Genomic DNA, 57,671 nt, shown 5'->3' on the forward strand with positions numbered 1-57,671 from the left:
GCGAACGCCGAACACGGCTACGCCGCGTTGAACCTGCCCGGGACGGCCGATCCCGACGCGATCAAAGCGACCGTCGAACCGGTGGCGGACGCCGAAGCGCTGGTGATCGTCGGCATCGGCGGATCGGCGCTGGGCGCGGCGACGCTCGCCGACGCGCTCGACAGCGAGGTCGACACGTACGTTCTGGATAACGTCGACCCCGAGCACACGACCGCCCTGCTCGACGACCTGCCGCTGTCCGACACAGCTGTGAACGTCGTCTCACGCTCGGGAACGACCGCGGAGACGCTGGCGAACTTCCTCGTGGTTCGGGAGGCGTTCGAGACCGCGGGCGTCAACTGGACCGAGCGCACGGTTGTGACAACTGGTGAGGCGGGACCGCTGCGGGACCTCGCTCGCAAGCACGACCTGCCCGTGCTGAAAGTGCCCGACGGCGTCCCCGGCCGGTTTTCAGTGCTGTCGACGGTGGGGCTGGCTGCGGCGGCGATTCGGGGCGACGACCTCGACGCGCTGCTCCAAGGCGGCCGGGATGTGGCCGAGAGCCTTTCGGGGTCGCTGTTCGAGTCGCCGGCCTACGCCTACGGCGCGACGACCTACGCGTTAGACAACCGCGGCGCGTCGATCAACGCAATGATGCCCTACGCTGAGGGATTAGAGACCTACGCGGAGTGGTACGCCCAGTTGTGGGCCGAGAGTCTGGGCAAGGACGGACTGGGCCAGACGCCGGTACGCGCGCTGGGGGCGACCGACCAGCACTCTCAACTCCAACTCTACCGGGCGGGACCGCGCAACACGATGGCGACGTTCGTCCACCCGCGCGAGCGCGAGGACCGGGCGATCCCGGCGACCGACGTGGAGGGGCTGTCGTATCTCGGCGACGCCACGCTCGGGGAGCTACTGGACGCCGAATTCGAGGCGACGGAGGCCAGCCTCGCCGCGGCGGGCCGGCCCAACGTCCGGATCGAAATCGAGCGCGTCGACGAGCGCGGGCTGGGGCAGTTGCTGTATGGGCTCGAAGCGGCCTGCGTGCTGGCGGGTGAACTCCACGGCGTCGACACGTTCGTCCAGCCCGCCGTCGAGTGGGGCAAAAACGCCGCTCGCGGGCTGCTCGGCGCCGACGGACAGTTCGAGGAAGTCCGCGCCGTCGAGGACAAAGAGCGGTTGGTCGTCGAGTAGATCGGCCGCGCGTTATGATAAAGGGCGGACAGCTACTCCTCTGTGCCGTTGGTTGCTGCGAACTCGGCGATCGTCGTCCAGTCTGGGGGCGCCTCCATCGCACCAGTTGTCGTGGCTGAAAGCGCCGCAGACGCGTTTGCGAGGTCGACGATGCGACCCGGATCGGCCACGCCGCGGTCGAGTGCAGCGACCGTCGCGGCGACGAACGCGTCGCCGGCCCCGGTGGTGTCGACCACGTCCACGTCGAACCCGCTCCGTTCGACGAATGTGGGCTCCCACGGGGCGTCTTCGGTCGCAAACGCCGTCGCTCCTTCGCCACCGCGTGTGAGAAAGACCGTGTGCGGGCCATCCCGACACGCGGCTTCGCACCGCGCTTCGAGCGAATCCTGCTGGTAGCCAAGCTCGGCAAGCTCGTCGCCTGTCGCTTTGAGCACGTCTGCCATCCCGACCGCGTCTCGCAGCACGTCCGTCTCGTCGTCGTCCCACAGCTCCGGCCGCCAGTTCGGATCGAAGTAGACCGAACAGTCGGCCTCGCGTGCGCGTTCCAGCAGATCGAGCACGGCAGACCGGGCCGGCTCGGCAGCGAGCGCGACGCCGCCGACGTACACCCACTCGATCGCTTCGAGCGCGGTCGTCGGGACGGCGCCGGTTTCGAGTCGCGTGTCGGCGGTCCTGTCGCGGTAGAACGTGAACGACCGATCCCGTTCCTCGTCGTGAGCGACGAAGGCGAGCGTGGTCTTCGCGTCTGCATCCTGCTCGACGAAGCGGGTCGCCACACCGCGGTCCGCCAGCGTCTCGACGAGAAAGTCGCCGAAGGCGTCGTCGCCGACGCGGGTCCAGAACAGCGGATCGGCGTCGAACGCGGCGAGGCGTGCGGCGACGTTGGCGGGTGCACCCCCGGCGCGGCGCTGGAACGACTCCACGCCGTGAAGTTCGCCCGGCGTCTCGGGCAGCATATCGACCAGCGTCTCGCCGACGACGAGGAGCGAGCGCTCGCTCATTGTTCTCTCTCCACGTTCAAGTCGACCAGCGAGATGAGCGACCGGACCGGAACGTCGTCGACGCGGTCCATCCCACTTTTGTCGACGATGACGGCACAGCCGACGACGTTGCCGCCCTCGTTCTCGATCGCCTCGACCGTCTCGGTGATCGTCGTGCCCGAGGTGATCATGTCGTCGACGACGTAACAGTCGGCGCCGTCGACGGTCGAGAAGTTGTGCGAGAACGACCCGCTGTACTGGTCGATGTCCCCCTCCTCCCAGCGGTGTTTCCGCGGGGTGTAGGTGCTGAGATCGACTTCCAACTCGCTCGCAACGGCCGTCGCCACCGGGACGCCCGCCTTTTCGATGCCGACGACGAGGTCAGCAGGACCGTCCGTCGAGAGCACGTCGGCGAGCATTCCTCCGAGGTGGTCGAGCCGACGGCCGTTCTGGCCGACCGTGCTCCAGTCGATGTGGATGTCGTGTGGCGACTGGCTGCGGTCGGGCGGTGTCTCCGTGTCTGGCGTCGCGCGATCGATGAGCCAGCTCGACGTTTCGCGGGAGACGTTGAGTTCGTCTGCGATCTCGCCTTTCGAGAGTCCGCTCTCGGCCAGTTCCGCTGCTTCGGTGACGAGGCTATCGACGTTTTTCATGGATGAGGTGGTTGGGCTGTGAGTTCCGGTGGTCGGTCTGTTCGACAGTGCTGTGCGTCTGGGTGAGCATTTGGGTAAATGTCCGGATGCGTTGCTGTTGTAGCGGTGCGCGTGTCTTCATGTCTGGTAGGTCGCTGCCAGTTCGTTCAGTGCGTAGATGGCCCGGAGCATCTCGGAGCTGTTGCCCTCGTCGAACACCAGATCGTCGGTCTCGCGGACGAACTCCAGCACGTCCGTCGAGGCGTGTTCGGGGGCGGCACAGATGCCGGCCTCGGACTCGGTGAGCCAGCGCATGACTCTGAGGTCGCTCTTGCTGTCGCCCATCGCAACGGCGAACGGGTCGTCGATGCCGAGCACGTCGAAGGCGGCTTCGACGCCGGCGACCTTGTTGAGTTCGAGGCTGCCGATCTCGGCGGCGTCGGCCTCGTAGTAGGCCACGTCGATACGTTCGAGAAGCGACGTGACATCGTCCGGAACGTCTTCGAGGGCACACGTGGCCGTCTCCTCCCGGTCGGTGAGGACGCCGTCGATTTCGGGATCTGCGTCCGCGTAGAACGCCTTCGTCCACTGGCGGCCGTCGTCGCTGGGGTAGCCCAACTGCGTCGCAACGGCGTCGCCGAGCAGTTCGATCTGGTGGACCAGCCCCGCGTCGATGATCTCACGTGCGCGCTCGGAGCCGATCTTGAAGTTCGGCTTCACCGTGATGTTGAACTCGTTGCCCTGCAGGTGACAGTTCCGTCGGAGCTTCTCGGGCGCGTCAGAGAGTACACGCGAGCGAACGGCGTCGAAGATGTCGACGATCTCGTCGTCGAGCGATTCGTAGAGCAGGCGCTTCGTATCGGCGCCGTGTTCCGGCGTGAACACGCCGGTTCCGGCCTCGTAGACGATCGAGAGATTTCCGGAGTGAACGATCTCGCTGCCCAACCCCTGAATCATGAATCCCTTGACGTTCTCTAGGGTCTGGCCGGTACAGATCACGATCGGAACGCCCCGCTCGTGTAATTCGGTGAGGAAGTACAGCGCGTCCCGGGGAATCTCGTTGTCGGTCGTCGACGCCGACCGAAGCGTCTCGTCGACGTCGAGCACCAGCGCGTTGATCGGCCGCTCGTACTTGTTATACAGGTCGAGCGCCGTGAACGCCTGCGTCTCGGTCGCGTGGGCCGCAATCTCGGCGTACTCGTCACCGTTCGGGAAGCTACGGCGAATCTGGGTCTTCTGCTGGTCGAGGTCGTCCCGGACGGATTCCCACTGCTGCAAAGAGACCTGCGAGTCGAGCGGCGGAAACATGTTGACGAGATCCTGCCGCGCCCTGAGCGTCTCGGTGTCGACGCTGTCATAGAGCTCGTATAACTGGTGATAGACTTGCACGGAATCCTGTTTGCTCGGCAGCAAAATAAAAGATCCGTTACGGTATGGCGTCTCATGGCTCCCGCGTCAGTGCTTACTCGTATGCGCTATCAAGTTTCCACACCGCCAACTGTTCGATGGTCACGTCTCCGTCGGCCCACGCTTCGATGCCGACCGATCGGTCGTCCTCCGGATACAGTCGCGTAGTGACGCTTTTCAGGCCGTTCACGTAGACTTCGAGCATCGACCCGTCGAGGTACACGTGTAGGTCGAGATCCTCGCCGTCGAGGGCAATGTCGCCGCGATGGACCAGCGAGCTTCGCTCGGAGACTGCCGTTCGTGTTTCGATATTTCGAGTGCTGTGCTCGCGGTGGACGACGATCCGTCCCGTTCGCTCGTCGTAGTAGATGAAGGTCTCCTCGGAGCCATCGGGGGCAGCTCTGACCCGCAGGCCGTATCGCTGGGCGCCGCCGGACGCCATCGTCGTTCGGATTTCAGCTGTCGAACTTCCAACGCCGGCGAGCTCGTCGTTTGCCGACGAAAGGTCGGCGTCCTCGACGTGCGCAAGCCGCTCGGCACGGAGCGTCTGGAGCTCCTCGATCGGCTCGATGCCGAGCCGGCCGTCGTCACGCAGGAACAGGTGGAGGGGGAGGCCGCCGTTGTGCGCCCAGCCGGCGTCGTAGTGGTCCTGCGGTCGGCGTCCGTCCTGTGCGATCGTGAACAGGAGGCTCCGGCCGGTCTCCGGGTCGACCATGCCGTGTGGCCCGGTGAAGTGAAAGTCGCCGTAGTCGATCAGGCGGGGCGCCTCGTGATCGGGATCGAACCGACACGCCGCGGCGTCCCACTCGCCGAGCCAGTAGTACACCTCGACCTCGGCGGCCCCTTCGATCGGGCTGATGACGAGGACGTGCTTTTGAGCGCCCGTCTCGTCCTCACCGACCGGGAGCAAGACTGGGAGCTCCCAGACGTGACCGAGCTCCGGGTACTCCTCAGCGTCCGCGCTGTGGAGACAGCCACGGAACTCCCACTCGTCGAGGCTCGCGGACTCGTAGATCAGTGCCGCACCGCCACGGCCGTCATCGAATCCGGAGCCGACGAGGCAGTACCACGTCCCGTCCTCCCGCCAGACGTACGGGTCACGGAAGTCGTTGTCCCGCAGCCCGATCGAATGGGGTCGCTCGATGGCCGCCTCGTCGGCCTGTCGCCACGACGCCAACTGAGGGTCGTCAGGATTCTCTGGCCGCGCCGTCACGACGCGCTGGTCCGGCGTGCGATCCATGTCGCCCGCCGTGAAGAGCACGACTGGCTCGCCGTCGGCGTCGTGCGTCGAGCCGCCAGACCAGATGCCGTCGGGTGCGAGCCCGTCGATTTCGGGCGCAAGCGCTGGTCGGAGATGGCGCCAGTGGACGAGATCGTCGCTCACCCAGTGGCCCCAGTGGATGTTCCCCCAGTAGGGACCGCTCGGGTTGTGCTGGTAGAACAGGTGATACTGACCGTCGTGATACATCGGAGCGTGGGGCTCGTTCATCCAGTGGCCCGGCGGAATCGGGTGGTACTGCGGCCGATGTCGGTCGTCGCTGTACCGGGACGGATCGAGGGCGATCGTCTCGTACTCCAGTTGTGCCTCCTCGGCCGACGACTCGTAGCGCGCCTCGATGTCGGCGTCCTCGAGGGCTCGGTCACTAATTCGAAGCTCGTCGATCGCGCCGGCAAATCTGTTCAATTCGAACGCGTCGCCGACGGATTCTGTCTCGTTGTTCGCGCCGACCAGAACGGGAACGTCGGCAGGAACGACGGCGCTCTCGGCCTGGATCTGCTGCGACGCCACGCATTCACCGTCGACATGGAGTGCGAGCACGCCGTCGTCACCGTCGAAGACCGCCGCGACGTGCGACCAGTCGTAGCGTGAGAGCGGGTCGTCTGCTCGGACAGACTCCCAAGAGTTGCCCAGCCCGACCTGCAACGAGCAGCGGCCGTGCCCGTCGAGCCCGAACTCGAATCCCCGGTCGTCGTCGATGGCGTGGTTGCTGACGATAGCAGAGAGGCGTTCCGACGCCCGCCCCTCGAACGCCCGAGGCGCGATCCACGCTTCAATCGAGAGCGCCGCTGTCTCGCCATCGAAGAGTTGCTCCTCGTGTGTGAGTCCCGTCGAGTAGCCGTCGAACAGGAGGGCGTGCCCATCGACGCCGTCGATCCAGCGCGGATCGCTATCCGCTTGGAATCGCGCGTCGTCGAACGCGTGCTCGACGGCGTTCCGGCGTCCGGACACGACCTCCTTGGCGGTCGATCCCGTCCCCTCGTCGAACGGCCAGTGTGCCACGGTGTCGGCTACGTCGCTCTCGTCACGGTCGACCATACTGTCACCCGATGTGCCGCGAGCATAAAGATTCCTTTCGGCAGTCGAATCCACCGAGCTCGGACTAGCGGTTGCTGACCGCACAAACTACTATACTCCTCTGGTCCATCGGCGAGTACATGAGCGGTTACGAGGACCTAGACGAATCGGAAATCCGCAACTCGTTGCAGCGACACGTCGACATGTCGGAGTACGAGTCGCAGGTGTATCTCGCTCTCGTACAGACTGGCAAGCAGTCGATGCGGGATCTATCTGAGACGAGTGGCGTCCCCAAACAACGCGTCTACGACATCGTCGAGGAACTCAGAGAGCAGGGGTTCGTCGAACTCGACGACAGCTATCCCAAGAAAGCCTACGCGGTCGACCCGACGAAGACGCTCGGGCCGATCCAGACGCACGTCGAGCAGGTCCAAGACGCGCTCGAAGAGTTCCACAAGTCGGTGTCCGATGTCGACAGCGGCGTCGCCCAGTTCCGGAACCGGTCGACGATCGAGAAGTACATCACGGAACTGGTCGACAGCGCGGAGCGAACGATCTTCCTGATGACATCGATCGACCGGCTGCGGATCGTCGAGGACGCGCTGCGAAACCACTCCGACGTGCAGATACGGGTCGTTCTCACGGGACTCGACGAGGGACACGTCGTCGACGACCGGATCGAACTGAACAGCCCGATTCGGGAGTTTGCCGACTACGTTCGGGGAACGGTTCGGAGCGAGCCGCTCGTCCTCAGCGTTGACCGGAGCGCGGGATTCTTCTGGCCGACCGCCGACAGCCCGCGACAGCGGCCGCGAGAAGGGTTTTACGTCACCGACGAGGATCTGTCGTTCCTGTTCGATCGGTTCCTCTCGGACACGGTCTGGCCGCTGGGCTATCCCGTCAATCCCGAACAGCGGCGCTCCACGTCGCTTCCCCAGCGGTACTACCGGATCCGTGACTGCCTTGCTGATCTCGAAGTGCTCACCGACTCCGTTCCCCTCCGGACGTTGACGGTTCGGTTCGAGGGGTACAACAACGTGTCCGGGGAGCAAATCACCCGAGACGGACGCCTCGCGGGCTTTTACGCCTCGGAGTTCGACGACCGCGCCTACCTCGAAGTCGACCTCGTCGAGGGCGACAGCGGAACCACCCGGACGGTGACGGTCGGCGGCTGGCACTCCCGCCGCGAGGATTTCATGGCGACGAGCATCGAACTGGAGAAACACGAGGACTGGTCGGCCGAAGAGCTCGACGACGAAACGCTCGACCACATCGAGGCCTGCCGGAGAGAGCTCCCCGCCGAGATCGACGCCGGCGATGCCATCGTGGGGTTCGACGGCTACATCGACTACATCCGGTCGCTTGTCGGCGAGCGAAAGAGTCCGCGGATGTACGACGAGATCAACGAGTTCGACACGCTGCGCGAGATGGTGACGAGGGCGTCAGCACAGGATAAGACGCTCCAGTTCGAGTGGGTCGAAAGCAAGCGACTACCGGGCGGACACACTGCACACGTCGGGCAGGTGCTCGATACGGTCGGCTACGACGCGCAGCTCGTCGGCTTCTTCGGCCAGCCGATCCGCGAGGAGTTCAGCGAGGTCTTCGAAGAGGACAATCTCCTCAGCCTCGGCCCGCCGACCGTGACGGAGTACCTGCAGTTCGGCGACGGAAAGATGCTGTTCACCGACTCGGGCGGCCATCAGGCACTGAACTGGGAGACGCTACGGGAGTACGTCCCGTTGGAGACGCTGGCCAACCGGCTCGACGGATCGGACATCGTGAGCATCGGTGGCTGGGCGCTCATTCCGGAGATATCGACGATCTGGGAAGGCATCTACGAGCAGGTGTTTCCGCGGCTGTCGTCGCCGCCGAACGACATCGTCGTCTGTACGAGCGACGTGGATCACCTGACCGAGACGACGCTACGTTCGGACCTAGAGTCGCTGGGCATCCTCGACGACGCCATCCCCGTGACGGTCGTGACGACGAGCGAGCAGGCGGCGCATCTGGGTGATGTTCTCCTGTCCGGTGAGCAGGGCAAACGTGCGCTCCAAGCCACCGCCGAATCGCTCCGGAACGAGATCGGTGTGTCGCGGTTCGCGGTGACATCGGCGAAGGAGTCGGTCCTCGTCGGACCTGAGGGGAGCCAGCGGATCCGGTCGGCGCTGATTTCGGACCCGGCGGAGGAAGGAACGTTTGAGGACCACTTCAGCGCGGGCATCGCGCTGGGGCGTGCGGAATCGCTCTCGGATACGTCGACGCTCGCGCTCGGAAGTGCCGTGGCGAGTTATTTCAAGCAGCACCAAGAGACGCCCTCGCTCTCGGAGATCCGGACGTTTCTGGACACGTACGAAGATCAGGGAGCAGCCTGAGACGACCCCATTTCTCGCGTTTCAATAGCACGCCAAAACGAGACCTGACCGTTGGCGTCGAAAAGAGGCAGGAGACAACGGTTCTCGAAGGCGGCCAGCGACAGTCCGCTCTTCAGCGGCTCGTGACCACGAGGATGCTCCAGAGCGCGATGATGAGCAGGAGACACATACCGAGCACGACTGCCGTCGCCCCGATCAGCCCCGAAATCTGGTGGGCGAGTTTCGTACTGTCGGTCATCGGACCGGCCGCAACGTCGATCACAGCCCCGATCGTCGCCAGAACGACGGTCGCTCCGAACGTGTACACCAGCGCCTGATACTGGTCGAGCAGGATGCGTAGCCGACTGCGTTCGCGGGACTGCTCCGTGCCCCACTCGGCGTCGTCCACGCTCATCGGTCGTCCCTCCCTTCGTCGCCGGAGCGGTCGTCTGCGACGCGCTCTCCGCCGTCGGGGGCAGCCCGCTCTTCGGGGGGCTGGTCGGGGCCGAAGATGCTCTCATCGCCGTCGGCGCCGTCGAGCGGTTCGCTGTCCCAGTAGGGGTGATCGCCGTCACACTCTCGGAAGCAGGCGATCTCGTGGTCGTTGCCCGAACTCCCGTCTGCCGGGTCGAGCGACGGACACTCTTGGGTGCAGTGTTCGCGCGCTTTCGGACAGCGCGTCTGGAACGGACAGCCGCTCGGCGGGTCGACGGGATCCGGAATGTCGATGCTTCGGACCGGAAGCTCTCCCCCGCCGTCGTCGGGATCGATGTCCGCGGTCGACCAGCGGAGGATCTTCGTGTAGGGATGACGCGGGTTCTGGATGATCTCCTCGGCGGGCCCGATCTCGACGACGTTCCCGAGGTACATCACGCCGATCCGCCCGTCGACCTTCCCGGCGAGATACCGCGCGTTCTCGAAGTTGTGCGAGATGAACAGATAGGACGTGTCGAACCGCTGTTGCAGTTCGAGCATCAGGTCCATCATCTCGACGCGCAGGGACACGTCGAGCGCGCTCACCGCCTCGTCGGCGAGGATGAGGTCGGGGTTCATAAACAGCGCGCGAACGAGCGCGACGCGTTGTTTCTCGCCGCCTGAAAGCTGGTGGGGGTAGCGCTCGGCGTAGTCTCGCGCCGGCGAGAGCCCGACGTAATCGAGCATCGCAATGATCCGTTCCCGGCGGTCCTTGAACGTGAGTTCCTCTTGGGCCTGCTTGAGCGGCGTCTCCAGAATCTCCTGTACGCTCCGATTCGGGTTCAGCGAGCTGCCGGGGTCCTGATGGATGATCTGAAGCGACGAGCGGATCTCGTCGTAGACATCGTCGCCGTCGTCACGGGCGTCCCAGACATCGGTGCCGCGGTGGGAAACGGTGCCGTCGGTCGGCCGTTGGACGCCGATCGCCGTCTTCCCGAGCGTCGTCTTGCCACAGCCGGACTCGCCGACCAGCGCGACCACGTCGTTCTCGTAGATGTCGAGGTCGACATCGTTGACGGCGTACACCGTGTCGGTGTCACCGGTGAGTTTCGACCGAAGCCCCGAACTCTGTTCGAAGTGGACGTCCACGTCATCGAGCGAGAGCACCGGATCCTCGGACTGGTGTCCGGTGACGGCGTCCGTTTCGACGTCTTCGAGACTCTCCGTCGGGTTGAAGGGGATCTCTTCGCGTGCCTGCTCCCAGTGATGACACGCCGTTTCGTGATCCTCGCCGGCCTCGAAGAACGGCGGATCTTCCGAGCGACACTCGTCGGTCGCAAGGGGACACCGGGACGCGTAGCGACAGCCCGCCGCCGTGTCGACGGGATCGGGCGCCTGTCCCTCGATCGGCGTCATGGCATCCAGCGGCGTTTCGAGATTCGGGACGGCGTTGAGCAGATCCCGCGTGTAGGGGTGTGCAGGGTCGCGCAGGATCTCGTCGGTCGGCCCGACCTCGGCCATCTGGAAGGCGTACAGGACGCCGATGCGGTCGGCCAACCCGGCGACCAGCGGGAGGTCGTGAGTGATAAAGACGACCGTGAGGTCGTAACGCTCCTGTAGGTCTTCGAGGAGGCTCAGGATCGACCGCTGCATCAGCAGGTCCAGCGCTGCGGTCGGCTCGTCCATCACCAGCACTCTCGGTTTCAGCACGAGCGAGAGCGCGATGAGCGCGCGCTGTTGCATCCCGCCGCTCAGTTCGTGGGGGTACGCGTCGAGCACACGATCGGGGTCTAGGTGAAGTTCCCGTAACAGTTGGCGGGCGTGGTCCATCCCGTCTTTGAGGTTGTGGTTGTGGGCCTTCAGCGTCTCTGTGAAGTGGTCACGGATCCGCTGGGTCGGGTTGAACGAACTCATCGCCCCTTGGAACACCATCGAAATCTCCTTCCAGCGATACTGCTTCAGCAGATCTTGGTCGGCGTTTGCGATGTTGACCGGATCGCCGTTTTCGGGGTGGTAGATCACCTCTCCGGAAAGTTGGCCCGGATCGACCACCGCGTCCAGCAGCGCCGAGGCGAACATCGACTTCCCGGAGCCGGATTCCCCGACGACGCCGAGGATCTCGTTCTGCCGGATGTCCATTGACACGTTGTCCAGAACGCGCGATGTCCCGCGTTCCATCTCGAACTCGACCGAGGCGTTTCGCACCTCTATGATCACGTCCTGATCGGCCGATTCCGTGTCGGTTGTGCGCTGTGCGTCGTGTTCGTGCGTGTCGTAATCGGAACTCATGGTTGCCTCCTCGCGTGTGGCGAGTAGCTTGCTGGTGATACTCGATGCACTGGTGCGGCCGTCATTTCGACTCCCCTCCTTCGTGCCGATCACGTACTCTGACGTTGACGACCCGATCGAGACCCTGCGAGAGCATGATGAGCCCCCACGACAGGAGCACGATCGTCAGAAGTGGCCACAGCACTGTGTAGTACAGCTCCGACGACGTGACCGCGCCAGCGTCGTACGCTTTCTGCAGCATCACTCCCCAGTTGACTCCCTCGACCGGGAGGACTCCGAGGAAGTACAGCGCCACGGAGTTGAAGATCACGCCGCGACCCGACATCACGAAGTTGACGAGGATGAGCGGGAGTAGCTGGGGCGTAATGTCTTTGCGCATGATCGTGCCCGAGGAAACGCCCATGATCCGCGACGCTTCGACGTACTCCTCCTCGCGGATCGTGAGCACCTGCGATCGAAGCGATCGAGCCGTTCCGGCCCACGCGTTGATCGACACGAGGATGCCAACGAGAATCGGGCTAGTGGGTTCCCAGATCGCCCCAACGATGATGATCAACGGCAGCCCCGGAATCATCATGGCCGTGTCGGTTAGCGTCATCATGATCTCGTCGACGCGACCGCCCTTGTAGCCCGAGATGATCCCGACGGCCGCGCCGATACCCGTCGCAAACACCGCACCGCCGATCAGCATCAACAGCATGTCCGGCGTCGCGTGGATCAGCACTGCGAGGATGTCCTGCCCGAACTGGTCGGTCCCGAGAGGGTTCTCGCCGGCGTACGACGGGCTGTCCCACTTGCCCCCGTCTTGGTACGTCGGAGGAGCGGTGGTGTACACACCGACTGTCCCAGCATAGACGAACCCGAGCAGGACGAGGAATCCAGCCTTGAATCGCCAGTCCGACCACGCCAACAGGAACGTCTCCCAGTACCCCCGGAACTGCTTGGCGAGCCGGTCCCAGCGAGAGACGTCCTCGACAGAGACGCTCCCGAGCGGGATGTCCGACGACTGCACGTCCCCGCCGTCGGCCATCGGATTCCGTTCCTCGTCAGTAGGCTTCACTCTGATCACCTCCTGCGCCCGCTCGTGGGTCGATGAGTCCGTACGTTAGGTCTGCGACCGAGACGGCGATGACCACCGCGACGGAGATGATGAGGAAACCACCCATCATCAGCGGGTAGTCGCGGGCCGCGATCGCGTCGAAGAAGTAGAATCCGACACCGGGGTATCGGAAGATGTCTTCGAGGATAATCGAACCGCCGAAGATGAACCCGATCTGGATGACGAAGCCGGTGTAGATCGGAAGAATGGCGTTCCGGGCCACGTACTGGTTTGCGATGCGACTCGTGGGGAGCATCCGCAGTCGCGCGACGCGGATGTAGTCCTCGCCGAGGATTCTGATGCTGTTCGACCGCATTGCGAGCGTCTGCACGCCGAACCCGGTGACGATGACCGAAAGCATCGGCAAGGTCGCGTGTCGCAACAGATCGAGGATGTAGGGAATGTTAAAGCCCGGCGTGACGCCGAGACTCGTCCGGCCGGAGAGCGGATACATCCCCAGATTGGTGACGAAAACCGCAATGAGGATGATCGCCGCCACGTAGTACGGCACCGAGTTCAGTACGATGGCGATAGTGCTGATCGCCGAATCGAAGCGGCTGCCCTCCTTGTAGGCCAGCAGTGCGCCGAGCGAAATGGCGATGGCGAACGTCACGAGCATCGCCGTCCCGAGGACGAACAGCGTCCACGGGATCGCCTCCGCGTAGATCTGTGCGACAGGCTCGTTGTAGTACGTCGACTCGCCGAGATCGCCCTGCAGGACGTTCGTCACGTAGTTCCAGTACTGGACGTAAATCGGCTCGTCCGGTTTGACGCCGACGTAGGCCTGAACCAACTGGTCGACCTGTTCGGCGGGCATATCCGGATTCTGCTTGCGGAGCTTCGCGCGCATGTAATCCACGGGCCCACCGGGCATCAGTCGCGTGAGACCGAACGTGATCGAAATGACCAGTACCAGCGTCACGAACGACCGTATCACGCGTTTCACGTAGTAGTTCACGCGCACCACCTCTCGATCGTATTTTTCACTCTCATAGTGCTAGCAGTTGTGACAGGCGTACCCAAATGTCGAAGTTGTATATAGTTAACGATCATCTGTATCAGTCCAGACCCGCTTCGGTACCGAAGGAGGCTTCGGCCTCTGAATTGCGGACAGCCGCCTGATTGAGCGTCCAGACGTCGCCGGAGTGGAGATCGACATTCCCACCAATCGCTCGAAGCGCGACACCGGTGCTGTCGGGACGAGTCGGATAGATACGGCTGCTCACGCAGGTGCGGCCGTTGACGAACACTTCCACGACGGATGCGTCGACGAGGACGCGCAGGTTCACGACGCCGTCGTCCGTCTGGGGTGCCTCGTCGATAGATTGTGGCTCAGCGCTCGCGGCGTCTGACAGGCTGGAGTCATCACGGTCGACGATCAATTGGTCGTCATCCGTGTAGCGGATCGGCGTCCGTTCCTCGCCGTCGTCCGAACGGGCGACGACGAGCTCGAACGCGTCGGCGTCGCCGAGTTCGAACTCGAGTTTGATCTCGAGCGCGTCGCCGCTTGCCTCGTCGCAAAGCAGCGGTTCGTCAGGAGCGAGCACCTGACCGTCCACCGCCGTTCGATCATCACGAAGTCGTGCGATTTCCTCCGCGGGCCGTACTTCGAGCGAGCCGTCCGCCGAGAGCGAGAGCGACCGCGGGACCGACATGACGCCGGACCAGCCGGCGTCCCACTGTGCGGAGTCGCTGCGGTCCTCACGGATCCAACCCCACGAGAGGTACCGGTCGCCACCGTCGGAAATCGACTGCGCAGCGTAGTAGTTCCCGTGATCGAGCGTCCCGGAGTCCTCCCGGTCGAAGGACTCGCCGTCGAACGTCCCGAGGAAGTACGCGACCTTGTCGTAGTTCGAAACCTGCAGCATCTGTCTGTCGCCGAAATCGAGCAGTTCGGGACACTCCCAGATCGGTCCGTCCTCCTCGCGGTCGCCGATCAGAATCGGGCCGACATAGGACCAGTCCAGCAGGTCGTCGGACCGGTACAGCAGCGCCGTCCCGCCGCCGTCCTCGGTCCCGGAGCCGATGAGGTGGTACCAAGTGCCGTCCTGCTTCCAGACATCGTGGTCCCGGAACTCGGCGTTCCAGTCGTCGTTCGAGAGGATGGTCGGCTGTTCGGGGGGCTCATCGATGATCGGGTTTCGCTCGGACTTCACCCAGCTGTTCAGATCGCTGTCAGCCGCGCGAGCAAGGCAGGGGAGTTGGTCACGGCCGTCGCCGCCGGTGTAGACGAACGTTGGAACGCCATCGTCGTCGAGCACCGTACAGCCGGACCAGCAGCCGTGCTGGTCGGGACCGCCAACGTCGGGTTCCAGAGCGACGGAGCGGTCCTCCCAGTGGACGAGGTCCTCGCTCACCGCGTGTCCCCAGTGGATCGAGCCGTGATAGGGACCGGCCGGATTGTACTGGTAGAACAGATGGTACTCCCCGTCGTGCTTGACGAGGCCGTTCGGGTCGTTCATCCAGTTTGCCGGCGGTGCGAAGTGATACGACGGTCTGTGCGGATCGTCCTGTAGATCTGCCCGGATCTGGGCCAGTTCCTCGCCGGTTCGAGGGCGAGCGTACGCCGCAGTTTCGCCCTCGGCGACGCGTTCGATCGCGCCGCGCAGGACGTTTTGTAGCGGTGCGCGGTACTCCGAAGGCACTCCATCGAACGAGAAATGCTGTCCGATGCCGACGGCGGTGCCGGCTCCGACCTGCCAGCCGATCACACTGTTTTCCTGTGGAATGTCCTCGTCGCCGACCGTCGCACTTGCGAGCACTGTCCCATGCTTGGGGACCTGCTTCTCGTATGCGACTTGCGGAGACGCTTCGCTTCGGGAGGGCTGCGTATGAACGCGAGTCCCGTCGCAGTAGTCGAACACCGTATCTTCGGTAAATCGCGATCCGATCAAGAATCCAGCGGGGCGTTGACCCCACTTGTGGACTGGTTTGTACGTCTCGTCGACGAGATCAGGCGATCGTGGGTCGATCTCCAACGCCTCGACGGCAGTGAGTCCGTACAGACTCAAGAGGAGCCCGCCGCCGTCGTCGAGATACGATGTCACGGCGTCGGCTGCCCCAGCCGGGAGCGTATCGCCCGAGAGAGGAGAATCACGGTGCCACCAGAGCACATCGAACGATGATAGCGAGATCCCGTCGGCCAGCTCGTCGAGCAGCACGCGATCGACAGTCGCAGTTTCCCGTGCGGCGTCGAGCGCCGCACGTTGCTCATCCGTCAACTCTCCCGAGGTTAGAAACCCCAGGCGCGGGGAGTCTTTCAACTCCTCGTCCTCAACTTGCATACCTACTACACCGGGCACCTTATACAAAAACGTTTTGGAAATATAAAACAACTATCCGTAAAGAGGCTCATAACGACCTGAAACGCAGATATAGAAATCTTGGTTGCTATTTTTATATTCTAGTCGGGGCTATCAAGCCGCTATACCGGAGAGCTGCTCAAGCCCGATGGCAAGCAGCGTGGTCGAGCAGCCGACGTAGCTATCCGGAACGGCGATCACTCGCTGGGAGTCGGGTACCCCTGTCGGACAGGCCAATCCTGCACGCTCGGCGTCTGCATGATCGAACTGTCGGCGTCGGGCCAGCTCCAGTCCCCAGTGTCGTAGTACTCGGAGGCGATGTACAGCGTCCACGGGCCCCAAGAGGCGTCCATCCAGTTCCAGAACCACGCGAGCTCTTGGATGTGCGGGCGCTGTTCCTCTTTGGACTGACCGCGAGCGATTGCCTGCAGGTGATCTCTGAGGTTGACCTCCCGGAGTTCACCCTCGGGCTCCCCGATCGGCGGGACTTCCATGATGAACTCGCTCGTTCCTTCACCGTTCCACTCAGAAGCGGACGGAACGCCGAGGGGATACGCGGTCACCCACGCTTCGTTGATGAGGTGGTTCTGGAACCCTTCGTACGGGAGCGGTGCAGACTGTCCGACCCACCAGTTTGTGAGGTCGTAGTTTCGCTGCGGGATCGTCTGGCCGAAGTACGTCGTAGCTTCGACGATGATAGCTTCGGTCTCGACGCCGAAGTTGCTCAGGATTCGCGAGGCAGTCTGGGTTCGGTTGCTGTGGAACCCGGCGTCTCGGAAGGTGAGCGTGAACTGCTCGCCGTTGGGCTTGTACCACGTGCCGTCCTCCCGAGTGAACCCTTCACCGCGGAGGAGTTCGGCGGCGCGCTCGGTCCCGCCGTCGAACTGCATGAACTGGTCTTTGACGTCGCCGAGCCACTCGTTGATGAGCGGCTGAGACATCCCCGCCGAGAGGTTGACCGCCTCCTTGTTGACATCGGAGAGCGGTAGGTTCTGCATCAGCGTATCGTGGCGCGCGCGGAGCACGTTCGAGAGCGCCCAGCGCACTCGCTGGTTGTCCAGCGGCGCCCGTCGGCAGTTGAACGAAATCGACTCGCCGCTGTGGCTGTAGAATCTGACGGACTCGTAGTTGTCCGGGATCTGGTTGGCCTGCGACGAGTTGAACGCCACGTTGTGAAGCGCGTCGACTTCGTTGTTGCGTAGCGATCGGAGTTTCTCTTGGGGCCCCTGAAGCGGCAGCGCCTCCATCGTGTCGAATTCGATGTCGTCTGCCGAAATGTGGGGGTTCTCGTAGTCCTCGTACTTTTCGAGGAGCAACTGATTGGCGGTCGCCTCAGACGGTATGAACGGGCCGTTGCCGAGCCCCTTCTCTTTGACCTCCTCGAGCGAAAAGCTCGTTTCGGCGAGCTCCTGAAGGATGGCACTCCGATCCTCGTCAGATTCGGCGCTTTCCATCCGTTCGAGGTAGTCTCTGAATACGTCGAATTTGAACTTCCAGTTGGTCGGCGCGTCGCCCATCCCGAACAGGGCGTTCTCGAATAGGCGAGTGTCGATCTTCTCAGCAAGCGTCATCTCGACTGTGTGCTCGCCCGTCTGTTCGACGCCGTCGAGGAACTCCCAGACGCCGTCGTTGTTCACCTTGCGCCAGCGCATCTGGCCGACGAAGTCCTCGGCTGTGTACGAGTCGCCGTTGAACCACGTGTAGCCATCGTAGAGATCGAACCGGACGGTCGCTCCCGACTGCACCGTCGAGGGGTACTCCCAGTTCTCGACGAGCAGGGGCACCCACTGCTCCTCGTCGGCGTACCATCGGGCGCCCTGTTCGAAGATGATCTTGTTCAGGACGCCAGGTGTCTGTTGCCCGTAGGGGTTGTAGTTGATCTGGTTCGGCTGGTTGCCCATCTCGACGCGAAGTCGGCTCGAATCGGAGCTGTCACTGCCGCTTCCGAAACAGCCGGCGAGAGAGGCCGCACCAGCGCCTGCGATACCTTTCAGCACCTGCCGACGGTGGGAGGCTGCACGCTCCCCACCGTCGCCGGGGTTGTCGGCTGACATACCAATGCCACCTTCTGGTTTGTCATACTTATACATTTGGGAACAACAGGGTGAGAGGATGTTCGAGGTGGCGTGGCCGAGAGTAGCAAAATGCGTCGAACACCGTGCAGAGACGTGCAGCCGTTAGAGAGGGCCAGCACGGACTTGCGTACGACTGCGGTAGCACGTCGGTGCCGTGCCGGTCGAAGACGAAATGAAGTGAGCCAGTAGCCAGCCGGTCGGACATTGGTGCGCTAGAATAATATTCACAGTGGCAGTGAACAAAAGTGAATATAATCAGATAGGATTCTTCCGATACAGAGTGAACTCGGAGTTGCACAGCGAATTTCTATGCGTACGGATCTCAAACAACAGAATCCATCTTCATTATCGAAAAGGAAGATTATGTACTGGGAGGGATAGATGTGTTCACTCCGAGGAGAAATCCTCTCAGAAGTGCCATCGAGCTGTTGGAGATTACGGGCATAACAGTGTAAGCCAGAGTACCGAGCAGAGAGTCGGTTCAGAGATGGCTAGCCGGCGGAACGCCACGAGTATCGCCCCAACCAGTGGCACCAGTACACTGCGATACAGAGTGACAAGCCTTTTATTTTCTCGACAGAAAGCACGGCTATGAACACGTTCAAAAATCGGTTTTGGGAGCGCGTCCGGGACTACGAGTTGGTCCTCCAGTTGTTCTTCGTGGCGGATTTGCTGTTTCTCGTACTTGCCCTTGTGACGTATCCATTCGTCGAGTCCGGTTCCGCCGCCCACGTGCTGGTAGTGCTCGATCTAATCATCTTCGCTGTGTTGCTCGTCCCACTGGCATACTTGCTGTATCAGTGTCGCAAGCGACAGTTGCAAGAAGAACGGCTGTAAAGGACACGAACGGAGGATCCGATTGCGGTGTGGTGAGCGACCGGGGGAAAAGTGATCGGCCATCGACAGCGAGAGAAAATTACAAACATACGAACGTAATATAGTGTTCCGAGACGAGTGAGCAATCGGTACGCTGGTCGTTCAGCGACGATTGCATGCGGCCCGTCGTTTCGTGTTGGCTTTCGAATCGGCGTCCCCAATCGATCAGTCTCGAGCGGCTCAGTTGAGTCGAACGGAAAGCGTGACCCCGACGCTGCTGGTGACGCTCAGATACGTCGACATCGATATTAATTACCAATTCTTGTCATTATATGCATTTTGAACTATTCAGTTATGAGAATTCTCGGGTATCATTCACACGATCCGAGAAGCGGGATAGTACAGGCGTCTCATTTTCTCGTCGATCACGTCCAGTGTATATCGGTTGCACTACGTTGAGCGACGTTCCGATGGGAATCCTTTGCATAGACGCCAAGCTCTATCGGACGTATGTGTCGGAGTTTGCGACGCCGACCACGGTGCATGCTGGCCACTACACAACGTCTTCAGGGTCGGCCTCTTCGAGCATGACACAGAGCCCAGCCGAAATTGTCCTTTCCTGTGAACACATTTTGCATAGTGACCGGTCCCCGTTAAGTTCAGATTTTCGAACGGACTCGACGTACGGTGCACAGTTCAGGGTAGAACAATCACGTGCCGTGTGATACGTCTCTCCGGGCCTCGTAACGTACACACGTTCGTTCTCGTATTCTTTTGTCATGTTATCTCAGTTCACTTTCCCATGTTGCTATCACAGGGGGTAGAGCACGCTACATACTCATCAAACATATAGTTTTGGCCTCGAAAAATCATGATGGGAAATTACGGCGTGCTATTGAGAGAATCACTGGACGAGTGTTTGGTAGATCGGGCTGTACGAATAGCTACTCTGCTGAGAAAAGTCGATACAAACTGGAACCGGAGACGCTGCAGTTATTTCTCGTGGTCGCGCTATCGAGGAGCGGGGGCAGTGAGGCGAGGTTCAGGACGCGTGAGCGACGCCGTAATCAGTAATCCCGGAGGTTCACCTCGACCCGGTTTTTTGCGGCTCGCAGCCGATCCGGCAGTGTTTCTCGGTACCAGTCGTCGGTCATCTCGGCTGCGGGACCGGAGAGACTGATCGCACCCACGACAGCGTCGTCGGGCCCGAACAGCGGCACGCCGACACAGCGAAGACCGCGGCCGTACTCCTCCTCGTCGAACGCGACGCCACGCTCGTGAATCCGATCGAGTTCCTCTCGCAGTGCCGCCCGCTCAGTGATCGTCTGGTCGGTGTACCCGACAAGGTCGATCGAATCGAGCAGTTCTTCGCGTCGCTCGGTCGACACGTGAGCGAGTATCGATTTTCCGGTCGCCGAACAGTGCAGATCGTGGGTTTCTCCGGCTCGCGTCGAAAAACGGATGTCGTCGCTCCCGCGGGATCGGTACAGGTACACGCCGTCTCCACGCTCCTCGACGGCGAGGTTGCCGACGAGATCCGTCCCTTCGACAAGATGTTCGATTTGTGGCCGCGCAACCTCGAACAGACCGGTCCGCATTCGCGTCGTCTCCCCGATTCGGAGAAACTGTAGGCTAAGCCAGTACTGCCCGTCCTCACCAACGACGTATCCCTGCTGTTCGAGCGTCGTCAAGTGGTTGTGGGCAGTGCTCTTCGAGACGCCGACCGCGTCGGCGATCTCGGTTACGCCAGCCTCGCCAGACTGTTCGAGATACTCCACGAGCGAGAGGAGCGTCTCGACCGAGCCGACGGGTGCATTTGAGCGGTCCATGTTGGCCTCTCTTTGTCTCCCCGGTAATTGTAGTTTGCCCACGATCGCGTTCTGTATATCAGAACAGATCGGCGGCCGCCCCCGACACTCGGCGTGAACAGCTGTCATTGGTGTGGTGTCGTTGCTCACGCTCGGACTACTTTACAAAAATAACTTTGTAATCTCTCGGCCCGGAAGTCCGTTCGGGCTGTCGAGTCTGTTCTGCTTTGCAGAACAGTTGTTTTGGGGCAGGAAGAGCCCTCACGATACGAGGAACTCACGGGTACCGGAGGGAAAGACTGCAGACAGCGGCCAGAAAGACGATCGTCGGGCGTCAGTAATTGAGATACACCGTCTTACTCGTCGTGAAGAAGTCCAGCCCGGCGTCGCCTTGCTCGCGCCACGTCTCGCTCGAGGAGTTTTTCATGCCGCCAAACGGTACGTGGAGTTCGAGGCCGGTCGTCTTCTCGTTGATCTTCACGACACCGGCTTCGACGTCGTCGACGAAGCGGTTGGCCTGGGAGAGATCGTCCGTAATGACGCTCGCTGACAGTCCGTACTGGCTGTCGTTGGCAATCGCGACCGCTTCATCGAAGTCCGAGACAGGAATGACGGAGACGACCGGCCCGAAGATTTCCTCTTGCGCGATCGTCATACTCGACTCGACGTCGCTGAAGACGGTCGGTTCGACGTAGTGGCCGTCGGCGTCGAGATCGGGAACGCCGCCGCCCGTTTCGAGCGTGGCTCCTTCTTCGTTCCCGACTTCGATGTACTCAAGCGTCCCTTCGAGTTCGGACTCGGTCACCTGCGGCCCCATGTCGGCTTCGAGGCCGGGACCGATCTCGAGATTCTCCGCATACTCGACCAGTCCGTCGACGAACTCCTCGTAGACTGATTCGTGGACAATCGCCCGCGAGGTCGCAGTACAGGCCTGTCCGGTGACGCCGAAGGCGCCGCTACCGACGATATCTACTGCTTCGTCGATGTCGGCACTCGATGTCACGACTGCTGGGTTCTTTCCTCCCATTTCGAGTTGGATCCGCGCGCCGGTTTCGGAGGCGGAGTCGCGGACGATCTCGCCGACCGCCGAACTGCCGGTGAACGAGATCGCGTCGATCGCTTCGTGTGACGTGATCGTCCCGCCGACCTCGCTTCCGGAGCCCGTGACGACGTTGAAGACGCCGTCTGGTAGTCCGGCCTCGTCGAGACACTTCGTCAGTTCGTGGACGACGGTTGGCGCCTGCGACGCCGGTTTTAGTACGACTGCGTTGCCGGCAGCCAGCGCCGGAGCGGCCTTCCAGGTCGGGATAGCGATGGGGTAGTTCCACGGCGTGATGAGGCCCACGACGCCGACAGGCTCAGTCACAGTTCGCAGGCGACTGTCCCGGCCGCTGGGCGCCTTGGCATCGCCCGCGAGATCACTGGCCTTCTCGGCGTAGTAGTACAGGATATCGACAGCGCGCTGGACCTCGCCGGACGCTTCCGCGAGTGCCTTGCCTTCTTCGCGGGTCAGCGTTTCGGCGACATCGTCCGCTCGGTCCTCCAAGAGTCCAGCGGCGCGGCGAAGGATTGCACCCCGTTCGGGACCGGGCGTGTTCGCCCACGCGTCCTGCGCGTCGACGGCCGCTTGGACCGCTCGTTCGGCGTCAGCCGCCGTCGATTTCGGGAACTCCGCGATAACCGACTGATCGGCGGGGTTGGTCACGGTGAACGTTTCTGTCGATTCTGACTCGACCCACTCTCCGTTACAGTAGTTGGTACGCTGTTGAGCAGCCATCTACAGTCACAATTTCAGTTACCACCACAAATAGGTTATCCCTCTCTGGACGGTCGGCGAAGAGGCAGACCAATCACCCGTCTTACGGACGACGGACGCGTCGTAGCGCTCTCGCGTTACTGTGCGCTGTAGTTCAGTTCGATAATGTTGGCCGTCGAGAGAAGCTCGGTCGTCAGTTCGTCCTCGACCTCTGGCTCCTGTAGTCGGTGAACTGGCCCGGTCACGCTGAGGCCGCCGAGAACGTTCCCGGTGGCATCTTCGATCACCGTCGAGAACGTCGTCATCCCCGTCCTGTACTCTTCGCGGTCGAACGAGACGCCGCTCTCTCGAATGCGCTCGAACTCGTCTTCTAGCTCGTCACGGTCGGTTATCGTGTTCTCCGTCCGCGCCGGCATGCCGTGCTTGTCGAGGATTTCGGTCACGCGCTCGTCGGGATACTGTGCGAGCATCGCCTTCCCGACGCCCGAAGAGTGCATGTGGAAGTGCGTACCGTCGGTAAAATCGTAGGAGATGCTCTGTTCGCCCTGAACGACATCGAGTGCGACGCACATCCCGTTCTGTTCGACCGACAGGGTGACGAGTTCGCCGGTTGACTTCTCCGCGAGGCGGCGGATCTCGGGCTTTGCGACGTTGTACAGAGCGACATCTTTCCGGACGCGCCCGCCGAGCTCCATGAATCGGAAGCTGAGCTCGTACTGGCCGCTCTCGTCTTGTACCACATAGCCCAGTTGTTGGAGCGTGCTCAGATAGTCGTGGACGACGCTACGCGGTCTGTCGAGCTCCTCGGCCAGCGCGGTGACGCTGCCCTCGCTCTCTCGATCCAGTACGGTCACGATTTCGTCCATCGTCAGCAGTGCTTTGATCGGACGGTTTGCTTCGTCACCCATACGTTGCCAATCTGTAGCAATGCACATATACGTTCGGAATTGTCGAACAATTCGACTGGAAGCGTCAATCTGCTATCGGATGCTGATCCAGTGTAAGCGGATCTCGGAGGGTTTGGTGAGATACTGTTCGACAATACCGAATTTTTCGCCATCTGTTTAAAAGATAGACGAACACAAATTTCTGCGAATAGTGGCGACTGACGGCCTGTATCCGCAGTTCCGCCCTATCGGAGAGGATAACATTTATGTAGGGCTGTGATTTCATATCTATGTGGAACTATGACACAGGATTCCCCGGGGGCGGCGACGCAACAACGCCCCGAGTCGGAATTGACGTTAGTCGACGCCGACATCCACCAGCGGTGGGCGGACAACGAGGAAATCGTCCAGTACCTTCCGGAACGGTACAACGACGACGGACTCGTGTTGCCGGAACTGCTGTACCGCAACCCCGGGGAGTTCCTCCGGCAGGACGAAAAGACGGATGACGGCAACAAGCCCGGGTCAGATCTCCAGAAGATCGTCGAGGAACATCTGGACGAGCACGATATCGATTACGCGATGCTGACGGGCAACTCGTGGTTCAACCTCGCTGCGTTGCCCAACCGCGATTACGCGAACGAACTGGCGCGAGCGTACAACGAGTGGCTCGTCAACGACGTTCTCCCGGTCGACGATCGGTTCATGGGATCGCTGTACGTCGCGCCGAAGGCGCCGGAGAAAGCCGCCGACCTCATCCGCGAGTACGGGGATCACCCACAGATTCGGCAGGTGATGCTTCCCGGCGGCGCGGAAGTGCCGTACGGTCGCCCTCAGTACTGGCCGATGTACGAAGCCGCCGAAGAACAGAACCTAGCGATGGCGGTCCACCCGTTCTCGGAGGGCCACGGCACGAGCAACCCGCCGACCGGCGCCGGTCATCCCAACAACTACATCGAGTGGCACACGCTTCTGGGCGCCTACTACATGGGCCAGCTCGCCTCGATCGTCACCGAAGGGGTGCTGGTCGAGTATCCCGACCTCCGGTGGGCGTTTATCGAGGGGGGCTACGGGTGGCTTCCGCACTTCATGTGGCGGCTCGACAAGAACTGGAAGGGGCTTCGATCGCAAGTGCCGTGGCTCGAAGAGAAGCCGAGCCACTACATCCGGAACAACGTCTGGTTTGCGAGCCAGCCCGTCGAGGAACCCGAGCGCCCGGAGCATCACGACCAGATTCTCGAGATGATGCACGCGGATGAGATGCTCATCTACGCCTCGGACTACCCCCACTGGGACGGTGACGATCCCGATTGGGGACTCCCGCCGATGGACGACGAAATGGAGCGGGCTATCAAACACGAGAACGCGGCCGAGCTGTGGGATCTACCCACGGACGGCAGTTCGCTGGAGTGATCACAATGAAAGACAAACGATTCGAGATTTGTCCGGCCGAGGAGTTCGACGCCGGGGAGCGACGTATCGTCAATCTGGATGGGTTCTCGGTCGGCGTGTTCAACGTCGACGGCGAGTACCATGCGATGAAAAACGACTGTCCCCACCAGCGCGCGCCGCTCTGTGAGGGGAAACTCGGCGGCACCACGGAGTCAGACACGCCCGGTGAGTACGACTGGGTCCGGCCGGGACAGGTCGTTCGCTGCCCGTGGCACGGGTGGGAGTTCGACGTCACGACCGGTGAGTCCGTGTTCAATCCGCACAAGGTGAAAGCCAAGACCTTCAAAGCCCGCGTCGAGCCCTCTCAGGCCGATGATGCGGACGACGCCGATCAAGAGGCCGCTGCTGACGGTGGCTGCGACGGCTGCAAGGTTGATCTCGAGGGCGACGATCCGCCCGTCGAGACGTACGACGTCGAGGTCGAGCGAGGAACGGTGGTGGTGTACCTATGAGTACGGACTCTCAGGGCCGACTGGCAGCCTTCCGCGACGAGATCGATCCGTTCGTGTTCGTCGGCGGCGCGCTCGTTACCATCATCGCCATCGGCTACATCGCCGCTCGACCGACCACCGCAGCGGAGATGCTCACGAACGCAAACAACTTCCTCTGGAGCGAACTCGGCTGGCTCTTCCTCTGGGCGATGTTCCTCGCCGTCGTGTTCTGCCTGTGGCTCCTGATCGGGCCGTGGGGCAAGATCAAGTTCGGCGGCCCGGACACGGAGCCGGAGTTCTCGTACTTCTCGTTCCTCGCAATGCTGTTCTCGGCGGGGCTCTCGACCGGGCTGGTCTTTTACGGCCCCGCGGAGGCGCTGTTCCACTTCTCGTCGGGCCCGCCGTTCTTCGGCGCCGAAGCCCAGAGTGCGGCGATCGTCCCGGACGCGGTCCAGTACACGATGCTACACTGGGGCATCTCGCCGTGGGCGGCGTATCTCGTCGTCGGCATCACGATCGCGTACTACGTTCACCGCAAGGGCGCACCGATCAAGCCGTCGACGGTGTTTGCCCCCTTCATCGGCGTCGAGAACCTCGACAAGAAGTGGGTGAAGCCGCTCGACCTGATGATGGTCGTCATTTCGGTCGGTGGCGTCGCCGTCTCGCTCGGCTTCGTCGTCACCCAGTTCCTCGCGGGGCTGAACTACAACTACGGCGTCGAGTTCGGTAATCTCGGAACGATACTCGTCACCGTCGGGCTCACCGTCGGATTCACGGCCTCCGCCGCGCTGGGGGTCAAACGCGGTATCCGGCGCGTCTCGACGTTCAACATGTACCTCTTTACGTTCCTCCTCGCGGTCGCGTTCGTGTTCGGCCCGACGGCGTTCCTGCTCAGCACCGGCACGCAGGCGCTCGGCGGGTACGTCAACGACTTCGTCAGCATGAGCCTCTACATGAACGCGGCCAACGGCGGGACGTGGGTCGGCGGCTGGACCGTCTTCTACTGGGCGTGGTGGTTCTCGTTCGCGCCCATGATCGGCATCTTCATCACGCGCATCTGCCGCGGCCGCACCATCCGCCAAGTCGTCTTCGCCGGACTCGTCGGGACCACCGCGGCCTCGTTCCCGTGGTTCATCGTCATGGGCGGGTCGTCGCTGTGGGTCCAGACGCAGGGCTCGCTCGACCTGCTTTCGATCGTGTTCGCCCAAGGCCGAGAAGTCGCCGCCTTCCCGCTGTTCGAGACGCTCATGCCCTTCGGCGGCATCTTCGCGGTCGCGTACCTGGTGCTCGTGCTCACGTTCCTGATCACGACGGTCGACTCGACGACGCTCAGCCTCGCGATGTTCACTACCGACGGGAGCGAGAACCCCTCGACCGCCAACCGCGTCACTTGGGGCGGGCTCGTAGGACTGCTCTCCTCGCTTCTGCTCATCAGTGGTGGCCTCGCCGCACTCAAGGACTTCGTCGTCCTGCTCGGGTTCCCGATCGCGTTCGTCATCGGCATGTGTATCGTTGGACTTACCATCGAGTTCGAACAGCTCCACCCCGTGTTGCTGACCGAGCGCTACGAAGGCGACGCCCCCGAGGACGACGATCAACAAACGGTCGCCGGGCTCCTCTCGGATCGTCGCCCGACGTGGATGGGAGGTGCCGACGACTGAGCGTTGGATGGTCGCGATCGATCGGCCGTCTTCATTGTGAACCGTTGTCCACTTCTCTTTCCACAGAACCGCAACGACCGTCTGATGGCGTCTGTCCGAGTCGCTCGTCCGAATTGAAAACAGCAGACGGCCGCTTCGGTGGCTCTTGTCGGGGGGCTTAGAGTCACTAACCAATTCCGTGTTCTACGTCTCTGCACCAGCCAATTGCTCACGCCGGCTTAGTCGACGCTATCGAAGGTCGTCTCCGCTGTTGGATCTACCTGCTCTGCAAAAATGCCGCAGTTGATTCACTCGATTGCGACGTTGATGACCGGCGCCGGCGAGTCGAAGATCACGTCCTGCGTGACGCTCCCGAACAGCGCCTTGCCGGTCGGCGAGCGCTGTCGGCCTCCGATAACGACGTACCGCGCTTCTTCGTCGTCTGCGTACGCTGCGATCTCAGTTCCGGGGTCACCGACGCGAACCGAGATGTTGGGTTCTGGGTCCGAGTTGTCCAGCGCTCGGTCCACGAGATTCTCACCGACTTGCTGGACTTCGTAATTGTCAGTCAAGTCCTGCCCTTCGACATCTTTTTCGAGCACTTCGACGAGCTCCGAGCGTTCTAGGACGTGAATCGCGTGCAGTTCCTCGTCGAGGTCGGCCGCGAGTGTCTGGGCCTCTGCGAGGACTGTCGCTGCTCTGTCCGAATCGTCGATGGCTGCTACGATCGCCATAGGAGACCAACGCGATCGACCTGCAAAGATGTTTCGGCGGTGCGAGAGTTAGACAGCCGGAACTAGCCAAGACGGCCCACCGAGAATATGTCGGTATCGTCAAGCTATCTCCCCCGTGGACGGCAGCAGCACGTCACGGTCGGCGTTGCGGGGGATGGACCAGCAGTCACCGACTTCCGAGCCAGAGCAACGCGAGCATGGTCAGACCGAAACAGAGCAAGAGGCTGGAAAACGACACCGTGTAGCTAAACCGAGTGGCGACGGTCCCGACGTACGCCGGGCCGAGACTACCGACGGCGAAGTACACTCCTCGCAGCGCGCCGAGATCGCTGCCGACCGTCTCTTGGGCGAGAGCATCGGTCAGGTAGACGAACATGACCGGCCAGATCGTGGTCAGGCCGACGGCGAAGACGACCAGTCCGACGCCGAGGCCGACGAGCGAATCGGTCCCGAGGATGGCGCCGAGACCGACAATTCCGAACCCGGTTGCGCCGACGCCGAGGTTGATCGGACTCCACCGCTCGCAGAGGGCGCCGGCGATCGGCGTAACGAGCATTCCGATGAGAAAGATGCTTGCGAACGCGACCGTCGCCTGAAACGATGTGAGCGACTTCTCGACCTGCAGAAACGTCGGTAGAAAGCTCGCGCTCCCCTGCCAGACGAAATTGAACACGGCCAAGACGAACAGGATCGCGTACGTCTCCCGGGATCGAAACAGTCGGGTCCCGACCGACTGCACGTCGAGGGGCACTCGCGAGACAGTGTACGGTTCGCGGTTGAGTCGATGCCCGCCGACAACGAGGACGCCGAGCAGTGCGACGACGGGCACGAAGGCGGCCCGCCACGCGGCGGCGCCGACGACGGTGATCGCCAACACCGCCGACAGCGCGCTTCCGAGGTTAGCGGCAGCATCCCTGATACCGAGGGCCTGCCCGCGGTTTTCGTCGAAGAGATTCTGCAGGAGTACGATCCCCGCCGGTTCGAACATCCCGTAACCGAATCCGATGAGACCGATGGCGACGATGAACAGCGGGAACGCGTTCGAGAGCACGAGCAAGAGAAAGCCCGCACCCATCACGCCTTGGCTCGCAAGCAAGACGACGTTCGACGACAGCCGCTCGGAGTAGCGACCGCCGGGGTACTGTGCGAGGGCGTTGCACGCCCACATGAACGAGATCGACCCGCCGGCCTCGGCGGCAGTGATGCCGAAATCGTCGATTATCTCCGGCAGCATCGGTGCGATAACGAGGATACCAGATAGGGAGACGACGATTCCGAGCGCGTGGAGGTTTAGCTGCTTACCGTTGTAGCCGTACAGTGTCTCTAACATCGAGAGTCGATCCCCGGCGAGGTCGCTGTTTTTGACCACGACCACGTCCTCGCGGCCACCACTGTTCTCGTCTGCGGTCCGCAGTTGCCTGCCCGGTGTGGCGTCTCCATTGGCTACCTCGACAGCAGAATGACAGCGACGACCGCGAAGCCGAGGCCGGTGATTTCGACCATCGTCAGCGATTCGTCGAGAAAGACGACCGCCAGAATTGCCGTCCCGAGGATGTACATTCCGCTGATGCTGGTTGCGATGGCGGCGGAGCCTGATCCGAGGGCGAGGTAGTAGGCGATCGTTCCACCGCCGAGAAAGAGGCCTGCAACCAGTGCGATGCCGATACTACCGGGCGCAGCGACAATCGCATCCCCGCTGAACAGAACGTACGTCACGGCGACGCCGATGCCGGCCGTGTAGGTGTAGACGACAGCCTGTTCCGCCGGGAGACCGCCCGTGGCGACTTTGGCGAGAAACGCCCACCCGGTGTACAGAAGCATAGCTCCCACTGCAAAGGTAATGGTCTTGCTCATCCGTGTGTTAGCGCTCTCAGTCGGGACAGATAGATGTTACGCAGCCAGAGATGCTGGCGAGCAGCGTATCGTGTTGCGCCGGGCCGTAGTTTTATATTGATTCGGGTTCACAATCGAGTGAGTACATGAGTAGCAAGACTGTCGTGCTAGGCGGTTCTGGCGCGATGACGTCAGGATGCGTCTATGACCTTCACCAGACAAGTGACTTCGGCGAAATCGTCGTCGCGGACGCTGACGAAGAGAACGCGCGCCGTCTCGTCGAACTCGTCGACGACGACCGCGTTCGATTCGAGTCGGTCGACGCGACCGACACGGACGACCTCGTCCGAGTGCTCGAGGGAGCCGACTACGTCGTCAACGGGCTGCCGTACCCCTTCGAGGAGAACGTCCTCGACGCGATGCAGGAAGTGGGCGATCTCACGGGCGTCGACCTGAACGCGTTCGACTTCGACGAGGTGCTCGATCGGTCCGACGAGTTCGCGGAAGCGGGCAATTCGCTGTGGTTCGCCAACGGCGGCCTCGTGAGTACCATCGCACTCGGGATGGTCGCCTGCGAGCGCTTCGACGACGTGTCCGACGTTAACTTCTACTGGGGGATGTGGCGCCTCCTTACCCAGACGACGCCTGGACTCACCGACACGGTTACTTATGAACACGACCCCGACGTCGACGAGCGGGCCAAGTGGGAAGACGGAGAAGTCATCAACGACCTGCCGGCGTTCAGCGAAAAGCGGACGTTCGAATTCCCGGAGCCGATCGGCGAGGAAGAGACGTACGTCATCTCTCACCCGGAACCGATTACGTTCCCGGAGGCACCGGTCGCACAGGAGAAGAACGTCGACCGCATCATCACACGCGGCGCGTGGCACGACGAGTGGAAGCGGTACGAGCGAACGCTTCACGCGGCGAACGCCTTCGAGACAGACGCCATCGAGGTGGACGGAGCGGAGGTCGACCCGGTCGAAGTGATGCAAGAGCAAGTGAAATCACAGGGAGTCGAACTCGAAACCGAGTGGAAGCCGCCCGAAGAGCTCTCCCCGGAGACGGAGTGGACTCCCCAGACCATCCTCTCGGCCGAGGTAACCGGGTCGGTCGACGGTCGCGACGACCGCGCAGTCTTCCACTTCGAGCAGCCGTTCCCGTTCTTCGGCGGGAACGACATCACGCTGATGCGCGAGTACGGTTGCTACGTCGGCGTCCCGCTGTCCGTGACGCTCCAGCTCATGGCCGACGGCGCAGTCGACGAGGACGGCATCTTCATCACCGAGACGAGCGGACTCGACGCGGACCGATACTTCGAGGAGATGGAAGATCGCGGATTCGATCTTATCGACGAACAAGTTCCTGAGCAGACCATTCGGGCACAGGACTGATCGACAGCCGGGACAAGCCGGGTACCGGAGCATCGTCTGAAAAACCGGAAAATATACGTATTTATACAGGCTGCATCTCTCGGACGCATCGTGTTTAGTTACGCGAGTTCCCCCAGACGGGGAAGGCTTAGAGCCACGATTCAGCGGTTACTAGTTCAACGTGGCAGAAACTATTGGTAAACGAAGACGTTCGTCGTTTTACCCCTCGAAAGATACGTTCGACAGCATTTTGATTTCCATGACGAGCCGGGGGTAATCGGAGTCCTGCTCGTTGCAGTGCCGCCGCTAGATGTTGGGCATGATCGACGAGAAACACGGTGTCGCCGAGATCGGATTTCTCACAAAGCTCTCGCAGAAATTGTTGCGATAATGCCGTTGTAGTCGTGGTAAGCAGCCGAATGTGCAGAAATTTGTTCGTTGTTGGATCGACAGCAGCGTACAGCCAGAACTGTTGGCCGTTGATTCGGATCACCGTTTCGTCAAGCACAACGTGATCCGGACTCACGTCAGTCGCGGGCTGTAGACCGGCTTTGTGGACCCGGTCGTGAACGGCTTTCCGCGACCGTTCGACACCGAACTCCTCTAATTCTGAAACTGTATTCAAAAGTGATAGTTCAACCAATTGGAGCCGAATACCGAGCTCCATTAGCTCGCTCGGAGTCCGCTCTCGCTCTACAAACTCCAAGTCCATCCAGTCGCTACGACCGCTGAGGCGTTCGATTTCTGCCATCAACCAACCGGAATCCGTCTCGCCCCACTTTTCAGCCGTAGCTAAACACGGCCCGACTCGATCCCCAAGCTCTACACCAGTGACCACTACAATAGGCTTCTATTGCAGATATTCTATCCCAGCAACCAGCGTACGACGCGAAATATGCAGACAAGTCACCTATTGTAACTACCTCAGCTACCGCAACTACTCCAGCTATTGCAACTACAGTAGCTCGCTTACCTGCAAAAGGTTTAGTATGGTTGCCCGACGCATACCGGACGATGCACGATACCCGAACCACCTACTGCAACTACCTCAGCTATTGCACCTATTGTAACTGAACCAGCCATGACGACAACAACCCCACGCGCCGTCGACGTCGTGATCCTGAAAGGCGGCGTCGGCAAGTCGACGATTTCGATGAACCTCGCGCGCCAGCTCGCCGAACAACACCGCGTCCTGTTCGCGGATCTCGACCCGAACGGCCACGCAACCAACGGGCTCGGTTTCGAGGACGCGTACCAAGCCGAGATCGACATCGGAGACGTGGTGCTCGATCAGGGAGACGCGACGCTAGACGATCTGATCCGGACGACGGAGTTCGGCTTCGACCTGTTGCCGTCGTCGAACTCGCTTGAGGATGTCGAGAACGACCTCAAGGGGGCAATCCAAGGCTCGGCACGCGTCAAATCCAACGTCGTCGACCCACTGTTGGGCGACGTATACGACTACATCGTGTTCGACAGCCCAGCGTATCCGGGTATGCTCAACAACAACGCGCTGGTTGCGACGGGGAACGTACTGATCCCGATCGCGCCGGGGTCGAGCGCAATCGGCGGGTACAAACGAACCATGGAACGGCTGATCGCACCGGCACAGGAGTACATCGACATCGATGTCCTCGCACTCGTTCCGAACCAGATTCAGGATCGGATCGACCAGCAGACCGAAGCGCGCGAGCTACTGGAAAATCTCAACACGGCCGATTCGACCGAGGGGAAAGTCCCCGCGTTCGCGCGCATCACCGAATCGGAGTTCGAACAGATCGACAGCGGCGAGGTGACACCGCCGAAACCCGGCATCCGCCACCGCGCCGCTCTTTCCCGCTCGTTGAAATATAATCAACCGCTGTTAGACTACGATCCGGAGAACGATCAGCTCGCCCACTTCGAGGAGTTGGCACGGATCGTCGAGAACGGGGGCATCGACCGATGACCGACAACCCCTTCGACGATCTCGGGTCGATCAGCGAGGACGATACGTCGTCGCCCGATCAAGTTCCGGAAGACGACGACCAGCCAGCAGAAGACGGGATCGGTGCCGCGACGGAACCGGCGGAGGATACGTCAGTCGATGCTGCCACTGGCGAGTCAGCCCCCGACGAGTCAAGTCCGACGAACGGCCCGGCGTTTCCCTACGATGACGTGACCCAGCGCCCGCTGTACGCCCGGGAGGCTGCGTGGAACGCCTTCGAAGACGCACTGGAGATAGAGGTCGAGCAGACGCTCCGCGAACACGGCGTGCGTGACGCGGCCGGCCGCGAACTGCACGACGCCGCGCTGCGAGTCGCAGCCGAACACCCCGAAGCAATCGCGGACCGCCTCCTCGAACTCCGCGGGGTCGACGTAAACCGGTGACGGCGATACACAATTTCAGCAGACAGCGGCGTTTGTATCTACAGCCCCAGCTGAACGCCCAGCGTGCCCGACACGTCGGTCGCAAACGACTGAGTGAGTACCACCACACGAAAGTGATCACAGAGGTCAAAAGCGCGGTATCCAAGCAAAATAATCAAGCAAGTAAAATTAGGCATCCGGTATACAGAAATTACTAAAATTTACCCGAGGTCTACTTTTTCTCGCTGGCCCGTATTCGGAGAATTACGATAATGTTGGTTCGGTAAGGTGATGCTGCACACCATGCAACGACGCACGTTCCTGAAAGTCACGGGCGGTGGCGCAACGGCAGCGGCAACCGGTATCGGTGCAGTGGCACTCTCCGGTAGTGCAGCGGCGTCCTCGAGCGGTTCGTTCACCGCAGAAAACGCCTCGGTCACGAACCACGATGGCGAGGTATCGAAGGTCACGGCGACGCCGACGGGCTCGGTGTCGTGGTCGAACTTCGACGAGGATGTGACGACGGTCGACATCACGATCGACTCGCGCATCCTGTCGTCCGACCAGAGCTCCGTCCTTCGCGGGTGGGAGCAGGTGTATCACAACGCGTTCGCGCTTGACGGCTACGCCGACCACAGCAAGTCCTTCAGCGGGCAGTCGCTCGGGACCATCACGCTGTACGGCGGCGATAGTGGCCGCCCCGCCGATGCGTTCGACGAGCCCGACGACGGCGCCTCGAACGACGTGGTCGTGCAACTGCGCGTGAGCATCAACCTGCTGGGCGGCGACGGCAACCTCGCGGACCCACAGGACGAAGCGACAATCGTCGACGACCAGATCAAGTTCCGCGCGACCGCGACGAACGCCGAGGCCACCAGTGCCGCCAGTGGCTCGTTCAAGACGGATATGAGCTAGACGCCGTCCGTCGGGTGTTCGGACATTCGCGCGTCTCTTTTTTCGAAGTCGTCAAGGACGGATGGTAATGCTCGTTGAGTCGGTCGTCGCCGAACGCGCGAGTTCGCCGGAACCACAACATGATAAAGTATCAAGTGTCTAGACGGCTCTGCGCTGCCAGTATCCGAAACTGAGACGACGTGTACACCCCATCGAAAGAGACGACCACTCGATCATGTCACCAGAACAACTTATCGCAGACATCGAGCGAGCGCTGGAACCGGTACGAACCATCATGACGCCGATCCTCTCGGACCCGTTCGTGATGGGACTCTGGAGCCTGCTCGTAGTGGCGGCTGTCGGGACGCTCTGGTGGGACATTCACGAGCGAAACCGGGCCATCCCGTCGATGATGAAAGGCGTCTGGACGCTCGTCGTAGTGTATTCGGGACCGTTCGGACTCGCGGTCTACTGGTACTCCGGGCGGACACAGATCTCCAACGACTCGCTGTGGCGCCGCGGCTTCCGATCGACGGCGCACTGCTACTCGGGTTGTGGCGCCGGCGAAGTCGTCGGCTTCGTGTTGCTCGCCGGCCTGCTCGCCCTCGAAAGCACGCTCGTCGTCACCGCGGGTACGTTCGGGTTCGCGTACCTGTTCGGCTACGGGCTCACGGTCGGCCCGCTCATGCAGGAGGGCGTCGGCTTCGGCGAGGCGATGCTCGACGCACTGTACAGCGAGACGCCGAGCATCACCCTCATGGAGGTCGCCGCCATCGGGACGGACCTGTTGATCGCGGGGCAGGCCCACATCGGCGATCTCCTGTTTTGGGGCGCGCTCGTGTTCTCGCTGTCGGTCGGGTTCGTCGTCGCCTTCCCCGTGAACGTGTCGCTGGTCTACGCTGGCGTCAAAGAAGGGATGAAAAATCCCGCCGAACTCGGTCAACAGACGGGCTGACGGGAGTACCGCGACGCCGCCACCGACCGAGCGGCGGCGTCAGCAAGCGAGTTACGAATCGGTGCGTAGCTCGAAGCGGACGCCGTCGAGTCGCTGGGCGTCCTCAATGCTGATTTCCCAGCCGTGTGCGAGGACGATCTGGCGGATGCTCGCCATCCCCATGCCGATGCCCTCCTCGCCCTCTTTGGTCGAGTAACCCGGTGTGAACACCCTCGTCCGATGCTCCGGATCGATCCCCGGCCCGTCGTCCTCGTAGTAGAACCCCTCGTCGCGTGGACCGACCCGAATGTCGACGGCATCGCCGCCGTGTTCGATCGAGTTGCCGACGAGGTTTTCGAGCATGCGCTGGAACGCGTCCGGATCAGCCTCGACGGTACACTCCGTCGGCACGCGAAAGGACGCCGCGTTGGGCGGGTCGATCGCCGACCAGACCGCGTGCATAGCGGGTTCGACACCGACCTGCTCGGTCGCCGAGACGATCTCGCCGGTCCGGAGCGTGTTCACGAGATCGGCCCGCAGTTCGTCGACGCGGTCGATGGCGTCGACCGCCTTCTCGACGTGGTCGAGATCGCCGGTGTCGAGGGCGAGCTCCAGTCGGCCCTTGACGGCTGAAACCGGACTCTGTAGGTCGTGAGAGACGAAACTAGCGAACTCGTCGAAGCGCTCGTTACGCCGTTTGAGTTCGCGTTCGCGTCGCTTACGCTCGGTAACGTCGGTCGCCGAGACGACGATCCGAGTGACCTCGCCGTCGGCGCCGGTGACGGGACGGAAGTTCCCTTCGACCGTGATCGGCGCCCCGTCGTCAGTAGAATGCGTGGCGTCGTATTCGACGTACTTCCCGTCGGCGGCCGCGTCGACCCACGCCCGAACGTCATCGCGCTGGTCGTCAGTCCACCATGGGGTGTCCCAGAACGGGCGTCCGAGAACGTCGTCCCTGTCCGCGTCGAGGTACTCCAGCGAGGTGTCGTTGACATCGCGGACCGTGCCGTCGGTATCCAGCAGTCCAACCAAGAGGTTCGGGTCGTTGAAGATGGCCTCGAAGCGGTTCTCGTTCCGCTGTAGCGTCCGCTCGCGCTCTTTCAGTTCGGTTACGTTTCTCCCTTCGGGGACCAACATCGTCACGTCGCCGTCCTCGTCGGTGATCGGCCGGATCGAAAAGTCGACCACGGCCACCTCGTCCTCGCCCTGAATCGTGAACTCCTCGCGGAACAGTTCGCCGCGACGGGCGGTCTCGACGGCCTCGCGGACGGTTTCGGAGGCTCGCTCGTTCGATTCGAACCACGCCCCCTCCCACAGCGGCGTCCCGACGGCCTCGTCACGGTCGATGCCCGCGAACGAAAGCGCGGCCTCGTTGACCTCGACGATCCGACCGTCGGGATCGATAAGCCCGGTGAACTGGTACGTGTTGTTGAAGATGGCCTCGAAGCGCCGTTCCCGGCGCTTTGACTCGGTGATATCGGTGATAAAGCCCTCGATAGCCTCGACCTCGCCGTTCGTCGCTTCGACGCCGCGCCCGCGCTCCCAGATCCACTTGGTCTCGCCATCGGCAGTCGTGATCCGGTAGGTACACTCGAAGGGTTCGTTCTGGTCGATCGCGTGCTGTACCTCGTTCCAGACCTTCGCCTGATCGTCCTCGTGGACAACATCAGTCCCCCAGACGATATCACCAGCTTCGATCGCAGCGGCGGAATAGCCCGTCAGCTGTTCGCACTCGCCTTCGACATCCTCCATGGGCCACTCGGGGTCGTTCGAACACCGATAGACGATGCCGGGAAGGTTGCTGACGAGCGTTTCGAGGCGGCGCTTTTGTCGTTCGACCGCTCGCTCGGAGCGATAGCGCTCGACCGCGTTTTCGATGCGGTTGGCGAGCAGGGTGTAGTGGTCCGTGCCGGTTTCTTTCTGCAGGTAATCGGTGACGCCGGCCGAGACGGCCTTGCTCGCGACAGCCTCGGAGCCCTTGCCGGTGAAGAGAATGAACGGGAGATCGGGATTTTCCTCTCTGATCGCTTCGAGAAACTCGATACCGTTCATGCCGGGCATGTCGTGGTCGGAGACGATACAGTCGATATCGCGGCGGTCGAGCACTTCCATGCCCGCCTCGGCGCTCGTCTCGGTTACGACATCGAACCGGTCGTCGGCGCGTCGGAGAAAGTCCGCAGCCAGCTCGGCAAATTCAGGCTCGTCGTCGACGTGAAGCACCTGAATAGACGCAGTCATGGAACTACCGTTGCACTGCCAGACTAATAGAAATACTGCCCAATTCGATAACCAGTCCCGAAGAACATCAGCAGTAATAGTGTAGTTTATGTAAATGGACACCCATCTGTAAGCCAATGCGGCAACTCGCGGGTACGAGAACGCAACTACGGACGGGACACCCGCATCGGCGCGGTTACATCCAACCGATCCGACACGATCCCGCGACGGCTGAAACAGTTCCGAGTTCGATGCAGGTGAGTCGATGACGTTCGATGGGACGCTACCGGAGTCTCCCCTGCGCGACTCGACACCGATTGACATTCTTCTCGTCGAGCCCGATGCGGAGTTCGCGGAGATGGTCGCAGCGTGTCTCGAACGGGACGACGGGGAGTTTGCCGTCTACATCGAAGCCAATCCCGACGATGCCATGGCCGTCATCCGCGACGAGACGACAGCGGTCGACTGCGTCGTCAGCGGCTACGACATGCCGGAGATGGACGGCCTCGACCTGCTCGACGCCGTCCGCGAACGGGATCCGGACCGACCGTTTATCCTCTTCACCGGCGAGGGATCGGAAGCGCTCGCGAGCAAAGCGATCAGCGCCGGCGTCACCGACTACGTGCGCAAGCGCGGCGGGACCGAGCAGTGTCAGGCGCTCGCAAACCGGGTTCGAAACGCCGTCGAGCGCTACCGGGCGGAGCAGTATCTCGATCGTGGACGACAGGCGATCGAAAGTGCACACGACGGAATCAGTATTATCGATAGGGACGGGCGAATTCGGTATCTCAATACGGCGTACGCCGAGCTATTCGGCTACGACCGGGCCGAACTGCAAGGCCGCCACTGGGAGTTGCTCTACCGCGAGGACGACCTCCAGAAGGTCTACGACGTGTTGCTACCCGAAGCCCGCAGCGGTCGCTGGAGTGGGAGGACGGAGTTCGTCCGGAAGGACGGCGACGTGATCGACGCCGAGCACACCCTCACGTACACCGACGGCGGCTGGCTCGTCTGCACGGTGGCGCCGCCGCAGGACGAGCAGGCAGAGCAGCATCTCTCGGTCAAAGGCCGGGCGATGGACGAAGCGCCTGTCGGCATCGTGCTGACCGACCCGTCCGCGGCTGACAATCCGATCATCTACGCCAACGACAAGTTTGTCGACCTCACGGGCTACGAGAAATCCGAGGCCATCGGTCGGAACTGCCGGTTTCTGCAGGGCGAGCGGACGCGTGAGGAGCCGGTGAGAAAGCTACGCGAGGCCGTCGAAGCGCGCGAGCCTGCCACCGTCGAACTACGGAACTACCGCGCCGACGGCACCGAGTTCTGGAACCGCGTCCGAATCGCGCCAGTGTTCGGGAACGACGGCGACGTGGAGCTGTTCGTCGGGTTTCAGAGCGACGTGACGACTCGGAAAGAGCGCGAGCAGCAGTTGCGGTCGAGCACGGCACGCCTCGAAGCCCTCTTCGAGAACTCGCCGGACATGATCGCCATTCACGACGCCGACGGCACCATTCGGGACGCCAACCGGAGAATGTGCGAGGAGTTGGGCTACGCCAGATCCGAACTCGTCGGCAAATCGGTCTGGGAGCTCGATCCGACGGTCGATCCCGACGAGGCGCGCTCGTTCTGGAACGAGTTACCGATGCAGACGCCGAGGCGGTTCAACGGAGAACTGGAGCGAAAGGACGATACGACCTTCCCGGTCGAGATTCACCTCATTCGGGTCGACCTCGACGGCGAGGATCGGTTCGTCGCCATGGACCGCGACATCAGCGACCAGCAGAAACGCGAGTCGAGACTCGTCGAGCAGAACCAGCGACTCGACCGGTTCACGAGCGTCGTGAGTCACGACCTGCGGAACCCGCTGAACGTCGCCAAGGGCCGACTGGAACTGCTCCGCGAGGACTGCGACAGCGATCAGATCGAGGACCTCGATGTCGCCCTCTCACGGATGGATAACATGATCGACGACCTGCTGACGCTCGCACAGGAGGGCGAGCGCGCCATGGAGATCGAAACGCTCGACGTGACAACCGTCGTCGAAGCCTGCTGGGAAACGGTGGCAACAGGGGACGCGACGCTCGACACCGACATCGACGCGACCGTCGACGCCGACCGGGATCAGCTACAGCAACTCTTCGAGAACCTCATCCGAAACGCGGTCGAACACAGTTCCGCGAGCCCAGACTCGGAACACGGCGGCGATACTGTCACGGTGACGGTCGGCGAGATAGATCGAGGGTTCTACGTCGCCGACGACGGTCCCGGTATCCCGGAGGACGAGCGCGACGACGTGTTCGAGGCCGGCTACTCGACCGAGGCCGGCGGCACCGGTTTCGGACTGAGTATCGTCGAGCAGGTCGTCGACGCGCACGACTGGACGATCACCGTCACCGAGAGCGACGACGGCGGGGCACGGTTCGAGATCCGGACCGACTAGCTTGGCAGCACCGAGCCGGGAACGGCGCCCTCACCAATCTTCTCACAATCACCGCGTCTCGACAAAGTGCGTGAGGACCGCCGATTCTGCCTTCCGAACGAGTTCGCCGGCGGTGCTCGTCGAGCAGTCGATCGTCGCCGCGATATCCGAAATCGTCCCCTCGCGTGGGACCCGGTAGTAGCCGACCGAGACGGCAGCATCGAGCGCCTCGCGCTGGCGGTCGGTGAGCCGCGACGGCGACGGCGTCCGCTCGAACGGCCGAACCCGCTCGATGGTGGGCGTCCCGACGGCCGAAAGCTCCTCGTGGAACGCGCTGAGTGCCGCCGTTTCGCCGACGGCCTCGAATCGCACCGCGCCGGTGTCGAGGAAGACCACCGGCGGGAGAAAGATTACGTTTGCTCCGGCGACGAGGTCGAGCACCGCCTGCGGGAACTCGTAGTCGGCCTGCCGCAAGAAGGCGTACGTCCCATCCGTATCCTCGACGAAGCTCCGGGCGAGCAGCGAGTCGATGCCCTCGATGACTCGTTCGGTCGCGTCCCGGTCGCCGTCGCACCACAGCAGCGTCGTCGCATCCGCCGTCGGACTCCACGTCAGTAGCTCGGCCCGCGTAATCGGCGTCGCCTCGACGATCTGCCGATGGAGCGGGTGGACGAGCTCCGCCGGATAGTCGACCGAGAAGCGGATCCGTTTCATGCTCGTTGTCCGCCGTTTGTCAGAGCGATACATCAATTACCGTGGCTCGAGGCCGCCATCGCGTCGGTGTCGTTCGAGACTGCGAGATCGGCGGGGAACGTAGCCATGGCCCGAAGCCGGTATCTCACCGGTGCTCGTCCAGTAGCTTCGGGACGGCCCGGAGCAGCGCTCGGAGGTGGTCCGCGCCATCGAGCGCGCGCACCTGCGCGGTCGGAATCTGTGTTGCGAAGCGCCGAGCGTCCTCGATCGGCACGTTCGTGTCGGCGTCGCCGTGCCAGAGGTCGACAGCGGCGTCGACGGCGTCGAAGTCAACGCCCCAGTCGTCGGCGGTATGTCGGAATTCGGTGATGGCGCCGCTGCGATGCCGGGCGAACGCCTCGACGAAGTCTGCCCTGACGAGTTCCTCCGCGTCCTCGGAAATCGGCTCGTCGATGCCGTCAGTGGTGTACTGGTCGACGACGACCGACGGACCGAGACGCTGGGCGAGCCACGCCTGCCCCCGGAATAGTCCACCGAGAACCGACGGCGTCGTCGAGGCGAGACCGGCGAGAAGCCGCTGCACCCGCGGCGTCGCCTCGCTGGCCGACGGCGGCGTCGCACCGGAGACGATATCGAGCCGATCGATCCGATCCGTGCGTGCCGCCGCCGCGAGGGCGTACGGAGCACCGCCAGAGAAGGCGACGAGGCCGGCAGTCGGAATATCGAGCCCGTCGAGGAGATCGTCGACAAGTAGTCCTGTGTCGACGACCGACCGGTCCGGCCACGGATCGGACCGCCCGTAGCCCGGCCGATCGGGCGCGATCAGCCGAACGCCGCAATCGCGTGCGGCGGCATCGAACAGCGCGCCGATCCGGCGGGATCCCGGCGTTCCGTGGAGAAAGACGACCGGAGCACCGTCTGGACGCCCGTACTCTGTGTACGCGAGCTGCCGGTCGCCCTCGACGACGATCGACGCGGGGCGATCGCCATCCGAAGTCGATGAAGCCGTAGATCGGCCCGGTGAGCGTAGTGGCATTGGCATGGCGTACGCGCCAAGTCTCCGAGAGTGTATTCCCGGATCTATACGGGAGTATATAAGGAACGAGCTTGAGTCTCCGGGAAGCCGGCTGAAATCGAGAGGGGTGAAAATAACTAAGAATTCGTATGAATACCCTAAAATGACGTGTATTAAATATAGAGGTAGTAAGTAACCTGAGCACGTAGAGCTGTTAGTCGGAGCACACAGCGAGAAAACACCCCGACTACGACGATTGGTGTGGACTCAAACTGAGGGCGTCGTATACTGGCCATTCAGGCTCCTAAACGGCGGAGATAAGTTTCAAATCAGTATAGATGTTCCTGTCGTCCAACTGGATTCGTCTCTGCGGAGAAGCCGCGGAGCCTTCGATTCAGCACAAGAGTTGCGCTCAGCCGCGGTCAGCGACGTGGAACGGCTACGAGTCCGTGGTCGGTCGTTTAGTCTCAGTACGCGGAGCCGTTGGCGGTGGCTTAGATGTAAATACCATATAAATATACTATACTAAAAAATTATAATTAGATCGACGCCGGAAACGACGCCGCCACGTCGGTAGCACGGCGATCGCCGTGCCGGGGTGCAGTGGCAGGTCGACCGCAACAGCGGCGCCGTCGGCAGGTAAAACGCTGTTTAACCCCTTTCGCACAACTGGAGAGCGGTGAGTATACAGCTTGTAACTATTGGGTGCGAAATAGTTGTGACTTCACATGCCACACTGTGAGAACTGTGGTGGGTTCGTCACCCGGAACTTCGTTCGGGTGTTCGGCGACAACCACGACAACGTCCAAGGCTGCATGGAATGTTGCGACCGAACTGCGGTCAGAGAAGGCGGCGTCGTCGCAAACCCGACGACCTGAGCTGCTGTCGGGCGGGTACACGACCGTATCGGTTGTTTGTAGCGACGCTATAACAATCACCGTCTTAGCTCTGTCCCCGAGTGATGCGTAACACCTGTACAGCATCGACCTGTTCGAAGCCCGTCGAGTCGCTGGACCGATCGAGTTCGGCCCCACGAGAACGTAATGTTCGGTGACTCGACGGCCGACCTCGAAGCCGTCGGAGTCGCGGCAGCGGTGCCGCTCGGGCTGTTGCTCTCGGGGATCGCTGCCGAGTCGGTGCTTCGGCCTGTTCTCGCCGCACCGCTGTTGACCGTTATCCCGGGGTACGCGGTGCTAGCGGCGGTATCTCCGGCAAGCGGGCCGCTGTCTCGAGCGGGGTCCAACGGTGCCGATTCCAGCGGCCGGTCTCGACAGTTCGACGGTGGGACAGCCGACTCGCGGCTCACCGGTATTGCGTGGTGGATCGGAACGCTCGTCGTCGGCGTGCTCGCCGTAGCGGTACTGGCGCGAGCGCTGCTCGCCGCGCCCGTCAAGTACGACGCCGAATCGCTGCTGGTCGGTGTCACGGTCGTCGTCGCTGTGGGGTTGCTCGTAGCCGCGCTTCGGCGCCGCCACCGATCGCCAGGACACCGATACGACCCGCGGCCGCGTTCGTGGATCTCCGGCATCGGCAGCGTCTTCGGCGCCGACGACGCGGGGGACGCCGTGCTGAGTATCGTCCTCGCGGGCAGTCTCGTGCTGTTGCTCGCCAGCGCCGGGTTCGCGGCCACGGTCGACCAGCAAAGCGAGGAGTACACCGAGCTGTACCTGCTAAATCAGAACGAGTCGGAGACCGTCGCCGGGAACTATCCGAGCGAGGTCGGCTACGGCGACCGGGTCGAGCTGACCGTCGGGGTCGGCAACCACGAAGGCAACACAGAAACGTACACCGTCGTCGTCGAACTCCAGCGGGTACAGAACGGCACCGTCGCGGAGCGTCAGACCGTCACCCGAATGGGAGTGACGGTGGGTCCCGGAGAAACGTGGCAGGGGCCCCACTCGTTCGAACTTCCGTTCGAGGGCGATGGCGCTCGCGTGCGCTACTACCTGTACCGCGGTGATTCACCGACGGATCCGGACGCCGAAAGCGCCTACCGCACCCTCGAACACTGGCTGACGGGATCCGGATCGTGAGCCCCAATCGACGCCGCCGAGTCGTCGCTATCGGGGGTGACCGATGCTGCCGTCGGGTTCGCTGTCGCCGAAGTGGCAGTTCTGGATCGTAGTGTTCACCGCCTCCCAAGAATCGGCCGACTGCGCGAAGTTGATCGCTTCGCCGAACTCACCGGTCGGCTCCGGTTCCGGATCGTAGAACCACGAGTTTTCGACTTCGAGTCGGCCGGGCGAGGTGCTCCCACGAATGCCGATCGCGGTCGACTCGCGGCCACCCTCCTCGAACTCCGGATGGTCGACTTTGTGCGTCGCTTCGACGGTCACGTTCCGGACGTACATCTCGGCGTCCGAGTTGGGGCCGTGATGATCGATCACGAGCCCCAAAGAATCGGGACCGAACCAGCAGCCGTCGATGGTAAAGCTCCCGTCGCCGGATGCCGTGGCCACCGAGTGGCGGTTGTAGTTGAACGTGCAGTGTTCGATCGTGGGATGGCCGCTGCCGATCACGACGCCGTAGCCGAGTCCGTCGCGGGCGTTGCGCCGGATGTCGCAGTGGTGGACGTGAGTGTCGTGGTTCTGGACCTCGACGCTGGCGTGTGAGAACCCACGGAGGCGACAGTTGTCGATCTCGACGTTCGTCCCGGCGACGCGCACACCGGTCGACACGGGATAGCCCTGTCTGACCTCGAACTCCTCGACCGGACCCTGTACGGTGAGACCGGTAACGCGGACGCCGTCGCCCGCTTCGAGTACGGGGAACGAGTCCGCCGACGTGTGCAGGCGTGCCCCGTCCGAGCCCTCGATGCCGCGGTCGGACGCCAGCGTGACGCCCGCCGGAACGGCGTGTGTCTCCGTGATTTCGATGTCTGCAGTGACGTAGACGGTGTCGCCGCTCCCCGCGCTCCCGAACGCGCCCTGTAGTTCTGATTCGGTCGCTACAGTGTAGTCAGCCGCCGATGCCGCGACGGTGTTGGGGTATCGGTCGCCGCCGCCGCCGAGATAGTCACCGTGTTCGACGGGATCCTGTTGGCTGTCGTCGGTGCCGTCGTCGGTGCTATCGTCAGTACCGTCCTGTCCGGCGCCGTCGTCAGTGCTGTCGTCCTGTTGTGTCCCGTCGTCGGTACTGCCGTCCTGTTCGGTCTGGTCACCGCCGTCCTGCTGGGAGCCGTCGTCCGGTTGTGGCGGCTCTTCGCCGACGAGCTCGTACGGCGTCATCGAGGTCCCATCGAGGGTCACCGTATGCGTTCCTTCGAGCGGGCAAAACTCCACGATGTCGCCCTCGAAGTGGAACGTATCGGCGTAGTCGTCGCTGGTGCAGCCAAACGCCGTCCAGTTACCGTCGTCGCCCTGCAGGATCAGCGTGTGGTCGGTCTCGCGTTCGGTCCCGTCGGCGGTGCTGGTCTTCGAGATTTCACCTGTGGTCGTGAACCGATAGGTGAGCCGCGAATCGGCGTCGATCGAGAGCGATCGTAGTCGGTCAGGTACGAGAGCGTCGAGGTCGTCGCCGAAGCGAACGTCGGCCGGTCCCGAAACGTAGAACTGCTCGATCGTTCCCGAGAACATGTACGCGTTTCTCGACCCGTCGACGGTGCCTGCGACGGTGGCGCCGTCGATGCTGTCGTCGGTGTTTTCGATCCCGTCGACGTCGGCGACTGCCTTCGTGACTGAGAACTCGTATTCGGTCTCCATCTCCGTCCCGCTGCCGTCGACGACGATCGCCCGCGACAGGTCGGTTTCGGTCGCGCTGCCGTGGAGCGTCGCCAGCGCGGTGCCGGCGGTCGCAACGCCCGCCAACTTGAGATACGATCGTCGACCGTACCCACCGCTGTTTGCGTCGTCCTCGTCGGTAATGGACGCGTTAGATACAGATTTATCATCAGTAGCTGTAGTAAGGCCGCGCTTACTACCGCCGTCGTCGTCAGGTTGCTGTCCCATACCACCGTAAGACTACCCTACTGTTAAGTTTTTTATTGCAGAATTAGTTATTTAAGAAAATAATAGTTGCTATTTTTTGGAATATAGCAAGATATCACTGCTGGTTAATTGCGCTTCACTGTCGTCGACCGGTCGAACACCGAATCAGGCAAGTTGAAGCGAACCGGCCGTACGGACCCCCAATCTGCGAGAGAATCAGCTAAACGTCGGCACGTTAATCGAAAAATAGACGCTCGGATACAGGCGACAGCAGGGCAGCTTTCGGCGTCGACGAGGCGGCGGGGAAACGATATCAAGAAAGTGCGTCGACCGAGAGCGCAGACTGGACGCGGCGGCTGTGCCTACGACTCGACGCGCCACGCGAGTCGGTCTTCGCCGTTCGTATAGACGATGGAATCACGGGCGTACGGTCCAGGAAGGTCGCCATAGACGCGATAGCGCGTCCCCTCGTACCGGACGTAGTAGGAGGCGTGGTTGGTGTCGGCGTACCCGCGATAGACGACGAGCGTCTCGCCGTCGAACGTCGTGCCGGGCGTTTCGTACGCCGTTGCGTACCGCGCAGTTGGGTGGTCGTAGTACCGCGAGAGCACCTGCCAAGCGGAAAAGTCGGCGACGACCAACGTTTCGTCGGCGGCGCTGTCGACGGTGAACCGATACAGCGACGCTTCCTGCGCGGTCGTTCCAAGCCGTCCCGCGCTGGGCGACTCGTCGAGGAGTGGATCGTCGGGCGCCCCGGCGCCGTTGCCCGTCATGACGACCAGATACGGCGCCCCCACGAGGAGACAGACGAGCGCAATCGCAGCGATCGAGTGGGGAGCGGACCGAGCCCGCGAGAGCAACGCCACGATCGCGGGCGCCGAAAGTACAGCGAGGAGTACGTACAGAAACGTCGTCCAACGACCCGAGAGAAAGGCGCTCACGCCGACCATCGGCAGCACGAAGACAAAGACGCTGGTCGTGACGACGCCGACGCCGAGCGAGAAGGCGATGCGGCCGTCGTCGCCGTCGCGCTGGGCCAGCCAGTAGACGGCGCCGGTTACCGCGAGCGCGAACAGCAGTCCGGTTCCGAGCACCTGTACCCACGAGAGCGCGTCCGCCCCCGAGAGCGCGGCTGCGGCATCGGCCGGCAGCCGCGCTGACGCCCGCGAGGTCGCCCCATCGAGGAGGCCGGTCAGCTCGTTGGTGATCCACGTGCCGGTCACCAAGATGAAGCTCGGGGCGTCACCGGCCGGCCCGTTGTACCGGGTGATGCTCGCCTGCAGGAGAAACGCCACCAGCAAAAGCGCCTGTATCCCGCCGACCGTCCGGTCGAGCGTTCCGCTCCAGAACAGGCTCCCGAGCAGGTAGGCGTTGAGGGTCACGACCGCGACGAACAGGCTCAGTTGGTGCGTCCCGACGAGTCCGGCGAGCGCGACGAACAACAACGCACCGACGGCTCTCGACCGGGTCTCGATGTACCACTCGGTACAGCACAGCAACAGCGCGAACAGCGCGACGCCGATGGTCGTCGGCGTCGTGTGAATCGTCGCAAAGATCACTTTGTCGGCCGCGAGGAGCACCGTCGCGCCGACCAGCCCGACGGTCGGTCCCCAGACGCGGTCGAGTAGGAGGAAAACCGCGCCGGCGACGACGACGGTCGAGACGACGGTGACGAGCACGAACGCGGCGTGACGGGCCGACACGCCCATCGCCTCGGCGCCGCTCGCGGTGAGCAGGTGATACACCGGAGCGTACCAGTACTTCGAGGTCGCAAGCGGTGCCATCGACTCCGCGGCCGCGATAGCCTCGGCGACACGGTTGTGATACAGCGCGTCCATCCCGATCTGGATCGCGCTCGCGTAGTACACCATCCCGCGGTGGACGACGCCGGTCGTCACGACCAGTCCGAACCCAAGACGGGGCGACTCGAGCGCGAACGCGCCCAACACCGTCACAAGATACAGCACGAGCACCAACGCGTGGACCTCGATCGGCCGGGAGTAACCGTTGGCGCCGTAGAGTGCGATTGCACCCGCTGCAACGAGACAGTAGGCGGCCAGTACGAGTCGCGGGTCGAGCCGTTCGATCGTCGTCTCGATCGACGCCGTACGAACGGCGTAGCCCAGCCCGGCACCGGCGGCCAGCAGCGGCGGGATCACCGTCGTGTACGGGTTCGAGACGACCAGCGCCAGCGCCACGCCCACGATGCCGGCGAGCATCGAGATGCCGGCGACGAACTGGGCCGAGAGCGCGATCCGGCGCGCGTTTCGATACATTGCCTAGGTAGCGTACCAGACGGGGGTGGCTTTGTTATAGATTCTATTCGGGGCCGTTGCCGGACTGCTACAGCAGGTGAGAGGAGGATCAAAAAGCGTGAGAAGCGACTCGTCGACGGGTTAGATCTCGGTGACGCGCTCGTGGGGCGTTTCGACCGCCGCGGCGTCCTCTTCGAGCAGTGCGACGACGAGGTACGGAACGTGTTCCTCGAAGTACTCGATCAGCGCGGCGATCCGATCGGAGTCGATGGCTTCCAGCGAGTCCAGTAGCATGAACGGCACCGTCTGGTGCACGTCGTGGACGAGATAGCCTGCGAGCGCGAACACCAGTCCCGTCACCTCGCGCTCGCTTTCGCTGAGGTGCGTGATGTCGTCCTCGTAGGCAGCGCCGTGGTCGGTGCTCCGGACAATCTTCAGATCGAACGAGGATTTCGAGACCTTGCGACGCCCCTCGCGGACTTCCTGTTCGGTGCGGTCGATCCAGATCCGATCGAGGTTCTCGTAGCCGAGCACGTCGAGGACCTGCTCCATGTGCTCGTTGAACTCCTCGACGGCGTCGGCTTCGATCCGGTCGATGCGAGTCCGAAGCTCGGTCAGCTCCTCCGCGACGGCCTCGCGGCGCTGTTCGAGTTCCTCGCGCTGTTCGAGCCGTTCTTCGATCGACTCGATCCGCTCTTCGACATCGTCGCGGTTCCCTTCGAGGCGTTCGAGTTCGAACTCCAGTTCGTTGACCTCCTTGTGCTGGTCGAGCAGGTCGTCCTGAACGTCCTCTTCGAGTTGCTCGACAGCGGCTTCGAGCGCCTCGATCTCGTCGGTCAACTCGTCGCGCCGCGACTCGTACTCCTCGATGCGCTCGCGTCGCTCGTCGATCTCCTCGTCGATGTTGTCGAGCTTGTTCCGCGTGCGTTCGAGTTCCTGCCGTCGGTCGCGGAGGTCGCTGAGTTCGGACCGGGCGTCGCGCAGCGACGACGAGATTTCGCTGCGCTCGTCGAGGCGCTCTTGGCGCGTCGAGCGGAGCTGTTCGATCGTGGTCTCGATCTGTTCGCGGGCGACCGACGAGCCGCAGGTCCAGCACTCGACCGTTTCGGAGTCGGGCAGCAGCTGGTCGGTCAGATCGCCGCCGCTGGACTCGCTGGCGTCCGCTGTCCCGCGCGCGGCGTCGAGCCGCTCTTCGTTGAACTGGATCGTGCTCTGGAGCTGACTGATTTCGGCCGTGAGCGCCTCTTTCTCGTTCTGCAACTGGTCGATCTCGGTCTCCAGTTGGTCGATCTTGTCGACCGGACGCTCCGGAGTGTCTTCGAGTTCGTCGGCGAGTTCTTCGCGCTCGTCCTCGAGCGCGTCGATACTCTCGCGTTCGGTGTCGATCCGCCGGCGGACGCGTTCGAGCTCCGAACGGGTTTCCTGCAGTTCGTCGAGTTTCGCGTCGAGTTCGTCCTTGTCCTCTCTGGTCTCTTCGACACCGGCTTCGGCCTCTTCGACCCGGTCGGTAGCCTCCGAGAGTTCCTCGCGCAGCTCCTCGATCTCGCCGGTCAGTCGCGTCCGCTTTTGTTCGAGATCGGGGAGCTTCGCCGAGAGATCGTCGAGTTCGTCGAGTCGCTGGTCGATGTCGCGTTTTTCCTGTTCGGTGCGCGAGATTTCTGTGCGAATCGCGTCGGTGTCGACCGGGCGCATGATGATATCGCGGAGGTCGTCGCCGCGGGCGACGGCACGCCGAGCCTCGTTGTTTTCGAGGAGGAACGCGAAGAGATCCGCGAGTTCGCTGTCCTCGAGGTACGGATCGCCCTCAGTAACGATCGTCCCGTTTCGCCGTTCCAGCGTCCGGTCGTAGCTCTCGTCGCCGACTTCGAGCGTCACGTGCCCGGAATCGGCGTCGGCTTTCAGCGACGCGTTATCGCTGCCCAGCGCCGCCATGATCGCTTGCAGTAGCGACGTGCGGTTGGTCGCGTTGCGTCCAGTCAGTGCTGTGACACCCCGGTGAAGCGTCACTTCAGTTTCGTCGATACCGCCGATGTTCTCGACACCAAGCGTGACGCTCTGTGGCATCGTCGATCGCTGCTGTCCTGAATGAGAACTCATTACGAACGTCTTCAGCACGATTGTATTTATGTGTTGGCACTCTCTGACACTCTCCGCCGGTTCAGCCACCAATTTATTACGTCCATATGCGTGTAAATGCCCGGCACGAAGTCAGCGCGAGCCAGCTCACTCACCCGAACAGTCACACGCGCCCGCGTCGAGCAGTTCGCCGACCGTGTAGTGACTCCCACAGTCTTCACAGACGACTGTGACGTCGACGAGGACGCTGTACTCACCGATCGACAGTGCGTCGGCGTTGTCGAGACGCCCGATCGTGTCGTCGGTGACCGCGACAGTACGATTCTGCAGCGCCCGCACCGTGTCGCGTGCGTTCTCGATCCGCTCGTCGGCGTCCGGCTCCTCGATCGAGGCCGCGAGACAGTCCGTCAGGTGGGTATGAACCGTCTGGTGGGAGACGAAATCGCGTTCGACTTGCTCGATCGGTACCGAGGCGTGTTCGAGCTCCCGCCGTGTCTCGGTTCGGCTCCCGCTGCTGACGTCGTCGTCGGTGAGAATCCGATAGATGTTCTCGAGTTCGCCGTCTCGGTACTCCATCGCGGCCTCGTCCATCGCCGATCGGAGCACGCGCCGATTGACTTCGTGGGCGAGTTGCCGGAGACTACGCCGTTCACCACGGGCGCCCGTCCAGTCAGCCACGAGGTCGTCGTTCAGTGCCGCAAGGTCGTACTGATCGATGATGCGACCGACTTTGCAGCCACAATCCTCGCCGGAATCGTCGTGTTCGCTCACACGTCCCCCTATGAGGTGTCGGCTCAAAACTGTTGTTGATCGTCACCGGACACCGTTGACAGGGGAGTATGGAAACGCTACCGGAGGCGCATCTTGCAGTCACGGTGAACAGCGGGACGGTCGCGTCGCTGGTTTGACACCGTCGATTTCAACCGTACGCTGATACTATACTCTAGTAGCCTTCACGTACTTCCGGCTATTTTGGCATGTAAGGCACTCTATGGGCGTCTCCCAGCCGAATAGCGATACGATTATGGTGCCGGATACAAGGAGTTACAGCCGACGTTCACTACCGACTTTACCATGACTAGCAATATGACGCTTCCCCCCTTGAGAGACGAGACGGCGACGCAAACGTCGACAGCCGACGGCACGCAGTCAGCGGCGGCGACAGCAGACGAGCATCGGCTACAGCACGATTTTCAGGACGAGCAACGGCTCAGCACCAGCGTGGTGCGCGCCGTCGCAGCCGCGCTCGAGACCGATCCGCTGGCGCTGGACGAGCAGTTGCACGACGCCATCGATCCCGATGCGCTCGATCGCTTACTCGGTGGAGATCCCAATAACGGCAGTGGCTGTCGGCTTTCGTTCGAATTCGCAGGCTGTGCGGTGACGATACGCGGCGACGGTCAGATCATCGCCCGTCCGAACGCGTGACAGACGGGCAACGTAGGGAATCCCACGGGACCATTTGGACCACATTTCACAGAAGTAACCAAAGGAAAACTACAGGTGCCGGTAGTAATTTATACTACTAAGTTGAAGCTACGATCTCATGACAGGATGGCTGTCGGAGAGCGATCGCAAGCGCATCGAGGAGTTCGCACAGACGCCCAAATACGAGCGAAGTCCGGAGATGCTGTCGCCGGACGCGGAGGATGACGACGAAGAGTAAGGTCGACCGAAGCGGAGATCGAGGTGAGAGGGGAGAGATTCCGAAACGAAGAACACGAACGACCGGACGAATTTGACGCTGCCATCGCAGTCACAGCCCGTTTTTCTTCGCGATGAGTCGGTTTCCCGGAATCGCCGCCAGTCACGCATCGTGAGGTGCCATAGAGCCACATCGTCGTGACTGGGCAGAAAGTCGACCCCGCCGCCGTGGCGAGAGACAAAGAGCTCTGGCGAGAGTTCACTACGGGACGCTCGCGCGCAGTCCCACGACGGCGTCGACGGCACGCTCGATTGCCCGGCGCTCACGCTTGCCGACAGCGGCGTCACGTCCGATCACAGGTGCTGACGGTCGGCGATGCAGTCGGGCAGCTGCTGGTGGACGCCGACGCTGCCGCTACGTTCGTGCGGGCACCGGCAGCAGCCTCACTCGACCATGTTCTCGGCCTGAATCTGCTGCCAGATCTCCTCGCCCGGCTCGGTGATGCCGTACACCCGGCCCTTCTTGCGGTCCTCCGAGACCAGCAACTCGACGAGCTCGCGCTCGCGGAGGCTGCTCAGCGCACGCGAGATGTGCGCGATGCCGGCGCCGGAGTCCGTCGCAATCTGTGTGGGCGTCGCTGGCCCCTCCGACAGCCGCCGGAGCACTTCGACCCTGTACCTCGAACTGATAACGAATCCAATCTCGTCCCACTCGTCGTTCATGGTATCAACACGCTTGTTTCCTTTTGCTATGCGGCAAGCGGCTTAATACATGTCTATCGTCAAAACTGAATTCCCCAGACGATCATACTTTAAGCTACGGAAAACTGTGACGACTGGAAAGTTCATCTACAGTATGTTCGGTGTACTTTGGTCTGAAGACAGATGGCAATCACTACCTACGTCTGGCTCGGTGTAGTTGTCAGCCGGCTGCCGATACGTATCGCCACTCGGGGTGTGGTTACACCTGCCATGGCATACTGTCGTCGTAGCTACCGCCACATCGTCATGACCGAGCTCCGAGAGACGATGAAATGCCGTTATAGAGCCAGAAATCGACATTCTGCGAGTCGTTGTGGTATTCGTCGACTGCCGACCGGCTATCGGCTGATTGCTAAGGACGGTATTACAAAGCGCCGAATCGGCAAGTCGCTCACACGAGTGACCTGTATGACACGCGAGCCAGTGACTGTCGAGTCGGGCGCGAGCGCGTCGGCTAGTGATCGATCGGCTCCACCGCTACCTCGATGACCCACGGCGATGTCGAGACGGGTTGGCGGGCCAGACTCCGCCGTTCCGCCCAATCGGTCGCACTGGACGGCGCGGCGATCGCAGGTTATCTGTCGATGGTGGCCGCGTGGCTGTACCTGTTCGACCCCGGCGGCGTGTTGCGGTCGTTGCTCGGAGTGCCGCTAGCGCTGTTTCTGCCGGGGTACGCCGCCGTCGCCGCGGCGTTTCCGTCGAACGGGTCACAGAACAACCGGCACGAAACAGCGACGCCGAACGGACTGGTAGCGGACGGCGTTCCGGGATGGTACGAGCGGCTGGCGCTATCGCTGGCTGTCAGTCTCGCGCTCTTGCCGTTGCTCGGACTGGTGCTTGCGAGCACGCGGTGGGGATTTAGCACCCGAGCGGTGCTCGTTTCGCTGGGCGGGCTCACCGTGCTCGGCATGTTCGTCGCGGTGCTCAGGCGGGCGCAGCTCCCGGCGCAGGCACAGTTTCGGGTTCCGATCGACACCGCCTCGACCGACGCGTATCGCGGGCTGTTCGCGCCGGAAACCCGGTTCGATGGTGCGTTAAACGTGGTGTTGATCCTGAGTATCGTCGTGGCGACGAGCGCGGTCGGCTACGCGCTGATCGCGCCACAAAGCGGTGGAGGTGGATCGACCAATTTCCAGTTGTTGACCGAAAACGAGTCAGGCGAGCTCGTCGCGTCGGGCTATCCCGACTCGATTCCACCGGGTGGAAGCGCTGACATGGTCGTCGCGGTCACCAACAGCGGCGACGAGCAACGGGAGTACACGGTCGTCGTCGAGACCCACCGCGTCGCCGAGACGAACGGCTCGCTGGAGGTGCTCGAACGAGCCGAGCTGACGCGTTTAGAGATGACAGCCGCACCCGGATCGACCGCGAGGACGCCGCATACGATTTCGCCGTCGCTGACGGGAGAGACGCTCCGCATCAACTACTACCTGTATCAGGGCGATGCGCCGGACGATGCCGACGCCGAGAGCGCCGATCAACATCTCTGGATCACCGTCAACGGGTCCGCGGGCGGCGCCTGATCGACGTTTTCCTTTCTACTCGGGGATGCTGCCTCACGCGCGCGAGTGACCACTGACGAAGCAGGACGGAGGGACACGTGACGAAACAGACCGGATGAACACGTGACGAAGCAGGACGGATCGACGAAGCAGCCCGAATCGAGATCGTGCCGGCGTCCGAGCGACGGCATTGAGTTGGCGGTCGGTCGGTGGCATCGAACCACTCGACGGATCTGGTGGCCGACTAGCGCTTGCGGTCGTCGATCAGTTCCGTCGAGATCTCCGTGCCGCTTCGCTGGGTGTCGATCAAGTGAACGATAGCGGTGGCGGCAAAGGCTGCGATGATGATCAGACCGGCAGTGAACTCGCCCAGCGCGGCGAAGGGGCCGATTCCGAGGGCCACGACGAGATAAAAGAGCGCACCTGCGACGGCCAGCCCCAGATAGTACTGCTGCCACGGGCGGCTGTCCTCTTCACGCGAAAGATACGCGCTGATGTCGTCGGCTTGGTCGGCGAGCGCCACGGTCCCGCCGTCGGAGTCGTACTCGATAATCCCGGCGTCTTCCATCTTGGGAACGTGGGTCTGATACAGGGAGACGTAGACGCGCTTGCGCTGCTGGCTCGTCAAGTCGTCGACGGCCGTCTCGTTCTCCCAAGCGGCAACCTCGTCCGCGAGCTCGCCGATCTCTATCTCGCCGTCGACCTGGTTGAGATAGTACAGGACGAACCGTCGGCGAGGACTACTCAACAGATCAAACACTACGTCTTGGGAAAGTGCGTCGCGGTCGGGATGGGACATTACTTACGTGTCATGCTCGGCGCTCGCCTGGGTGCGGTTCCGAACCTCTACAGCATGCTGTCTTTCAATCGGTACTTTGTTACATAGTCACTAAAAAGGGACCGTGCCGAAACCGCCGCATTCGACCGGCGATCGACTGGGGTTCGGTCGCGGCTCACACTCGGCTAGCACGGCGAAGTAGTAAGACTATTTTCGCAGGAAGGAGCGGCGATAAGCGGCGATCTACGAGACACGCAACGAGCGCATAACAAAGGCGATACGTTGATAAGCGGCGGGTAGTCCGAGACGCCGACCGACTCCGATATACCATGTGTTCGACACACCGATTCGACCCAGAACCACACGATCGACTCGCATCGCCGGACGTGCCGGCGACGCCACTCTCGACTGACCGACAGCTGTCGACAGCAGCACAGACCGCCGCCGGCGAGGAGGGGATTCCGTGACGACAATTCCGATCGCGGATCCGGACCTCGGTGAGGAGGAGCGACGGCGCGTCGGCGACGTGATCGACAGCGGCGTCGTCGCCGACGGGCCCACCGTGCGGCGGTTCGAAGAAGAGTTCGCAAGCTACTGCGAGGCAGACCACGCCGTCGCCACCTCGAACGGGACGACGGCGCTCCACGCCGCGTTACACGCGCTCGGCATCGGCGAGGGCGACCGAGTCGTGACCTCGCCCTTTTCGTTTGTCGCAAGCGCGAACTCGATCCGGGTGAACGGCGCGACGCCGGTCTTCGCCGACATCGACCCCGAGACGTACAACCTCGATCCCAGCGCCGTGGCCGATCGCTTCGAGGAACATGACGGCGATATCGACGCGATCCTCGCAGTGCATCTGTACGGCCTGCCGGCCGACATCGAGACGCTGTCGGCCATCGCAGACGAGCACGACGCCGCGCTGGTCGAGGATGCCGCGCAGGCTCACGGCGCGACCTATCAGGGGCAGCCGGTCGGGTCGCTGGGCGACGCGGCCTGCTTCTCGTTTTACCCGACGAAGAACATGACGACCGGCGAAGGCGGGATGATCACGACCGACCGCGCCGACGTTGCCGAACGGGCCGCTCGCTTCGTCAATCATGGCCGGAACGATACGTACGAACACGTCGAGGTCGGCCACAACTTCAGGATGACGAGCATCGCCGCCGCGATCGGGCGCGCGCAACTGGAGAAACTTCCCGAGTACGTCGACGCTCGCCGGCAAAACGCCCGCCAACTCACCGACCGGCTCGGCGGGATGTCGGCGGTCGCACCGCCGTTCGATCCGCCCCAGTCCCGCCACGCGTACCACCAGTACACGATCCGGTCGGCCGACCGCGACGGACTCAAAGCGTATCTGGAGGATTCGGGCATCGACACCGGCGTGTACTACCCGACGCCGATCCACGAACAGCCAGCCTACGAGCACGTCGACGCCGACGCGCCGGTCGCCGAACAGACCGCCGGCGAGGTGCTGTCGCTGCCGGTGCATCCGAAGCTATCCGACGACGACGTGCGGACGATCGCAACAATCGTGCAGTCGTACTACGAGTGATTACATGACTCAGAGCCAACTCAGAACTGGCGTCATCGGCGTGGGAAGCATGGGCCAGCACCACGCCAGAGTGTACCGCGAGCTACCCGAAACCCGACTCGTCGGCGTTGCCGACGCCGATGCCGACGCCGCCCGAGCGGCGGCCGACACGTACGAGACGGCGGCCATGGAGATCGAGGAACTGCTGGACGCCGTCGACGCGGTTTCGATCGCCGTCCCGACGCCGTACCACTACGAAACCGCGAGTGCAGCTCTCGACAGTGGCGTCGACGTGCTGGTCGAGAAGCCGTTCGTCGACTCGCTGGACGCCGGTCGCCGGTTGATCGACCGCGCCCGCGAGCGCGGTCGCACGCTACAGGTCGGACACATCGAACGGTTCAACCCCGCAGTCAGGGCGCTGACCGATATTGTTCCCGATCTGAACGTGATCGCTGTCGACGCACGGCGGCTCGGGCCGCCACTGGACCGGGATCTCGAAACCAGCGCGGTGCTCGATCTGATGATCCACGATATCGACGTGTTGCTGGCACTGATCGGCGACGACGTGACCGTCGCCGAGGCCGCGGGCACAGCTGACGGCCAGTACGTCACCGCGACGGTCGAACTCGGGGACGGCGTCATCGGGTCGCTGACGGCCAGCCGCGTCACCCAGCAGAAGGTCCGCGAGCTGTCGATCACCGCCGAGGAGTGTCAGGTCCACGTCGACTACATCTCGCGATCGGTACAGATCCACCGTCACTCGATCCCGGAGTACATCGAGCGCAACGGCGACATTCGCTATCGCCACGAGAATATCGTCGAGCACCCCACCGTCGACAACGGCGAGCCGCTCAAAAAGGAGCTGTCGGCGTTCGCAAGCGCCGTCGAAGACGGGACCGAACCGGTCGTCACGGCCGAAGACGGGCTCAAAGCGCTCGAACTGGCCCGCGAGATCGAAGACGAGGCGACGGCGAGCGCACAGCTCACCGCGAAACAATGAGCGAGGCGGTCGCTCGGCCGGACGTGACGAGTCTCTATCGGAGCGACGCCGACGCCGCGGCGCAGCGGGAGGCGTTCCGGGCTGGCGACGTGCCGACCGCGGTGTACGGACTCGGACGCATCGGACTGCCGCTATCGCTGGTTTACGCCAGCACGACCGGCGAGGTGGCCGGCGTGGCGTCCGACCGCGAGACCGCCCGCCAGATCAACGACGGCGAGTGCCCGATCGCTCACGAGCCCCGCCTGAAATCGCTGTTGCGAACCGCCGTCGGCGCCGAGGCGCTCACCGCCACTGCCGACGTGTCGACGGTCGCAGCGGCTGCGAGCGTCCACGTCGTCGTCTCCGAAACGGGCGTGCGAGCGGACGACGTACCGGACCTCTCGACGCTCCGTACGACGCTCCGAGACATCGCGCGGGAGCTCGATCCGGGCGATCTGGTGCTCGTCGAGTCGGCAGTGCCGCCGGGAACCTGTCAGGATATCGTCGCGCCGATTCTCGAAGCCGGAAGCGGGCTCGACAAGGGCGAGTTCGGCGTCGCCGCCTGCCCCTCGCGGGCGGCACCCGGTCGGGCGCTGACTGACCTCCGCGGGAGCCACCCCAAGCTCGTCGGCGGCGTCGACGCCGAGAGCACGCGGGCTGCGGAGCTGGTTTACGACGAGTTGCGCGTCGGGGAGGTCGAGACGGTGCCCGACAGCACCGTCGCGGAGTGCGCGAAGGTGATCGAAAGCGCCTACCGTGACGTCAACGTCGCGCTGGCCAACGAACTCGCGCGTTTGGCCGGCGAACTCGGCACCGACGTGCGCCGCGCCATCGAGGCCGCGAACACCCAGCCGCACTGTCAGGTTCACAACCCCGGCCCCGGCGTCGGCGGCCACGCGCTGCCGGACCATCCCCACTACCTCGCCGGCGAGTGTGCCACCGAGAC

The 57,671-nt window shown here is 62.5% G+C and carries 46 protein-coding genes (1 of these 46 running past the window's edge); 20 read left to right on the plus strand and 26 right to left on the minus strand.

Annotation, left to right across the window (positions count from 1 at the left end):
- The coding region (locus CRO01_RS13430; RefSeq protein ID WP_099458954.1) for a glucose-6-phosphate isomerase at nt 1-1,176 on the plus strand (1,176 nt) is incomplete at its 5' end.
- A gap of 32 nt (nt 1,177-1,208) precedes the next feature.
- On the opposite strand, the gene CRO01_RS13435 is transcribed toward CRO01_RS13430, so the two are convergent.
- The 4 genes from CRO01_RS13435 to CRO01_RS13450 all read right to left on the minus strand — a co-directional run bounded on the left by CRO01_RS13435 (nt 1,209) and on the right by CRO01_RS13450 (nt 6,512).
- Complete coding sequence (locus tag CRO01_RS13435) at nt 1,209-2,177, minus strand: carbohydrate kinase family protein (RefSeq protein WP_097009685.1); 969 nt, start codon at nt 2,175-2,177, stop codon at nt 1,209-1,211.
- Nucleotides 2,174-2,809, minus strand: a complete 636-nt coding sequence (gene gfcR, locus CRO01_RS13440) for a transcriptional regulator GfcR (RefSeq protein ID WP_097009686.1) — start codon at nt 2,807-2,809, stop codon at nt 2,174-2,176. The genes CRO01_RS13435 and gfcR overlap by 4 nt, the downstream gene beginning before the upstream one ends.
- A gap of 117 nt (nt 2,810-2,926) precedes the next feature.
- Nucleotides 2,927-4,177 carry an HAD family hydrolase gene (locus CRO01_RS13445; protein WP_097009687.1) on the minus strand — a complete coding sequence of 417 codons (1,251 nt, stop codon included), beginning with the start codon at nt 4,175-4,177 and terminating at the stop codon, nt 2,927-2,929.
- Between the two features lie 73 nt (nt 4,178-4,250).
- Nucleotides 4,251-6,512, minus strand: coding sequence for a GH32 C-terminal domain-containing protein (locus CRO01_RS13450; protein ID WP_097009688.1), 2,262 nt, complete (start codon nt 6,510-6,512; stop codon nt 4,251-4,253).
- A gap of 119 nt (nt 6,513-6,631) precedes the next feature.
- Between CRO01_RS13450 and CRO01_RS13455 the strand changes: the two genes are divergently transcribed.
- Nucleotides 6,632-8,863, plus strand: coding sequence for a TrmB family transcriptional regulator (locus CRO01_RS13455; protein ID WP_097009689.1), 2,232 nt, complete (start codon nt 6,632-6,634; stop codon nt 8,861-8,863).
- Nucleotides 8,864-8,975: 112 nt separating this feature from the next.
- On the opposite strand, the gene CRO01_RS13460 is transcribed toward CRO01_RS13455, so the two are convergent.
- The 6 genes from CRO01_RS13460 to CRO01_RS13485 all read right to left on the minus strand — a co-directional run bounded on the left by CRO01_RS13460 (nt 8,976) and on the right by CRO01_RS13485 (nt 18,000).
- Nucleotides 8,976-9,257, minus strand: coding sequence for a hypothetical protein (locus tag CRO01_RS13460; protein WP_097009690.1), 282 nt, complete (start codon nt 9,255-9,257; stop codon nt 8,976-8,978).
- Nucleotides 9,254-11,545 carry an ABC transporter ATP-binding protein gene (locus CRO01_RS13465; RefSeq protein WP_097009691.1) on the minus strand — a complete coding sequence of 764 codons (2,292 nt, stop codon included), beginning with the start codon at nt 11,543-11,545 and terminating at the stop codon, nt 9,254-9,256. The genes CRO01_RS13460 and CRO01_RS13465 overlap by 4 nt, the downstream gene beginning before the upstream one ends.
- 61 nt (nt 11,546-11,606) lie before the next feature.
- Nucleotides 11,607-12,605 carry an ABC transporter permease gene (locus tag CRO01_RS13470; RefSeq protein WP_245838555.1) on the minus strand — a complete coding sequence of 333 codons (999 nt, stop codon included), beginning with the start codon at nt 12,603-12,605 and terminating at the stop codon, nt 11,607-11,609.
- Nucleotides 12,592-13,602, minus strand: coding sequence for an ABC transporter permease (locus CRO01_RS13475; RefSeq protein ID WP_097009786.1), 1,011 nt, complete (start codon nt 13,600-13,602; stop codon nt 12,592-12,594). Before CRO01_RS13475 ends, CRO01_RS13470 begins: the two co-directional genes overlap by 14 nt.
- A 100-nt stretch (nt 13,603-13,702) precedes the next feature.
- Entirely contained in the window at nt 13,703-15,928 is a 2,226-nt protein-coding gene (locus tag CRO01_RS13480; protein ID WP_245838556.1) for a glycoside hydrolase family 32 protein, read from the minus strand.
- Nucleotides 15,929-16,143: 215 nt separating this feature from the next.
- Nucleotides 16,144-18,000: an ABC transporter substrate-binding protein gene (locus CRO01_RS13485; protein ID WP_218839203.1), complete on the minus strand. Its 1,857-nt coding sequence runs from the start codon at nt 17,998-18,000 to the stop codon at nt 16,144-16,146.
- A 612-nt stretch (nt 18,001-18,612) separates the two neighbouring features.
- On the opposite strand from CRO01_RS13485, the gene CRO01_RS13490 reads away from it, so the two are divergent.
- Nucleotides 18,613-18,858 (plus strand): hypothetical protein, encoded by a 246-nt coding sequence (locus CRO01_RS13490; RefSeq protein WP_097009693.1) that lies wholly within the window; start codon nt 18,613-18,615, stop codon nt 18,856-18,858.
- A 1,046-nt stretch (nt 18,859-19,904) separates the two neighbouring features.
- On the opposite strand, the gene CRO01_RS13495 is transcribed toward CRO01_RS13490, so the two are convergent.
- From CRO01_RS13495 to CRO01_RS13505, 3 genes are all read right to left on the minus strand, one after another.
- Nucleotides 19,905-20,666: an IclR family transcriptional regulator gene (locus CRO01_RS13495; RefSeq protein WP_097009694.1), complete on the minus strand. Its 762-nt coding sequence runs from the start codon at nt 20,664-20,666 to the stop codon at nt 19,905-19,907.
- A 313-nt stretch (nt 20,667-20,979) separates the two neighbouring features.
- Nucleotides 20,980-22,422, minus strand: a complete 1,443-nt coding sequence (xacF, locus tag CRO01_RS13500; protein WP_097009695.1) for a 2,5-dioxovalerate dehydrogenase — start codon at nt 22,420-22,422, stop codon at nt 20,980-20,982.
- A 116-nt stretch (nt 22,423-22,538) separates the two neighbouring features.
- Entirely contained in the window at nt 22,539-23,309 is a 771-nt protein-coding gene (locus CRO01_RS13505; protein ID WP_179747489.1) for an IclR family transcriptional regulator, read from the minus strand.
- Between the two features lie 279 nt (nt 23,310-23,588).
- Here CRO01_RS13505 and CRO01_RS13510 point away from each other — a divergent pair, with 279 nt between their 5' ends.
- The 3 genes from CRO01_RS13510 to CRO01_RS13520 are packed head-to-tail and all read left to right on the plus strand — an operon-like array spanning nt 23,589 to nt 26,832.
- The gene (locus tag CRO01_RS13510; RefSeq protein WP_097009697.1) at nt 23,589-24,701 is read left to right on the plus strand and encodes an amidohydrolase family protein; all 1,113 of its coding nucleotides are present in this window, start codon (nt 23,589-23,591) and stop codon (nt 24,699-24,701) included.
- Between the two features lie 5 nt (nt 24,702-24,706).
- Entirely contained in the window at nt 24,707-25,192 is a 486-nt protein-coding gene (locus tag CRO01_RS13515) for a Rieske (2Fe-2S) protein (RefSeq protein ID WP_097009698.1), read from the plus strand.
- Nucleotides 25,189-26,832, plus strand: coding sequence for a BCCT family transporter (locus tag CRO01_RS13520; protein ID WP_097009699.1), 1,644 nt, complete (start codon nt 25,189-25,191; stop codon nt 26,830-26,832). Before CRO01_RS13515 ends, CRO01_RS13520 begins: the two co-directional genes overlap by 4 nt.
- A gap of 287 nt (nt 26,833-27,119) precedes the next feature.
- Here CRO01_RS13520 and CRO01_RS13525 read toward each other — a convergent pair whose 3' ends face one another.
- From CRO01_RS13525 to CRO01_RS13535, 3 genes are all read right to left on the minus strand, one after another.
- Entirely contained in the window at nt 27,120-27,545 is a 426-nt protein-coding gene (locus tag CRO01_RS13525) for a universal stress protein (RefSeq protein WP_097009700.1), read from the minus strand.
- Between the two features lie 166 nt (nt 27,546-27,711).
- The gene (locus CRO01_RS13530) at nt 27,712-28,914 is read right to left on the minus strand and encodes an MFS transporter (protein WP_143824961.1); all 1,203 of its coding nucleotides are present in this window, start codon (nt 28,912-28,914) and stop codon (nt 27,712-27,714) included.
- A gap of 74 nt (nt 28,915-28,988) precedes the next feature.
- Complete coding sequence (locus CRO01_RS13535; protein WP_097009702.1) at nt 28,989-29,399, minus strand: EamA family transporter; 411 nt, start codon at nt 29,397-29,399, stop codon at nt 28,989-28,991.
- A 125-nt stretch (nt 29,400-29,524) separates the two neighbouring features.
- On the opposite strand from CRO01_RS13535, the gene CRO01_RS13540 reads away from it, so the two are divergent.
- Nucleotides 29,525-30,772 (plus strand): saccharopine dehydrogenase family protein, encoded by a 1,248-nt coding sequence (locus CRO01_RS13540; protein WP_097009703.1) that lies wholly within the window; start codon nt 29,525-29,527, stop codon nt 30,770-30,772.
- Between the two features lie 127 nt (nt 30,773-30,899).
- Here the strand turns inward: CRO01_RS13540 and CRO01_RS13545 are convergent, their stop codons facing one another.
- The gene (locus tag CRO01_RS13545; protein WP_097009704.1) at nt 30,900-31,502 is read right to left on the minus strand and encodes an IS6 family transposase; all 603 of its coding nucleotides are present in this window, start codon (nt 31,500-31,502) and stop codon (nt 30,900-30,902) included.
- A gap of 330 nt (nt 31,503-31,832) precedes the next feature.
- On the opposite strand from CRO01_RS13545, the gene CRO01_RS13550 reads away from it, so the two are divergent.
- From CRO01_RS13550 to CRO01_RS13565, 4 genes are all read left to right on the plus strand, one after another.
- On the plus strand, nt 31,833-32,699 hold the full coding sequence (locus CRO01_RS13550; RefSeq protein WP_097009705.1) for a ParA family protein: 867 nt from the start codon (nt 31,833-31,835) through the stop codon (nt 32,697-32,699).
- Nucleotides 32,696-33,121: a hypothetical protein gene (locus CRO01_RS13555; protein ID WP_097009706.1), complete on the plus strand. Its 426-nt coding sequence runs from the start codon at nt 32,696-32,698 to the stop codon at nt 33,119-33,121. Before CRO01_RS13550 ends, CRO01_RS13555 begins: the two co-directional genes overlap by 4 nt.
- Nucleotides 33,122-33,403: 282 nt before the next feature.
- Nucleotides 33,404-34,015 carry a hypothetical protein gene (locus tag CRO01_RS13560; RefSeq protein ID WP_097009707.1) on the plus strand — a complete coding sequence of 204 codons (612 nt, stop codon included), beginning with the start codon at nt 33,404-33,406 and terminating at the stop codon, nt 34,013-34,015.
- Nucleotides 34,016-34,229: 214 nt separating this feature from the next.
- The gene (locus tag CRO01_RS13565; RefSeq protein ID WP_097009708.1) at nt 34,230-34,949 is read left to right on the plus strand and encodes a DUF4396 domain-containing protein; all 720 of its coding nucleotides are present in this window, start codon (nt 34,230-34,232) and stop codon (nt 34,947-34,949) included.
- Between the two features lie 51 nt (nt 34,950-35,000).
- On the opposite strand, the gene CRO01_RS16380 is transcribed toward CRO01_RS13565, so the two are convergent.
- A complete protein-coding gene (locus CRO01_RS16380; protein ID WP_179747490.1) occupies nt 35,001-37,166 on the minus strand; it encodes a PAS domain S-box protein in 2,166 nt (721 codons plus the stop codon).
- 244 nt (nt 37,167-37,410) lie between these two features.
- On the opposite strand from CRO01_RS16380, the gene CRO01_RS13585 reads away from it, so the two are divergent.
- Nucleotides 37,411-39,585 (plus strand): PAS domain S-box protein, encoded by a 2,175-nt coding sequence (locus tag CRO01_RS13585; protein ID WP_097009709.1) that lies wholly within the window; start codon nt 37,411-37,413, stop codon nt 39,583-39,585.
- 48 nt (nt 39,586-39,633) lie between these two features.
- On the opposite strand, the gene CRO01_RS13590 is transcribed toward CRO01_RS13585, so the two are convergent.
- Both CRO01_RS13590 and CRO01_RS13595 read right to left on the minus strand, forming a co-directional pair.
- Nucleotides 39,634-40,278 (minus strand): helix-turn-helix domain-containing protein, encoded by a 645-nt coding sequence (locus tag CRO01_RS13590; RefSeq protein ID WP_097009710.1) that lies wholly within the window; start codon nt 40,276-40,278, stop codon nt 39,634-39,636.
- A 124-nt stretch (nt 40,279-40,402) separates the two neighbouring features.
- Nucleotides 40,403-41,293, minus strand: coding sequence for an alpha/beta fold hydrolase (locus tag CRO01_RS13595; RefSeq protein ID WP_097009711.1), 891 nt, complete (start codon nt 41,291-41,293; stop codon nt 40,403-40,405).
- A gap of 707 nt (nt 41,294-42,000) precedes the next feature.
- Here CRO01_RS13595 and CRO01_RS16710 point away from each other — a divergent pair.
- Nucleotides 42,001-42,150, plus strand: a complete 150-nt coding sequence (locus CRO01_RS16710; RefSeq protein ID WP_179747491.1) for a DUF7563 family protein — start codon at nt 42,001-42,003, stop codon at nt 42,148-42,150.
- Between the two features lie 165 nt (nt 42,151-42,315).
- On the plus strand, nt 42,316-43,305 hold the full coding sequence (locus CRO01_RS13600) for a DUF1616 domain-containing protein (RefSeq protein ID WP_097009712.1): 990 nt from the start codon (nt 42,316-42,318) through the stop codon (nt 43,303-43,305).
- A 27-nt stretch (nt 43,306-43,332) separates the two neighbouring features.
- On the opposite strand, the gene CRO01_RS13605 is transcribed toward CRO01_RS13600, so the two are convergent.
- From CRO01_RS13605 to rdfA, 4 genes are all read right to left on the minus strand, one after another.
- Entirely contained in the window at nt 43,333-45,219 is a 1,887-nt protein-coding gene (locus CRO01_RS13605) for a right-handed parallel beta-helix repeat-containing protein (protein ID WP_143824963.1), read from the minus strand.
- A gap of 341 nt (nt 45,220-45,560) precedes the next feature.
- Nucleotides 45,561-47,474, minus strand: coding sequence for a hypothetical protein (locus CRO01_RS13610; RefSeq protein WP_097009714.1), 1,914 nt, complete (start codon nt 47,472-47,474; stop codon nt 45,561-45,563).
- A gap of 120 nt (nt 47,475-47,594) precedes the next feature.
- Entirely contained in the window at nt 47,595-49,550 is a 1,956-nt protein-coding gene (locus CRO01_RS13615) for an archaea-specific SMC-related protein (RefSeq protein WP_097009715.1), read from the minus strand.
- A gap of 126 nt (nt 49,551-49,676) precedes the next feature.
- A complete protein-coding gene (gene rdfA, locus CRO01_RS13620; protein ID WP_097009716.1) occupies nt 49,677-50,300 on the minus strand; it encodes a rod-determining factor RdfA in 624 nt (207 codons plus the stop codon).
- A gap of 315 nt (nt 50,301-50,615) precedes the next feature.
- On the opposite strand from rdfA, the gene CRO01_RS13625 reads away from it, so the two are divergent.
- Nucleotides 50,616-50,957 carry a HalOD1 output domain-containing protein gene (locus CRO01_RS13625; protein ID WP_097009717.1) on the plus strand — a complete coding sequence of 114 codons (342 nt, stop codon included), beginning with the start codon at nt 50,616-50,618 and terminating at the stop codon, nt 50,955-50,957.
- A gap of 660 nt (nt 50,958-51,617) precedes the next feature.
- Here the strand turns inward: CRO01_RS13625 and CRO01_RS13630 are convergent.
- A complete protein-coding gene (locus CRO01_RS13630; RefSeq protein ID WP_097009718.1) occupies nt 51,618-51,896 on the minus strand; it encodes a winged helix-turn-helix domain-containing protein in 279 nt (92 codons plus the stop codon).
- A gap of 524 nt (nt 51,897-52,420) precedes the next feature.
- On the opposite strand from CRO01_RS13630, the gene CRO01_RS13635 reads away from it, so the two are divergent.
- Complete coding sequence (locus tag CRO01_RS13635; RefSeq protein ID WP_097009719.1) at nt 52,421-53,458, plus strand: DUF1616 domain-containing protein; 1,038 nt, start codon at nt 52,421-52,423, stop codon at nt 53,456-53,458.
- Nucleotides 53,459-53,681: 223 nt separating this feature from the next.
- Here the strand turns inward: CRO01_RS13635 and CRO01_RS13640 are convergent, their stop codons facing one another.
- Complete coding sequence (locus CRO01_RS13640) at nt 53,682-54,236, minus strand: DUF7344 domain-containing protein (protein ID WP_143824964.1); 555 nt, start codon at nt 54,234-54,236, stop codon at nt 53,682-53,684.
- Between the two features lie 308 nt (nt 54,237-54,544).
- Here CRO01_RS13640 and CRO01_RS16715 point away from each other — a divergent pair, with 308 nt between their 5' ends.
- The 4 genes in view from CRO01_RS16715 to CRO01_RS13655 are tightly spaced (at most 4 nt apart) and all read left to right on the plus strand, a layout consistent with a single transcriptional unit that may run on beyond the window.
- Nucleotides 54,545-54,682, plus strand: coding sequence for a hypothetical protein (locus CRO01_RS16715; protein WP_179747492.1), 138 nt, complete (start codon nt 54,545-54,547; stop codon nt 54,680-54,682).
- Nucleotides 54,679-55,767: a DegT/DnrJ/EryC1/StrS family aminotransferase gene (locus CRO01_RS13645; RefSeq protein WP_179747493.1), complete on the plus strand. Its 1,089-nt coding sequence runs from the start codon at nt 54,679-54,681 to the stop codon at nt 55,765-55,767. The genes CRO01_RS16715 and CRO01_RS13645 overlap by 4 nt, the downstream gene beginning before the upstream one ends.
- Before the next feature lie 4 nt (nt 55,768-55,771).
- Complete coding sequence (locus CRO01_RS13650) at nt 55,772-56,746, plus strand: Gfo/Idh/MocA family protein (protein WP_097009721.1); 975 nt, start codon at nt 55,772-55,774, stop codon at nt 56,744-56,746.
- On the plus strand, nt 56,743-57,671 hold the 5' portion of the coding sequence (locus CRO01_RS13655; RefSeq protein ID WP_097009722.1) for a nucleotide sugar dehydrogenase. The gene runs 457 nt beyond the window's last position; the window shows 929 of its 1,386 coding nt (coding positions 1-929); the start codon lies at nt 56,743-56,745; its stop codon lies beyond the right edge, outside the window. The genes CRO01_RS13650 and CRO01_RS13655 overlap by 4 nt, the downstream gene beginning before the upstream one ends.

Origin of the sequence: Natronoarchaeum philippinense (genome assembly GCF_900215575.1) — an archaeon.
Lineage (GTDB): Archaea > Halobacteriota > Halobacteria > Halobacteriales > Natronoarchaeaceae > Natronoarchaeum > Natronoarchaeum philippinense.

What these genes read in the sequence shown, in the direction of transcription:
- CRO01_RS16710 (WP_179747491.1), top strand. Translation starts at nt 42,001, where the DNA reads ATGCCACACTGTGAGAACTGTGGTGGGTTCGTCACCCGGAACTTCGTT.
- CRO01_RS16380 (WP_179747490.1), bottom strand. Translation starts at nt 37,166, where the DNA reads ATGACTGCGTCTATTCAGGTGCTTCACGTCGACGACGAGCCTGAATTT.
- CRO01_RS13435 (WP_097009685.1), bottom strand. Translation starts at nt 2,177, where the DNA reads ATGAGCGAGCGCTCGCTCCTCGTCGTCGGCGAGACGCTGGTCGATATG.
- CRO01_RS13520 (WP_097009699.1), top strand. Translation starts at nt 25,189, where the DNA reads ATGAGTACGGACTCTCAGGGCCGACTGGCAGCCTTCCGCGACGAGATC.
- CRO01_RS13615 (WP_097009715.1), bottom strand. Translation starts at nt 49,550, where the DNA reads ATGAGTTCTCATTCAGGACAGCAGCGATCGACGATGCCACAGAGCGTC.
- CRO01_RS13555 (WP_097009706.1), top strand. Translation starts at nt 32,696, where the DNA reads ATGACCGACAACCCCTTCGACGATCTCGGGTCGATCAGCGAGGACGAT.
- CRO01_RS13535 (WP_097009702.1), bottom strand. Translation starts at nt 29,399, where the DNA reads ATGAGCAAGACCATTACCTTTGCAGTGGGAGCTATGCTTCTGTACACC.
- CRO01_RS13515 (WP_097009698.1), top strand. Translation starts at nt 24,707, where the DNA reads ATGAAAGACAAACGATTCGAGATTTGTCCGGCCGAGGAGTTCGACGCC.
- CRO01_RS13510 (WP_097009697.1), top strand. Translation starts at nt 23,589, where the DNA reads ATGACACAGGATTCCCCGGGGGCGGCGACGCAACAACGCCCCGAGTCG.
- CRO01_RS13525 (WP_097009700.1), bottom strand. Translation starts at nt 27,545, where the DNA reads ATGGCGATCGTAGCAGCCATCGACGATTCGGACAGAGCAGCGACAGTC.
- CRO01_RS13485 (WP_218839203.1), bottom strand. Translation starts at nt 18,000, where the DNA reads ATGTCAGCCGACAACCCCGGCGACGGTGGGGAGCGTGCAGCCTCCCAC.
- CRO01_RS13465 (WP_097009691.1), bottom strand. Translation starts at nt 11,545, where the DNA reads ATGAGTTCCGATTACGACACGCACGAACACGACGCACAGCGCACAACC.
- CRO01_RS13600 (WP_097009712.1), top strand. Translation starts at nt 42,316, where the DNA reads ATGTTCGGTGACTCGACGGCCGACCTCGAAGCCGTCGGAGTCGCGGCA.
- CRO01_RS13650 (WP_097009721.1), top strand. Translation starts at nt 55,772, where the DNA reads ATGACTCAGAGCCAACTCAGAACTGGCGTCATCGGCGTGGGAAGCATG.
- CRO01_RS13590 (WP_097009710.1), bottom strand. Translation starts at nt 40,278, where the DNA reads ATGAAACGGATCCGCTTCTCGGTCGACTATCCGGCGGAGCTCGTCCAC.
- CRO01_RS13585 (WP_097009709.1), top strand. Translation starts at nt 37,411, where the DNA reads ATGACGTTCGATGGGACGCTACCGGAGTCTCCCCTGCGCGACTCGACA.
- CRO01_RS16715 (WP_179747492.1), top strand. Translation starts at nt 54,545, where the DNA reads ATGTGTTCGACACACCGATTCGACCCAGAACCACACGATCGACTCGCA.
- CRO01_RS13495 (WP_097009694.1), bottom strand. Translation starts at nt 20,666, where the DNA reads ATGGACCGCTCAAATGCACCCGTCGGCTCGGTCGAGACGCTCCTCTCG.
- xacF (WP_097009695.1), bottom strand. Translation starts at nt 22,422, where the DNA reads ATGGCTGCTCAACAGCGTACCAACTACTGTAACGGAGAGTGGGTCGAG.
- CRO01_RS13565 (WP_097009708.1), top strand. Translation starts at nt 34,230, where the DNA reads ATGTCACCAGAACAACTTATCGCAGACATCGAGCGAGCGCTGGAACCG.
- CRO01_RS13545 (WP_097009704.1), bottom strand. Translation starts at nt 31,502, where the DNA reads ATGGCAGAAATCGAACGCCTCAGCGGTCGTAGCGACTGGATGGACTTG.
- CRO01_RS13625 (WP_097009717.1), top strand. Translation starts at nt 50,616, where the DNA reads ATGACGCTTCCCCCCTTGAGAGACGAGACGGCGACGCAAACGTCGACA.
- CRO01_RS13640 (WP_143824964.1), bottom strand. Translation starts at nt 54,236, where the DNA reads ATGTCCCATCCCGACCGCGACGCACTTTCCCAAGACGTAGTGTTTGAT.
- CRO01_RS13550 (WP_097009705.1), top strand. Translation starts at nt 31,833, where the DNA reads ATGACGACAACAACCCCACGCGCCGTCGACGTCGTGATCCTGAAAGGC.
- CRO01_RS13605 (WP_143824963.1), bottom strand. Translation starts at nt 45,219, where the DNA reads ATGGGACAGCAACCTGACGACGACGGCGGTAGTAAGCGCGGCCTTACT.
- CRO01_RS13630 (WP_097009718.1), bottom strand. Translation starts at nt 51,896, where the DNA reads ATGAACGACGAGTGGGACGAGATTGGATTCGTTATCAGTTCGAGGTAC.
- CRO01_RS13505 (WP_179747489.1), bottom strand. Translation starts at nt 23,309, where the DNA reads ATGGGTGACGAAGCAAACCGTCCGATCAAAGCACTGCTGACGATGGAC.
- CRO01_RS13480 (WP_245838556.1), bottom strand. Translation starts at nt 15,928, where the DNA reads ATGCAAGTTGAGGACGAGGAGTTGAAAGACTCCCCGCGCCTGGGGTTT.
- CRO01_RS13610 (WP_097009714.1), bottom strand. Translation starts at nt 47,474, where the DNA reads ATGTATCGAAACGCGCGCCGGATCGCGCTCTCGGCCCAGTTCGTCGCC.
- CRO01_RS13540 (WP_097009703.1), top strand. Translation starts at nt 29,525, where the DNA reads ATGAGTAGCAAGACTGTCGTGCTAGGCGGTTCTGGCGCGATGACGTCA.
- CRO01_RS13460 (WP_097009690.1), bottom strand. Translation starts at nt 9,257, where the DNA reads ATGAGCGTGGACGACGCCGAGTGGGGCACGGAGCAGTCCCGCGAACGC.
- CRO01_RS13490 (WP_097009693.1), top strand. Translation starts at nt 18,613, where the DNA reads ATGAACACGTTCAAAAATCGGTTTTGGGAGCGCGTCCGGGACTACGAG.
- CRO01_RS13455 (WP_097009689.1), top strand. Translation starts at nt 6,632, where the DNA reads ATGAGCGGTTACGAGGACCTAGACGAATCGGAAATCCGCAACTCGTTG.
- CRO01_RS13595 (WP_097009711.1), bottom strand. Translation starts at nt 41,293, where the DNA reads ATGCCACTACGCTCACCGGGCCGATCTACGGCTTCATCGACTTCGGAT.
- gfcR (WP_097009686.1), bottom strand. Translation starts at nt 2,809, where the DNA reads ATGAAAAACGTCGATAGCCTCGTCACCGAAGCAGCGGAACTGGCCGAG.
- CRO01_RS13450 (WP_097009688.1), bottom strand. Translation starts at nt 6,512, where the DNA reads ATGGTCGACCGTGACGAGAGCGACGTAGCCGACACCGTGGCACACTGG.
- CRO01_RS13560 (WP_097009707.1), top strand. Translation starts at nt 33,404, where the DNA reads ATGCAACGACGCACGTTCCTGAAAGTCACGGGCGGTGGCGCAACGGCA.
- CRO01_RS13635 (WP_097009719.1), top strand. Translation starts at nt 52,421, where the DNA reads ATGACCCACGGCGATGTCGAGACGGGTTGGCGGGCCAGACTCCGCCGT.